52 protein-coding genes and 3 tRNA genes are annotated in these 56,555 nt (G+C 72.5%); 31 read left to right on the top strand and 24 right to left on the bottom strand.

Annotated features, from left to right (window positions below):
- The first annotated feature begins 279 nt into the window (after positions 1-279).
- The 12 genes from NH339_RS01980 to NH339_RS01925 all read left to right on the top strand — a co-directional run bounded on the left by NH339_RS01980 (position 280) and on the right by NH339_RS01925 (position 12,711).
- Positions 280-690, top strand: coding sequence for a MarR family transcriptional regulator (locus NH339_RS01980; protein WP_253021958.1), 411 nt, complete (start codon positions 280-282; stop codon positions 688-690).
- The gene (locus tag NH339_RS01975) at positions 687-2,069 is read left to right on the top strand and encodes an MFS transporter (RefSeq protein WP_253021956.1); all 1,383 of its coding nucleotides are present in this window, start codon (positions 687-689) and stop codon (positions 2,067-2,069) included. Before NH339_RS01980 ends, NH339_RS01975 begins: the two co-directional genes overlap by 4 nt.
- Complete coding sequence (locus NH339_RS01970) at positions 1,969-2,373, top strand: SRPBCC family protein (protein WP_253022003.1); 405 nt, start codon at positions 1,969-1,971, stop codon at positions 2,371-2,373. Before NH339_RS01975 ends, NH339_RS01970 begins: the two co-directional genes overlap by 101 nt.
- Positions 2,374-2,474: 101 nt before the next feature.
- Entirely contained in the window at positions 2,475-3,638 is a 1,164-nt protein-coding gene (locus NH339_RS01965) for an amidohydrolase (protein ID WP_253021954.1), read from the top strand.
- Positions 3,639-3,773: 135 nt separating this feature from the next.
- Positions 3,774-4,826 carry a BMP family protein gene (locus NH339_RS01960; RefSeq protein WP_253021952.1) on the top strand — a complete coding sequence of 351 codons (1,053 nt, stop codon included), beginning with the start codon at positions 3,774-3,776 and terminating at the stop codon, positions 4,824-4,826.
- 145 nt (positions 4,827-4,971) lie between these two features.
- Positions 4,972-6,558, top strand: coding sequence for an ABC transporter ATP-binding protein (locus NH339_RS01955; RefSeq protein WP_253021950.1), 1,587 nt, complete (start codon positions 4,972-4,974; stop codon positions 6,556-6,558).
- On the top strand, positions 6,555-7,673 hold the full coding sequence (locus tag NH339_RS01950; protein ID WP_253021948.1) for an ABC transporter permease: 1,119 nt from the start codon (positions 6,555-6,557) through the stop codon (positions 7,671-7,673). Before NH339_RS01955 ends, NH339_RS01950 begins: the two co-directional genes overlap by 4 nt.
- Positions 7,674-7,989: 316 nt before the next feature.
- Complete coding sequence (locus tag NH339_RS01945) at positions 7,990-9,252, top strand: ABC transporter permease (protein ID WP_253021945.1); 1,263 nt, start codon at positions 7,990-7,992, stop codon at positions 9,250-9,252.
- The gene (locus NH339_RS01940; protein ID WP_308207017.1) at positions 9,252-9,728 is read left to right on the top strand and encodes a cytidine deaminase; all 477 of its coding nucleotides are present in this window, start codon (positions 9,252-9,254) and stop codon (positions 9,726-9,728) included. The genes NH339_RS01945 and NH339_RS01940 overlap by 1 nt, the downstream gene beginning before the upstream one ends.
- Complete coding sequence (locus NH339_RS01935; protein ID WP_253021943.1) at positions 9,725-10,942, top strand: cytochrome P450; 1,218 nt, start codon at positions 9,725-9,727, stop codon at positions 10,940-10,942. Before NH339_RS01940 ends, NH339_RS01935 begins: the two co-directional genes overlap by 4 nt.
- Positions 10,939-12,228 carry a thymidine phosphorylase gene (locus tag NH339_RS01930; protein WP_253021940.1) on the top strand — a complete coding sequence of 430 codons (1,290 nt, stop codon included), beginning with the start codon at positions 10,939-10,941 and terminating at the stop codon, positions 12,226-12,228. Before NH339_RS01935 ends, NH339_RS01930 begins: the two co-directional genes overlap by 4 nt.
- Before the next feature lie 21 nt (positions 12,229-12,249).
- Positions 12,250-12,711 (top strand): MaoC family dehydratase, encoded by a 462-nt coding sequence (locus tag NH339_RS01925; RefSeq protein ID WP_253021938.1) that lies wholly within the window; start codon positions 12,250-12,252, stop codon positions 12,709-12,711.
- A gap of 271 nt (positions 12,712-12,982) precedes the next feature.
- Here the strand turns inward: NH339_RS01925 and NH339_RS01920 are convergent, their stop codons facing one another.
- The 9 genes from NH339_RS01920 to NH339_RS01880 form a co-directional block, all read right to left on the bottom strand.
- Complete coding sequence (locus NH339_RS01920; protein ID WP_253021936.1) at positions 12,983-13,870, bottom strand: aldehyde dehydrogenase family protein; 888 nt, start codon at positions 13,868-13,870, stop codon at positions 12,983-12,985.
- Positions 13,870-15,318 (bottom strand): aldehyde dehydrogenase family protein, encoded by a 1,449-nt coding sequence (locus NH339_RS01915; protein ID WP_253021934.1) that lies wholly within the window; start codon positions 15,316-15,318, stop codon positions 13,870-13,872. The genes NH339_RS01920 and NH339_RS01915 overlap by 1 nt, the downstream gene beginning before the upstream one ends.
- Before the next feature lie 33 nt (positions 15,319-15,351).
- On the bottom strand, positions 15,352-16,350 hold the full coding sequence (gene deoC, locus NH339_RS01910) for a deoxyribose-phosphate aldolase (RefSeq protein WP_253021932.1): 999 nt from the start codon (positions 16,348-16,350) through the stop codon (positions 15,352-15,354).
- Positions 16,351-16,464: 114 nt separating this feature from the next.
- Entirely contained in the window at positions 16,465-17,451 is a 987-nt protein-coding gene (locus NH339_RS01905; RefSeq protein ID WP_253021930.1) for a substrate-binding domain-containing protein, read from the bottom strand.
- A complete protein-coding gene (locus NH339_RS01900; protein ID WP_253021928.1) occupies positions 17,448-18,479 on the bottom strand; it encodes an ABC transporter permease in 1,032 nt (343 codons plus the stop codon). Before NH339_RS01900 ends, NH339_RS01905 begins: the two co-directional genes overlap by 4 nt.
- Positions 18,476-19,966 (bottom strand): sugar ABC transporter ATP-binding protein, encoded by a 1,491-nt coding sequence (locus NH339_RS01895; protein ID WP_253021926.1) that lies wholly within the window; start codon positions 19,964-19,966, stop codon positions 18,476-18,478. The genes NH339_RS01900 and NH339_RS01895 overlap by 4 nt, the downstream gene beginning before the upstream one ends.
- Positions 19,967-19,973: 7 nt before the next feature.
- On the bottom strand, positions 19,974-20,378 hold the full coding sequence (gene rbsD / locus NH339_RS01890; protein ID WP_253021923.1) for a D-ribose pyranase: 405 nt from the start codon (positions 20,376-20,378) through the stop codon (positions 19,974-19,976).
- Between the two features lie 7 nt (positions 20,379-20,385).
- Positions 20,386-21,351, bottom strand: coding sequence for a ribokinase (locus NH339_RS01885; protein WP_253021921.1), 966 nt, complete (start codon positions 21,349-21,351; stop codon positions 20,386-20,388).
- Positions 21,348-22,358, bottom strand: coding sequence for a LacI family DNA-binding transcriptional regulator (locus NH339_RS01880; RefSeq protein ID WP_253021919.1), 1,011 nt, complete (start codon positions 22,356-22,358; stop codon positions 21,348-21,350). The genes NH339_RS01885 and NH339_RS01880 overlap by 4 nt, the downstream gene beginning before the upstream one ends.
- A gap of 175 nt (positions 22,359-22,533) precedes the next feature.
- On the opposite strand from NH339_RS01880, the gene NH339_RS01875 reads away from it, so the two are divergent.
- A complete protein-coding gene (locus tag NH339_RS01875) occupies positions 22,534-23,613 on the top strand; it encodes an adenosine deaminase (RefSeq protein ID WP_253021917.1) in 1,080 nt (359 codons plus the stop codon).
- Here the strand turns inward: NH339_RS01875 and NH339_RS01870 are convergent.
- The gene (locus NH339_RS01870; RefSeq protein ID WP_253021915.1) at positions 23,610-24,251 is read right to left on the bottom strand and encodes an ATP-binding protein; all 642 of its coding nucleotides are present in this window, start codon (positions 24,249-24,251) and stop codon (positions 23,610-23,612) included. The genes NH339_RS01875 and NH339_RS01870 overlap by 4 nt on opposite strands.
- A gap of 177 nt (positions 24,252-24,428) precedes the next feature.
- Between NH339_RS01870 and NH339_RS01865 the strand changes: the two genes are divergently transcribed.
- Both NH339_RS01865 and NH339_RS01860 read left to right on the top strand, forming a co-directional pair.
- Positions 24,429-26,681 carry a 5'-nucleotidase C-terminal domain-containing protein gene (locus NH339_RS01865; RefSeq protein ID WP_253021913.1) on the top strand — a complete coding sequence of 751 codons (2,253 nt, stop codon included), beginning with the start codon at positions 24,429-24,431 and terminating at the stop codon, positions 26,679-26,681.
- Positions 26,681-29,443 (top strand): ExeM/NucH family extracellular endonuclease, encoded by a 2,763-nt coding sequence (locus tag NH339_RS01860; protein ID WP_253021911.1) that lies wholly within the window; start codon positions 26,681-26,683, stop codon positions 29,441-29,443. The genes NH339_RS01865 and NH339_RS01860 overlap by 1 nt, the downstream gene beginning before the upstream one ends.
- Before the next feature lie 58 nt (positions 29,444-29,501).
- On the opposite strand, the gene NH339_RS01855 is transcribed toward NH339_RS01860, so the two are convergent.
- Positions 29,502-30,407: an alpha/beta fold hydrolase gene (locus NH339_RS01855; RefSeq protein ID WP_253021909.1), complete on the bottom strand. Its 906-nt coding sequence runs from the start codon at positions 30,405-30,407 to the stop codon at positions 29,502-29,504.
- Positions 30,408-30,512: 105 nt separating this feature from the next.
- Between NH339_RS01855 and NH339_RS01850 the strand changes: the two genes are divergently transcribed.
- Positions 30,513-30,890, top strand: a complete 378-nt coding sequence (locus tag NH339_RS01850) for a helix-turn-helix domain-containing protein (RefSeq protein ID WP_253021907.1) — start codon at positions 30,513-30,515, stop codon at positions 30,888-30,890.
- Here NH339_RS01850 and NH339_RS18735 read toward each other — a convergent pair.
- Positions 30,856-31,794, bottom strand: coding sequence for a GNAT family N-acetyltransferase (locus tag NH339_RS18735; RefSeq protein ID WP_253021905.1), 939 nt, complete (start codon positions 31,792-31,794; stop codon positions 30,856-30,858). The genes NH339_RS01850 and NH339_RS18735 overlap by 35 nt on opposite strands.
- Positions 31,795-31,908: 114 nt before the next feature.
- Between NH339_RS18735 and fdxA the strand changes: the two genes are divergently transcribed.
- From fdxA to NH339_RS01800, 9 genes are all read left to right on the top strand, one after another.
- Entirely contained in the window at positions 31,909-32,232 is a 324-nt protein-coding gene (gene fdxA, locus NH339_RS01840; protein WP_067855044.1) for a ferredoxin, read from the top strand.
- A gap of 82 nt (positions 32,233-32,314) precedes the next feature.
- Complete coding sequence (dapC, locus tag NH339_RS01835; RefSeq protein ID WP_253021902.1) at positions 32,315-33,421, top strand: succinyldiaminopimelate transaminase; 1,107 nt, start codon at positions 32,315-32,317, stop codon at positions 33,419-33,421.
- Between the two features lie 183 nt (positions 33,422-33,604).
- Positions 33,605-33,694, top strand: a complete 90-nt coding sequence (locus tag NH339_RS01830) for a potassium-transporting ATPase subunit F (RefSeq protein ID WP_083516245.1) — start codon at positions 33,605-33,607, stop codon at positions 33,692-33,694.
- A gap of 7 nt (positions 33,695-33,701) precedes the next feature.
- A complete protein-coding gene (kdpA, locus tag NH339_RS01825) occupies positions 33,702-35,372 on the top strand; it encodes a potassium-transporting ATPase subunit KdpA (protein ID WP_253021900.1) in 1,671 nt (556 codons plus the stop codon).
- Positions 35,369-37,399 (top strand): potassium-transporting ATPase subunit KdpB, encoded by a 2,031-nt coding sequence (gene kdpB / locus NH339_RS01820; RefSeq protein ID WP_253021898.1) that lies wholly within the window; start codon positions 35,369-35,371, stop codon positions 37,397-37,399. The genes kdpA and kdpB overlap by 4 nt, the downstream gene beginning before the upstream one ends.
- Positions 37,396-37,977, top strand: coding sequence for a potassium-transporting ATPase subunit KdpC (kdpC, locus tag NH339_RS01815; RefSeq protein WP_374208159.1), 582 nt, complete (start codon positions 37,396-37,398; stop codon positions 37,975-37,977). Before kdpB ends, kdpC begins: the two co-directional genes overlap by 4 nt.
- A 4-nt stretch (positions 37,978-37,981) precedes the next feature.
- Entirely contained in the window at positions 37,982-40,522 is a 2,541-nt protein-coding gene (locus tag NH339_RS01810) for an ATP-binding protein (protein WP_253021896.1), read from the top strand.
- A complete protein-coding gene (locus NH339_RS01805; RefSeq protein WP_253021894.1) occupies positions 40,519-41,199 on the top strand; it encodes a response regulator in 681 nt (226 codons plus the stop codon). The genes NH339_RS01810 and NH339_RS01805 overlap by 4 nt, the downstream gene beginning before the upstream one ends.
- 59 nt (positions 41,200-41,258) lie before the next feature.
- Positions 41,259-41,429 carry a hypothetical protein gene (locus tag NH339_RS01800; protein ID WP_253021892.1) on the top strand — a complete coding sequence of 57 codons (171 nt, stop codon included), beginning with the start codon at positions 41,259-41,261 and terminating at the stop codon, positions 41,427-41,429.
- A gap of 4 nt (positions 41,430-41,433) precedes the next feature.
- Here the strand turns inward: NH339_RS01800 and NH339_RS01795 are convergent, their stop codons facing one another.
- From NH339_RS01795 to NH339_RS01770, 6 genes are all read right to left on the bottom strand, one after another.
- Positions 41,434-41,733 carry a DUF503 domain-containing protein gene (locus NH339_RS01795; protein ID WP_253021997.1) on the bottom strand — a complete coding sequence of 100 codons (300 nt, stop codon included), beginning with the start codon at positions 41,731-41,733 and terminating at the stop codon, positions 41,434-41,436.
- A gap of 14 nt (positions 41,734-41,747) precedes the next feature.
- On the bottom strand, positions 41,748-42,599 hold the full coding sequence (locus NH339_RS01790; RefSeq protein WP_253021890.1) for an NAD-dependent epimerase/dehydratase family protein: 852 nt from the start codon (positions 42,597-42,599) through the stop codon (positions 41,748-41,750).
- Between the two features lie 57 nt (positions 42,600-42,656).
- Entirely contained in the window at positions 42,657-42,938 is a 282-nt protein-coding gene (locus tag NH339_RS01785) for a zf-TFIIB domain-containing protein (RefSeq protein ID WP_253021888.1), read from the bottom strand.
- 378 nt (positions 42,939-43,316) lie between these two features.
- Positions 43,317-43,392, bottom strand: a tRNA-Lys gene (locus NH339_RS01780).
- Positions 43,393-43,441: 49 nt separating this feature from the next.
- Complete coding sequence (locus NH339_RS01775) at positions 43,442-45,103, bottom strand: NAD(P)/FAD-dependent oxidoreductase (RefSeq protein WP_253021886.1); 1,662 nt, start codon at positions 45,101-45,103, stop codon at positions 43,442-43,444.
- Between the two features lie 46 nt (positions 45,104-45,149).
- Positions 45,150-45,695, bottom strand: coding sequence for a hypothetical protein (locus tag NH339_RS01770; RefSeq protein ID WP_253021884.1), 546 nt, complete (start codon positions 45,693-45,695; stop codon positions 45,150-45,152).
- A 125-nt stretch (positions 45,696-45,820) separates the two neighbouring features.
- On the opposite strand from NH339_RS01770, the gene NH339_RS01765 reads away from it, so the two are divergent.
- On the top strand, positions 45,821-47,557 hold the full coding sequence (locus tag NH339_RS01765) for a glycerol-3-phosphate dehydrogenase/oxidase (RefSeq protein WP_253021882.1): 1,737 nt from the start codon (positions 45,821-45,823) through the stop codon (positions 47,555-47,557).
- Positions 47,557-48,336, top strand: coding sequence for a DUF4097 family beta strand repeat-containing protein (locus NH339_RS01760; RefSeq protein ID WP_253021880.1), 780 nt, complete (start codon positions 47,557-47,559; stop codon positions 48,334-48,336). The genes NH339_RS01765 and NH339_RS01760 overlap by 1 nt, the downstream gene beginning before the upstream one ends.
- A gap of 676 nt (positions 48,337-49,012) precedes the next feature.
- Here the strand turns inward: NH339_RS01760 and NH339_RS01755 are convergent.
- The 3 genes from NH339_RS01755 to orn form a co-directional block, all read right to left on the bottom strand.
- Positions 49,013-49,216, bottom strand: coding sequence for a cold-shock protein (locus NH339_RS01755; RefSeq protein WP_253021878.1), 204 nt, complete (start codon positions 49,214-49,216; stop codon positions 49,013-49,015).
- Positions 49,217-49,526: 310 nt separating this feature from the next.
- Positions 49,527-49,602 (bottom strand) — tRNA-His (locus tag NH339_RS01750).
- Positions 49,603-49,674: 72 nt separating this feature from the next.
- The gene (gene orn, locus NH339_RS01745) at positions 49,675-50,307 is read right to left on the bottom strand and encodes an oligoribonuclease (protein ID WP_253021876.1); all 633 of its coding nucleotides are present in this window, start codon (positions 50,305-50,307) and stop codon (positions 49,675-49,677) included.
- A gap of 150 nt (positions 50,308-50,457) precedes the next feature.
- Between orn and NH339_RS01740 the strand changes: the two genes are divergently transcribed.
- Positions 50,458-51,255 (top strand): thioredoxin domain-containing protein, encoded by a 798-nt coding sequence (locus NH339_RS01740; protein WP_253021874.1) that lies wholly within the window; start codon positions 50,458-50,460, stop codon positions 51,253-51,255.
- 51 nt (positions 51,256-51,306) lie between these two features.
- On the opposite strand, the gene NH339_RS01735 is transcribed toward NH339_RS01740, so the two are convergent.
- A complete protein-coding gene (locus NH339_RS01735; protein WP_253021872.1) occupies positions 51,307-51,666 on the bottom strand; it encodes a CrcB family protein in 360 nt (119 codons plus the stop codon).
- Positions 51,663-52,055 carry a CrcB family protein gene (locus NH339_RS01730; protein WP_253021870.1) on the bottom strand — a complete coding sequence of 131 codons (393 nt, stop codon included), beginning with the start codon at positions 52,053-52,055 and terminating at the stop codon, positions 51,663-51,665. Before NH339_RS01730 ends, NH339_RS01735 begins: the two co-directional genes overlap by 4 nt.
- Positions 52,056-52,090: 35 nt before the next feature.
- Here NH339_RS01730 and NH339_RS01725 point away from each other — a divergent pair, with 35 nt between their 5' ends.
- Positions 52,091-53,041, top strand: a complete 951-nt coding sequence (locus tag NH339_RS01725; RefSeq protein WP_253021868.1) for an aldo/keto reductase — start codon at positions 52,091-52,093, stop codon at positions 53,039-53,041.
- Positions 53,042-53,222: 181 nt separating this feature from the next.
- On the opposite strand, the gene NH339_RS01720 is transcribed toward NH339_RS01725, so the two are convergent.
- Positions 53,223-53,296 (bottom strand) — tRNA-Arg (locus NH339_RS01720).
- Positions 53,297-53,446: 150 nt separating this feature from the next.
- Here NH339_RS01720 and NH339_RS01715 point away from each other — a divergent pair.
- Together NH339_RS01715 and NH339_RS01710 are read left to right on the top strand one after the other, a co-directional pair.
- Positions 53,447-54,655, top strand: a complete 1,209-nt coding sequence (locus tag NH339_RS01715) for a PrsW family intramembrane metalloprotease (protein ID WP_253021866.1) — start codon at positions 53,447-53,449, stop codon at positions 54,653-54,655.
- A 97-nt stretch (positions 54,656-54,752) separates the two neighbouring features.
- Entirely contained in the window at positions 54,753-56,486 is a 1,734-nt protein-coding gene (locus NH339_RS01710; RefSeq protein ID WP_253021864.1) for a dynamin family protein, read from the top strand.
- The last annotated feature ends 69 nt before the right edge of the window (positions 56,487-56,555 follow it).

Below are 56,555 nucleotides of genomic sequence, written 5' to 3'. Positions count from 1 at the left end.
CTCAACCGCAGACCGCCTCCTGAGGTTGCTGACCCACCGATAAGGCGCCCCGGCGCGCTCGGCCCCCAGGCCCGCTGCCCCGTCGAGGCCGCCCGAGACGCACGCCCACGACTCGCCGCGCCGACGCAGCCCCGGACCCCTCCATCGGTGGGTCCTCGACCGCAGACCGCCTCCTCAGGTTGCTGACCCACCGACGAGGGGACCGGCGTGCGGCAGCCCGCGCCTGTCGCGGATGGTTGCAGATTTGAATTAGCATGGTTAATGACCTACGCTAAGGACATGCCCACCGACTCCCAGAACCTCGCGCTGGCGGTGGCCCGACTCAACCGCAGGCTCCGGCAGGAGCGGCACTCCGACCTGACCCCGTCGCAGCTGTCCGTGCTGGGCACGCTGCGCCAGCTGGGCCCGACGTCGCCGTCGTCGATCGCCGCCCGTGAGCGCGTGAGCGCCCCCAGCGTGACCCGCACCCTGAACTGCCTCGCCGAGGACGGCCTCGTCGAGCGGTCCCCGCACCCCCAGGACGGCCGCCAGGTCGTCGTCAGCCTCTCCGACCTCGGCGAGAAGACGCTCGCCGAGGAGCGCCGGCGTCGCGACGCCTGGCTGCACCAGCGACTCGCCGAGCTCGACGCCCGCGAGCGGGCCCTGCTGCGGGAGGCGTCGGCGATCCTGACCCGGATCACCGAGTCGTGAGCCCGACGTTCCGCGCGCTGCACGTCCGCAACTACCGCGTCTACGCCGCGGGGGCCCTCGTCTCGAACGTGGGCACCTGGATGCAGCGCGTCGCCCAGGACTGGCTCGTCCTCCAGCTGACCTCGAGCGGCACCGCCCTCGGCATCACGACCGGCCTGCAGTTCCTGCCCGCACTGCTGCTGTCGCCGGTCGCCGGCGTGGTCGCCGACCGCTACCCCAAGCGGACCGTGCTGCGCTGCACCCAGGTCGCCATGGCCGTGCCGGCCGCGATCCTCGGTGTCCTCGCCGTCACAGGAGCCGCCCAGGCGTGGCACGTCTACGTGCTGGCGTTCGTGTTCGGCGTCGGCACGGCCTTCGACGCGCCCGCCCGCCAGTCGTTCGTCGTCGAGATGGTCGGACCCGACGACCTCTCCAACGCCGTGGGCCTCAACTCGGCGTCCTTCAACTCCGCCCGCATGATCGGTCCCGCGCTCGCGGGCCTGCTCATCGCCGCCGGCGGGTCGGGCGTCGAGGCGACGGGCTGGGTCATCCTGGCCAACGCCGTCAGCTACCTGGCCGTCATCGCCTCGCTCCAGCGGCTCGACCCCGCCCGACTCTCGCCGGCGCCCGTCATGGGCAGCAGGAAGGGAGCGGTGCGCGAGGGCGTCCGGTACGTCCGTGCCCGGCCCGACCTCGTGCTGGTGCTGTCCATCGTGTTCGCGGTCGGCACCTTCGGCCTGAACTTCCAGATGACCAGCGCCCTCATGGCGACCGACGTCTTCGACAAGGGCGCGGGGGAGTACGGCATCCTCGGCTCGGTCATGGCGATCGGCTCGCTGGCCGGCGCGCTCCTGGCCGCCCGGCGCGAGCGTCCGCGACTGCGCTTCGTCGTGGGTGCGGCCATCGCGTTCGGCGTCGTCGAGATCGTCGCGGGCCTCATGCCCGACTACCTCACCTACGCGCTCGTGCTCCCGCTGCTGGGCCTCTGCGCACTCACCATGATCACGGCGGCGAACGCCACGATCCAGCTCACGACCGAGCCGGTCATGCGCGGACGCGTCGCGGCGCTGTACCTCATGATCTTCATGGGCGGCACGCCGCTCGGCTCGCCGTTCATCGGGTGGGTGGGGGAGACGTTCGGTGCCCGCTGGACGCTGATCGGCGGCGGGTCGCTGTCGCTGCTCGGGGTGGCCGTCGCCCTGGCGCTCTACGCGCGGGGACGTGAGATCAAGCGCCGCGACGTCGCCGAGATCGTGGCTCGCCTACGCTCGCAGCATGGACGTCGAGCGCACCTTCACCCTGCCCCGGCCGGTCGAGGAGGTCTTCGCCTTCCTCAGCGACTTCGAGAACACCGAGCACTGGGACCCCGGCACGATCGAGACGACGCGCCTGTCGGGTGACGGCGGCATGGGCACCCGCTACGCCAACCGCTCGCGGTTCATGGGGCGCACCGTCACGCTCGAGTACGAGACGGTCGGCTTCGACCCGCCGGCCTTCTTCGCCTGCAAGGGCGTGAACGGCCGCACGACCGCCACCGACGTCATGTCGTTCACGCCCGTCGACGACACCGCCACGCAGGTCCACTACCGGGCGCAGTTCGACTTCCCGTTCCCGCTGCACCAGCTCGCGCCGCTCGTGCTGCGTCGCCGGCTCGACGGGCTCGCCGACGAGACGGTCGAGTCGATCCGCCGCGCCCTGGCCTGACCGAGGCCGGCCCCGGCTCCCGCTGCGCGCCTGCCCGCACGAGGACGCCCCCTCGGCGGACACCTCCCGCGGGACGTGCCGGGCGGGACTATCCTGGCCGAATGTCCGTCGAAGCCATCGCCCGCTCGATCGAGGTCGTCACACCCGACCTGATCGAGCTGCGCCGCGACCTGCACGCCAGCCCCGAGCTGTCGTGGCACGAGGAGCGGACCACCGACGTGGTGGCCGGCTGGATGGACAAGCTGGGTCTCGTCCACGAGCGGTTCGAGGGCACCGGGCTGGTCGCCGAGGTCGGGCCCGAGGAGGGTCCCATCGTGGCGCTGCGCGCCGACCTCGACGCGCTGCCCATCGACGACACGACGTCCGACCCCTGGCGTTCCACCGTGCCGGGCGTCGCCCACGCCTGCGGCCACGACGTCCACGTCTCGGCCCTGGTGGGTGCCGCGGTCGCGCTGCAGGAGCTGCACCAGGCCGGTGGTCTGCCCCGCCGCGTGCGGCTGATCTTCCAGCCGGCGGAGGAGGTCATGCCCGGCGGCGCCCTGCGGCTCCTGTCCGCAGGGGTGCTGCGCGGTGTCTCCCGCATCGTCGCGCTGCACTGCGACCCCTCGCTCGACGTCGGCCAGGTCGGCCTGCGGGAGGGTCCGATCACCGGCGCGTCCGACCGGATCCAGGTGACCCTCTCCGGTCGCGGCGGGCACACGTCGCGACCCCACCTCACCGAGGACCTCACCTACGCGCTCGCGAGCCTGGTCACCCAGCTGCCGGCCGTGCTCTCGCGCCGCTTCGACCCGCGGTCCGGCGCGAGCCTCGTGTGGGGATCCGTACGCGCCGGCAACGCGCCCAACGTCATCCCCTCCACGGGTGAGCTGAGCGGAACGCTGCGCATGCTCGACTCCGCCGCCTGGCACCAGGCGGAGCACCTCGTCCGCGGCCTCATCGCCGACATCATCGAGCCGTTCGGCGTCAGCGCCGACGTCACGTACGTGCGCGGCGTCCCGCCGGTGGTCAACGACTTCGGGGTCACCGAGGTCCTGCGCCGCGCCGTCTCCGACGCCATCGGACCCGCCGCCGTCGCCACGACGAGCCAGAGCCTCGGTGGCGAGGACTTCGCCTGGTACGTCGAGGCGGTGCCGGGAGCCATGGGACGGCTCGGCACCCGCACGCCGGACGGCCCGACGTACGACCTCCACCAGGGCAACCTGCGCATCGACGAGCGCGCGATCGCCGTCGGCGCGAAGGTCCTGGCCTGCTCGACGCTGCACTAGCGCGCCACCGCCGACCCGGCAAGGTGACGATCCGGTTACGGCCCGGAGCAATCGACCCGAGGCCCTCCCGCGGGACCCTGCGCGCGGTTAGGGTGCAGGCGTGCCGGGCTCGCCGGCGAAGTCTGAGGAGGAACATTGCGTCGTCTCACGAAGGTCACCGCCGTCGCCGGTGTGACCGCGCTCGTGCTCGCTGGTGCGGGCTGTGCCAAGAAGAGCACCGACAGCGAGGACAGCAGCGCCAGCGGCAAGGACTGCGTCGCCAAGGTCGACACCAAGGTCGGCATGGCCTTCGACGTGGGCGGTCGCGGTGACCAGTCGTTCAACGACTCCGCCGCCAAGGGCCTCGACAAGGCCGAGTGCGAGCTGGGCTTCGAGGTGCAGACCGCCGAGGCGCAGGACGGCGAGGCCGAGTCGGCACGCGAGGGCCGCCTGCAGCAGCTGGTCGACGCCGGCTACAACCCCGTCATCGCCGTGGGCTTCGCCTACTCCTCCGCGGTCGGCAAGATCGCCAAGGAGAACCCCGAGGTCAACTTCGCGATCGTCGACGACGCGGTCGAGGGCGACAACATCGCGAACCTGCTGTTCGCCGAGGAGCAGGGCTCCTTCCTCGTCGGTGCCGCCGCGGCGCTGAAGACCGAGTCCGACAACATCGGCTTCGTCGGTGGCGTCGAGACGCCGCTCATCAAGAAGTTCGAGGTCGGCTACGAGGCGGGCGCCAAGGCCGTCAACCCCGACATCGAGATCCAGAGCCGCTACCTGACCCAGCCGCCGGACTTCAGCGGCTTCGGCGACCCGGCGAAGGGCAAGACCGCCGCCGAGGGCATGTTCGACAAGGGCGCCGACATCGTCTACCACGCGGCCGGCGGTTCGGGCGCGGGCGTGTTCGAGGCCGCCAAGGACGCCGACGCCAAGGCGATCGGTGTCGACTCCGACCAGGCCCTCACGGCCGACCCGTCGGTGCGCGACGTCATCCTGACCTCGATGCTCAAGAACATCGACGTCGCCGTGTTCTCCTACCTGCAGGGTGTCGCCGACGGCGAGGCGCCGACCGGCCCGACCGTCTACGACCTCAAGGTCGACGGCGTCGGCTACTCCAAGACCGGTGGCCAGGTCGACGACATCGCCAGCAAGCTGGACGAGTACAAGAAGCAGATCGTGGACGGCTCCATCACCGTCCCCAGCGAGTGACGAGGATCCCTGCGATCCTGACGGCTTGACGCGGTCCGGCCCTGCGCGCGAGCGTGGGGCCGGACCGTGACCCGTTCGTCCGACCTGCTCGACCCCGCTGACACCCGCCCGGCCGACGGTCGGGCCCTCCGCAGAGGAGTGCTGCGTGACCACGTCCGTCCCCGACGGCACCACGAACCCCGAGACCGGCGACGTCGTCGTCCGGCTGCGGGGCATCGGCAAGACGTTCCCGGGCGTCATCGCCAACCACGACATCGACATCGACGTCCGCCGCGGCACCGTGCACGCCATCGTCGGCGAGAACGGTGCGGGCAAGTCGACGCTCATGAAGATCCTCTACGGCGTCCAGAAGCCGGACTCCGGGACGATCGAGATCCAGGGCCGCCCCGTCGACCTCGGCTCCCCGTCCGACGCGATCGGCGCCGGCGTCGGCATGGTCTTCCAGCACTTCATGCTGGCCGACAACTTCACGGTCCTCGAGAACGTCGTGCTGGGTGCCGAGAAGCTGCACGGCATCGGCGACGCGGCCCGTGCGGAGATCCGGCGCCTGTCGGAGGCGTACGGCCTCGACATCGACCCCGACGTCCTCGTCGAGGACCTCGGCGTCGGTGCCCGCCAGCGCATCGAGATCCTCAAGGTGCTCTACCGCGGGGCGTCGGTGATCATCCTCGACGAGCCGACGGCCGTGCTCGTCCCCCAGGAGGTCGACGAGCTCTTCGACAACCTGCGCGAGCTGAAGGCCGAGGGCCTCGCGGTCATCTTCATCTCCCACAAGCTCGACGAGGTCCTGTCGGTCGCCGACACCGTCACGGTGGTGCGGCGCGGCACGACCGTCGACACCCGTCCCGCTGCCGGCGTCACCTCGCGCCAGCTGGCCGAGCTCATGGTCGGTTCGGAGCTGCCGAGCCCCAGCACGGAGACGTCCACGGTGACGGACCAGCCGGTGCTCGAGGTCCGCGACCTGACGCTGCCGGCCCCCACGGCGGGGCTCGCCGGCACCGGCGGCCGTCCGCTGCTGTCCGACGTCGACCTGACGATCCACCGCGGCGAGATCCTCGGCGTGGCCGGGGTCGAGGGCAACGGCCAGGCCGAGCTCGTCGAGGCGATCATGGGCATGCGCCCTGGGGCCACCGGCTCCGTGCGCCTGTCCGGTACCGACCTCGCCGGGCTGTCGACGCGGCGGCGCCGCGAGGCCGGCATCGGGTACATCCCCGAGGACCGGCACCGTCACGCGCTGCTGCTCGACGCACCGCTGTGGGAGAACCGCGTGCTGGGCCACCAGACCCGCGAGCCCAACGTCTCGGGCCCCTTCATCGACCGCAGGGGCGCCCGCGCCGACACCCAGCGCATCGTCGAGGAGTACGACGTCCGCACCCCCGGCATCGACGTGCTGGCCCGGGCGCTGTCGGGCGGGAACCAGCAGAAGCTCATCATCGGCCGTGAGATGACCGGGGAGCCGAGCCTGCTCGTCGCCGCCCACCCGACGCGCGGCGTCGACGTCGGAGCCCAGGCCGCCATCTGGGACCACATCAAGCGGGCCCGCCGCGACGGCCTGGCGGTGCTGCTCATCTCTGCCGACCTCGACGAGCTCATCGGCCTGTCCGACACGATCCGCGTCATCCTGCGCGGCCGTCTCGTCCCCGACGTGTTCGACCCGGCGACCGTCACCCCCCAGCAGCTCGGCTCGGCCATGACCGGCGCCGGCGACGACGCAGCAGGAGACGTCGCATGACCGACCAGCGACTCAAGCGCATCGGCCTCGCGGTCGCGGCGCCCGCGCTCGCCCTCGTGGCGGCCTTCCTCATCACGAGCCTCGTGCTCGTGGTGGCGGGCGACTCCGTGGGCGGGGTGTGGGGGCAGATCCTCAGCATCCCGGAGGCGCGCGGCCTGACGAACATCGTCAACAGCGCCACCGTCTACTACCTCTCCGGCGTCGCCGTGGCCATCGGCTTCCGGATGAACCTCTTCAACATCGGCGTCGACGGCCAGTACCGCGTCGCGTCGTTCGCCGCCGCGGTCGTGGCCGGCGAGGCATGGCTGCCCGGCTGGCTCAACACCGCCGCCGCCATCCTGGCCGCGATGCTCGTGGGTGCCGCCTGGGCCGGCATCGCAGGCCTGCTGCGGGTGACGCGAGGCGTCTCGGAGGTGATCTCGACGATCATGCTCAACGCCATCGCGACGGCGCTCGTGGCCTTCCTGCTGCGCAAGGCGGCCGTGAACGACCCCGGCTCGAACATCACCGCGACGAAGGAGATCCCCGAGGGCAGCCGCATCCCCGGGTTCACGCTCTTCCCCGGGTCGCCGAACGAGGTGTACGGCTTCGTCCTCATCGCGATCGTCGTCGGCGTCGTGTACTGGCTCGTGATCAACAAGACCCGCTTCGGCTTCGACCTGCGGGCGACGGGACTCTCGGAGACCGCGGCCGTCGCGTCCGGCATCGACGTGAAGAAGATGATCCTCGTCTCGATGCTGCTCTCCGGTGCCGCCGCCGGCCTGGTGGGCCTGCCCATCCTGTTCGGCGAGGCGTTCGCGTACGGCTCGACCTTCCAGTCCGGGCTGGGCTTCGCGGGCATCGCGATCGCGCTGCTCGGTCGCAACCACCCCGTCGGCATCGCCCTCGGCGCGCTGCTCTTCGCCTTCCTCGACGAGCAGTCGAACCCGCTGCAGATCCTGCAGGACGTCTCGCCCGACATCGTCAAGATCACGCAGGGCGTCATCGTCCTGACCGTCGTCATCGCCTACGAGGTGGTGCGCCGCTACGGCGTGCGCCTCGAGCAGCGCCAGGTCGCCGCCGCGCTCGACGCGGAACGACGCACCGGCGCCACCCCGGAGGGAGCAGACCGATGAACGAGCGCCAGCGAGGGAACCACGAACACCTCATCGCGGCACCTCCGTACCGTGCTCTCCTCACGGAGGTGCGGCGATGAGCGAGCGCCAGCGAGTGATCCACGAACACCTCAGCGCGGCACCTCCGTACCGTGCTCTCCTCACGGAGGTGCGGCGATGAGCGAGCGCCAGCGAGTGATCCACGAACACCTCAGCGCGGCACCTCCGTACCGTGCTCTTCCCACGGAGGTGCGGCGATGAGCGAGCGCCAGCGAGTGATCCACGAACACCTCATCGCGGCACCTCCGTACCGTGCTCTTCCCACGGAGGTGCGGCGATGAGCGTGGCCACCCCTCCCGTCGGCGGCACGCCGACCGCCCCCGCGGGCCGCTCCCGCGTCTCGTTCGCCAAGGTGCTGCTCGGCCTGGCCGGGCTGCTCGTCCTCCTGGCGGTCCTGCGCGTCGTCACCGGCGCCGACGACCTCGCGTCGTCGGGCACCCTGCGCGCGACGCTGGTCGCCGCCGTGCCCATCGGCCTGGCCGGTCTGGGCGGCCTCTGGGCCGAGCGCGCGGGCGTCGTCAACATCGGCCTCGAGGGCATGATGATCCTCGGCACGTTCGGTGCCGGCTACTTCGGCTACTTCTACGGACCGTGGCAGGGCGTGCTCGGCGCGATCCTGTTGGGTGCCGCGGGCGGCCTGCTGCACGCGATCGCGACCGTCCTCTTCGGCGTCGACCACATCGTCTCCGGCGTCGCGATCAACATCATCTCCCTCGGCGCCGTCCAGTACCTGGCCGTGCTGGCGTTCACGGGCGTCCCCGGAGGTGGGCAGACGCAGTCGCCGCGGGTCGACGACCTGCCGGCGATCACGATCAGCGCGCTCGCCGACCCGCTCGGCGACCTGGAGGCGAGGAACTGGTTCCTCGTCTCCGACGCGGCCGCGCTCCTGCGTGCGCTCGTCTCGAACCTCAGCGTCCTGACGCTGATCTCGCTGGCCCTGTTCGCGCTCACCTGGTACGTCCTGTGGCGCACCCGGTTCGGCCTGCGCCTGCGGTCGGTCGGTGAGAGCCCGGCGGCCGCCGAGTCGCTCGGCATCGACGTGATCCGCTACAAGTTCGTCGCCGTCGTCACGTCCGGCGCCTTCGCCGGCCTCGCCGGCGGGTTCCTGGCGCTGGTCGCGGCCAACGGGTTCCGCGACGGGCAGACCGGCGGGCGAGGCTACATCGGCCTGGCCGCCATGATCTTCGGCAACTGGCGTCCGGGCGGGCTGCTGGCCGGTGCCGGCCTGTTCGGCTACACCGACACGCTGCGCCTGCGTGGCGGTGGCGACACGATCCACGGCCTGCTGCTGCTCGTGGCCGTCGGGCTCGTCGCCCTCGCGATCTGGCAGTGGCGTCAGCACGGCCGCCGCTCGGCGCTCGTCGCCGCGCTGCTGGGCGTCGTCGTCGCGCTCTGGTACTTCCTCACCAGCTCGGTGCCGGAGGACCTCACCGGCATGACGCCCTACCTGACCACGCTGCTGGTGCTCGCGCTGTTCTCGCAGCGCCTGCGGATGCCGGCCGCGGACGGCAAGCCGTACCGGAAGGGGAGTGCGGGCTAGTGGCCGGCTCGTTCGGACTCGGCATCAGCACCGCCGACGACCCCGTCGACTGGGACGCGCTCACCCGGTACGCCACCGAGGTGATGCAGCGCGCCTACGCGCCGTACTCGCAGTACAAGGTCGGCGTGGCGGGGCTGGTCGACGACGGTCGCGTCGTGCTCGGCTGCAACGTCGAGAACGCGGCGTACGGCGTCGCGCTCTGCGCTGAGTGCGGCATGGTCTCGGCCCTGCACGCCACCGGCGGCGGACGTCTGCGTGCCGTCGCGTGCGTCGACGGCGAGGGCCGTCCGCTCATGCCGTGCGGCCGGTGCCGGCAGCTCCTCTGGGAGAACGGCGGGCCGACCATGGAGCTGCTCACCGCCCGTGGCGTCGTCACGATGGACCAGGTGCTGCCGGACGCCTTCGACAGCAGCGACCTCGACGCCGCCGCCGACACCACTGGTCCCGCCGCACCCGACCAGGAGAACCCCGCGTGAGCGCAGCGCTCGACCTGCCCGCACCCGACCTGACCGACCCGGCGCTCCTCGACGATCCGTACCCGCTGCTGGCGCAGTGGCGGGCCGCCGGGCCGATGCTGCGCAGCGGCGAGGGACGCTGGGTGGCCACCACCCACGCCGCCGTCAGCGCCGTGCTGCGCAACCGCGCCCTCGGTCGGCTGTGGACCGACTGGGAGCCGGCGGAGCAGATGGAGCCGTTCAACACGTTGCACCGCAACCAGCTCATGGAGAACGAGCCGCCGGAGCACACGCGCATGCGACGGCTGCTGGCCGGTGCCTTCGCGCGCGGCCACGTCGAGCGGATGGCGCCGCGCATCGAGACCCTCGCCGACGCCATGCTCGACGACCTCGAGCCCGACCTGCGGGCGGGTCGTCCCGTCGACCTGCTCGCCCGCTACGCCGAGCCGATGCCGGTGTTCGTCATCGCCGACCTGCTCGGCGTGCCGCGCGAGGACCACGTCCGTCTGCGCGACTGGTCGCAGGCCATCGTGCACATGTACGAGCAGGGCGTCGGCGACGACGTCCGAGCGGCAGCGGTGCAGGCGAGCGACGAGTTCGCGGCGTACGTGCGCGACGTGGTCGCGCTGCGGCGGACGGAGCCGGGGGAGGACCTCGTCAGCGACCTGATCGCCGAGCGCGAGGAGGGCTCCGGCGCCGCGGCCCGGGGCTTCAGCGACGACGAGCTCGTGGCCACCGTCGTGCTGCTGCTCAACGCAGGCCACGAGGCGTCGGTGAACGTCTTCGGCAACGGCATGCACGCCCTCCTCACGCACCCGGACCAGCAGGCCCGGGTGACGAGCGGCGAGGTCAGCGCGGCCACCGCGCTCGAGGAGCTCATCCGCTTCGACGCGCCGCTGCAGATGTTCGAGCGCACGGCGACGAAGGACGTCGACGTCGCCGGCGTCACCGTGCGCGCGGGCGAGACCGTCGCCTGCCTGATGGGCTCGGCCAACCGCGACCCCGCAGCGTTCGATGCGGCCGACACCTTCGACGTCGGCCGCGACCCGAACCCGCACGTCGGCTTCGGCATGGGCCTGCACTTCTGCCTGGGCGCACCGCTCGCCCGCGTGGAGCTCGAGATCACCGTGCGCCGGCTGCTCGACCGCTTCCCGACCATCGCGCTGCACGGCGCCGCCCCGCGCCGCCCCACCTGGGTGCTGCGCGGCTACGAGTCCCTCGAGGTGACCCTGTGACCACGCACGAACCCTTCGACGCGCCCGCGGTGATCGCCGCCAAGCGCGACCGCCACCGGCTCACCGACGCCCAGATCGACTGGGTCGTCGACGCCTACACGCGCGGCGTCGTCGCGCCGGAGCAGATGTCGGCGCTCGCCATGGCGATCCTGCTCAACGGGATGGACCGCGACGAGATCTCCCGCTGGACCGGCGCGATGATCGCGAGCGGCGAGCGGATGGACTTCTCCTCCCTCAGCCGCCCCACGGCCGACAAGCACTCGACGGGCGGCGTCGGCGACAAGATCACGCTGCCCCTCGCACCCCTGGTCGCGGCCTGCGGCGTCGCCGTCCCGCAGCTGTCGGGCCGCGGGCTCGGGCACACGGGCGGGACGCTCGACAAGCTCGAGTCGATCCCCGGCTGGCGTGCGGCGCTCAGCAACGAGGAGATGCTGGCCCAGCTCGACGACGTCGGTGCCGTCATCTGCGCGGCCGGCTCGGGTCTCGCGCCGGCCGACAAGAAGCTCTACGCCCTGCGCGACGTCACCGGCACCGTGGAGGCGATCCCGCTCATCGCCAGCTCGATCATGAGCAAGAAGATCGCCGAGGGCACGGGTGCGCTCGTGCTCGACGTCAAGGTCGGGTCGGGTGCGTTCATGAAGGACGAGCCGCGCGCCCGCGAGCTGGCCGAGACCATGGTCGCGCTGGGTACCGACGCGGGCGTCACGACCGTCGCGCTGCTGACCGACATGTCGACCCCCCTCGGCCTGACCGCCGGCAACGCCCTGGAGGTGCGCGAGTCGGTCGAGGTGCTCGCCGGCGGGGGACCGTCGGACGTCGTCGACCTGACGCTGGCGCTCGCCCGCGAGATGCTCGCCGCAGCCGGTCGGGGCGACGTCGACCCCGCCGACGCGCTGGCCGACGGTCGCGCGATGGACGCCTGGCGGCGGATGATCACCGCGCAGGACGGCGACCCGGACGCACCGCTGCCGACCGCCCGCGAGACGCACGTCGTGACGGCACAGGCCGACGGCGTGCTCACGTCGCTGGACGCCTTCGCCGTCGGCATCGCCGCCTGGCGCCTCGGCGCCGGCCGGTCGCGCCCCGGTGAGGACGTGCAGGCGGGCGCAGGCGTCGAGCTGCACGCGAAGCCGGGCGACGAGGTGCGCGCCGGCGCACCGCTGATGACGCTGCACACCGACACGCCGGAGCGCTTCGAGCGCGCGCTGGAGGCCCTCGACGGTGCCGCCGGGATCGGCTCGGGTCCGTTCGTCCCGCGCGACGTCGTGCTGGGTCGTGTCGAGTGACGATGGCCTAGGGTCGAGGGCATGCGTGTGCTGAACGACCGGCAGGAGGTCGCCGAGTCGGTGGGGACCGAGCTCGGGGTGAGCGAGTGGGTGCAGGTGTCCCAGGAGCGGATCGACCTCTTCGCCGACGCGACCGGTGACCGCCAGTGGATCCACGTCGACCCCGAGCGCGCGGCGGAGGGACCCTTCGGCGCGACCATCGCCCACGGCTACCTCACCCTGTCGATGCTCCCGTTCCTCGGCGCCCAGGTGTACGCCTTCGCGGGCGACGTGGCACGGGTCAACTACGGGCTCAACAAGGTGCGGTTCATGACCCCGGTGACCGTCGGCTCGAAGATCCGCAACCGCGTGAGCGTCGTCGACGTGCACGACACCGACCGCGGCCAGCAGGTCACCCTCCGCCACCAGATCGAGATCAAGGGTCAGGACAAGCCCGCCTGCGTCGCCGAGACCGTCACCGTCCTCATCGCCGCCGGCGCCTGACGATCTGCGGTTTACCACGGGACCGTGGTGAACGTCGTCCTCCCGAGGAAAACTTTCCCCGGGAGGACGACGTTCTCCTTGGGAAGTGTGGGTCGTGGTTCAGGCGGCACTGCGACTGCCGCCCGGCCGGGGGTCTGAGCTCCTCGGTCGCGTCGAGGCTGCAGTGCGTCGCGGACGGCAGGAACTTCCCGGTGCAGACATCGTCCTCCCCAGGCAACCTTGCCTCGGGAGGACGACGTTTACCACGGGACCGTGGTAAACCGCTGGACGGTCAGTAGGCGGAGCCGCTGGCGAGGGAGATTCCGCCGACGGGGTGCCAGACGGTCTTGGTCTCGAGGAAGGCGCGGAGGCGGGCGGTGCCGGGGGCGGCGGTGAAGTCGGGCTCGCGGCGGGGGGAGTGGACACGCTTCACCGTGTCGGCGGCCGCGCGCTCCAGGGCGACGCGCTGGTCGGCGGGGACGCCGGTGAGGTCGAGGCCGTTGACGTCGCCGTGGCTGGCGAGCCACGGCATGATCTCGGCCTGGTCGCCGGTGAGCAGGTTGACGACGCCCGCGGGCACGTCGCTCGTCGCCAGCACCTCCGCGAACGTCACCGCGACCGTCGGGTCGGCCTGCGACGCGACGACGACCGCCGTGTTGCCACCGGCCAGCACCGGCAGCACGGCGCTCACCAGGGGCAGCAGGGGCGACGCCGACGACGCGGCCACCGCGACGACGCCCGTCGGCTCCGGGGCGGAGTAGCTGAAGTAGGGGCCCGACACCGCGTTCGCGCCGCCGAAGACGGCCGAGAGCTTGTCGGTCCAGCCCGCGTAGTGCACGACCCGATCGACCGCGGCATCGACCTCGGCGCGCGCCTCGGCGACCTTCACGCCACGGCTCTGCACGACGAGCTCGACGACGTCGGCCCGCCGGGCCTCGAGCATCTCGGCCACGCGGTACAGCACCTGCCCACGGTTGTAGGGGGTCGCCCCGGCCCACGTCGCCAGACCCGACCGGGCGGCGACGACGGCGTTGCGGGCGTCCTTGCGGGAGGCGAGCGCGGCGTTGGCCATGAGCGAACCCTTCGTGTCGTGCACCTGGTAGGTACGACCGGACTCCGAGCGCGGGAAGGCGCCGCCGAGGTAGAGCTTGTAGGTCTTCGCGACCGTCAGACGTGCCATCAGAGTGCTCCCTCGTCGTCGGTGTCGAGGTAGGCGGCCATGCCGGCCGTCCCGCCCTCGCGGCCGAAGCCGGACTCGCCGTAGCCGCCGAAGGAGGCGGTCGGGTCGAACTTGTTGAACGTGTTGTCCCAGACGACGCCGGCCTTCAGGCCTGCGGCCATGCCCATGGCGCGCGAGCCCTTCTCGGTCCAGACGCCCGCCGACAGGCCGTAGGGCGTGTTGTTGGCCTTCGCGAGCGCCTCTTCGGGCGTCCGGAAGGTCAGGGTGGTGAGCACCGGGCCGAAGATCTCCTCGCGGGCCACCCGCATCGAGGCGGTGGCGTCGGTGAAGAGCGTGGGGGCGACGAACCAGCCGCGGTCCGGCAGGGTGCAGCTGCTCGTCCAGACGCCGGCTCCCTCCTCGGCCCCGACCTCGACGAGCCCCGTGATCTTGTCGTACTGCATCTGGGAGTTCACGGCGCCGACGTCGGTGTTCTTGTCGAGCGGCTCGCCGACGCGCAGCGTCTCTACGCGCCGCTTCAGCCTCTCGAGGAACTCCTCGGCGATCGACTCCTGCACGAGCAGGCGGGAGCCGGCGCAGCACACCTGGCCCTGGTTGAAGAAGATGCCCGACACGATGCCCTCGACGGCCTGGTCGATCGCCGCATCGGCGAACACGATGTTCGCGCCCTTGCCGCCGAGCTCGAGGGTCAGCTTCTTGCCGGTGCCGGCGAGCTCGGACTGGATCCGCTTGCCCACGGGCGTGGAGCCGGTGAACGCGACCTTGTCGACGCCCGCGTGGTTGACGATCGCGGAGCCGACGTCGCCGGCCCCGGGGAGGATGTTGACGACGCCGGGCGGCAGGTCGGCGTCGGCGAGGATCTCGGCGAGGATCAACGCCGTGACCGGCGTGGTCTCCGCGGGCTTGAGCACGACGGTGTTGCCGGCGGCCAGCGCGGGGGCGATCTTCCAGGCGGCCATGAGCAGCGGGAAGTTCCACGGGATGACCTGTCCGGCCACGCCGAGCGGGCGCGGTGCGGGACCCAGGCCGAGGTGGCCGAGCTTGTCGGCCCAGCCGGCGTGGTGGAAGAAGTGCTGCGCCGCGGTGGGCACGTCGAAGTCGCGGGTCTCGCGGATCGGCTTGCCGTTGTCGAGGGTCTCGGCGACGGCCAGCTCGCGGGAGCGCTCCGCGACCGCGCGGGCGATGCGGAACAGGTACTTGCCGCGCTCCGCGCCGCCCAGGCGCGACCACGGGCCGTCGTAGGCGCGGCGGGCTGCGGCGACCGCACGGTCGACGTCGGCCGCGGACGCGGTGCTGACGGTCGTGAGCGTCTCGCCGGTCGCGGGGTTGACGGAGGTCAGGTCGTCCCCGCCGCCGTCGACGAACGCGCCGTCGAGGAACAGCTGGTAGCGGGGCTTGATCGCGGCGATCGCCGCCGACTCCAGGGCCGGTGCGTAGGTGAGGTCCATGGGTGGGTCCTTCGGTGGTGTCGGTCGACGGGGTCAGTCGACGCTGACGTAGCGGGGGCCGCTGTAGTGGCCCTGGGTCTGGGTGCGGCGCTGCAGCAGCAGGTCGTTGACGACGCCCGAGGCGCCGAAGCGGAACCAGTGCGGGTCGAGCCACTGCGGCCCGGCGACCTCGTGCACGGCGACGAGGTAGGCGATGGCGTCCTTCGTGGTGCGGATGCCGCCGGCGGGCTTCACCGCACGCTGCACGCCGGTGAGGTCGAAGAGGTCGCGCACGGCCTGCAGCATCACGTGGGTGACGGGCAGCGTGGCGGCCGGCGCGATCTTGCCGGTGGAGGTCTTGATGAAGTCGCCGCCGGCCAGCAGCGCGAGCCACGACGCGCGGCGCACGTGGTCGTAGGTGGCGAGCTCGCCGGTCTCGAGGATCACCTTGAGCCGGGCGTCCCCGCAGGCCGCCTTCACGGCCTCGACCTGTCCGAACACGGTGGCGTAGTCGCCGGCGAGGAACGCGCCGCGGTCGATCACCATGTCGACCTCGTCGGCCCCGGCCTCGACGGCGAGGCGCGTGTCGGCGAGCTTGACCTCGAGCGAGGAGCGACCCGCGGGGAACGCGGTGGCCACCGACGCGACCTTGACGCCCGTGCCGGCCACGGCCTCGGCAGCGACGGCCACCATGTCGGGGTAGACGCAGACGGCTGCGGTCGAGGGCGTCCCCGGTACCTCACGGTCGGGCTGCACGGCCTTGCGGCAGAGGTTGCGCACCTTGCCGGGGGTGTCGGCGCCCTCGAGCGTCGTCAGGTCGACCATCGAGATGGCGAGGTCGATGAGGGCACGCTTGGTGTCCTTCTTGATCGAGCGGGTCGCGAGCTGGGCCGCGCGGGCCTCGACGCCGACGGGGTCGACGGCGGGCAGCCCCTCGAGGAAGACGCGGAGCGAGGCGTTGTCGGTGCCGCCGAGGCCCACGGCGGCAGGCAGCTCGGCAGCGTCGGCTGCGGCGTCGGCAACAGGGGCGGCGACGGGGGACGACGGAGTCATGGATGTCCTTCGGACGGTGGAGCGGGTGGAACGGTGGGTCGTGGTGCTGCCGGAGCAGCAGGGCGGCGAGGCCGCGTCGGTGCCGACGCGGACCCGCCGCCCCGGGTCAGCCGGTCAGCTGATGCCCTTGCAGGTGTCGGTGTCGCCCTCGTCGGTGAGGAACTCACAGAAGTCTGCCACCTGGTCCTTGGTGACGAGTCGGCCCTGCAGGACGGTGTTCTTCTCGACCTTCTCGCCGTCGGCGACCTTCAAGCTGATGCCGAGCACCTCCTTGCCGAGCACGAACGGCGACTCGGCGTGCGTGGAGTACATCGTGCCCGCCTCGATCGCCTTCAGGGCGTCGCCGATGCCGTCGTTGCCGACGACCTTGACCTGGCCCGCGAGGTTGCGGGCCTTGAGCGCCGCGACGACGCCGAGCGCCATCTCGTCGTTCGCGGCGTAGACGCCGTCGATGTCGCTGTTGCCCTGCAGGACGTTGGTCATGACGTCGAGCGCCTTGCCGCGGTCGAAGTCGGCGGCCTGCTGGGCGACGACCTCGATGTCCGGGTAGGCCTTGATGCCCTCGTTGAAGCCCTTGCTGCGGTCCTGGGCGACGTTCGTGCCGAGGATGCCCTGGATCTCGACGACCTTGCCCTTCTCGCCGATCGACTCGGCGAGCGACTTCGCGGCCTCCTTGCCGGCCTGGACGGCGTCGTAGCCGATGAAGCTGGCCAGCTCGCCGCTGTCGGGCGCGCGGTCGAAGGCGACGACGGGGACGTCGGCCTTGTTCGCGGCCTCGGTCATCGTGCCACCGGACTCACTGCCGACGGGGTCGATGATGAGGACCGAGGGCTTCTTGGTCAGGGCGGTCGTCGTCGCGTTCAGAGCCGTCTGGTCGCTGTTGTTCGCGTTCTGCACGTCGAGGTCGACGCCGGAGTCCTGCGCGGCCTCCTTGGCGCCGTCGACGACGGAGACGAAGAACGGGTTGTTGAGGGTGCTGATGACGAGGGTGGCCTTGACGTCCTTCTCGCCGCCGGCGTCGCCGCCGCGTCCGCAGGCGCCGAGCGTCGTGGTCATCGCCAGGGCCGCGGTGAGGGCGGCCGTCTTCTTCCAGGTGTTCACGGGGTTCCTCCAGTGGTGGTGGGTGAGGCGGTGTCCGCGTCGGCGCCCGAGCCAGGCCGTCGAGGACGGACCAGGCGCGTCAGCGCCCGGACACGATCGGAGTTGCGATCCAGGAAGATCGCCACGAGGATCACGAGACCCTTGACGACGCCCTGCAGGAACGGGGAGACGTCGAGCAGGTTGAGGCCGTTGTCGATCACGCCGAGCAGCAGCGCGCCGATGAGGGTGCCGGCGAGGGCGCCGCGACCGCCCGCGAGGCTGGTGCCACCGATGATGACCGCGGCGATGGCGGCGAGCTCCAGCCCGGTGCCGGCTGTGGGCTGGGCGGTGCCGAGACGCGCGGCCAGGATGAACCCGGCGGTCGAGGCGAGCAGTCCGCTGATGACGAACGCGAGGATCTTCACGCGGTGGACCTCGATGCCGGCGAGGCGGGCGGCGTCCTCGTTGTCGCCGACGGCGTACACGTGGCGGCCGTAGCGCGACCGGGCCAGGACGAGCCCGAAGACGATGAACGCCGCGAGCATGATCCACACCGGGTTCGGCACGCCCAGCGGGCTCGCCTGACCGATCGCCAGGAACGTGTCGTCCTCGATCGAGACCGGGTTGCCCTGGCTCAGCTGCAGCGTCAGGCCGGAGAGCACCGACATCATCGCCAGGGTCGCGATGAACGACGGCATGCGCAGCTTCGTCACCAGCAGGCCGTTGACGAGTCCGGCGAGCGCGCCGACGCCCCACCCCGCCAGCAGGCCGACCACGAGCGGCTGGTCCTGCAGGGTGAAGGCGGTGACGATGCCCGAGATGCCCAGGATCGCGCCGACCGACAGGTCGATCTCGGCGAGGATGATGACGTAGGTCTGCCCGGCCGCCAGGAGCGCCGTGACCGACGCGGCCAGCAGGACGTTCAGCAGGTTGTCCCCGGTGAGGAACAGCGGCGTCGCGATGAACAGCACGAGGCCGACGAAGAGCAGCATCCACACCGCTCGAAGCTCACGGTTCAGGGACGTCAGGCCGGTGATGATCGGCTTCATGCGGCACTCTCCAATGCGTGCTCGAGCAGCTTCTGCTCGGTGAGGTCGTCGTCGGTGAGCTCGGCCACGACGTGGCCCTGGCGCATCACCAGGAGCCGGTCGGACATGGCGACCAGCTCGGGGAGGTCGGAGGAGACGATCACGACGGCGACGCCCGCGGCGGCCTGCTCGTTGATGATCCGGTAGATCTCGGCCTTGGCGCCGACGTCGACGCCGCGGGTCGGCTCCTCCATCATCAGCACCTTGGGGCGGGTCAGGACCCAGCCGCCGAAGAGCGCCTTCTGCTGGTTGCCGCCGGACAGGCTGCCGACGGGTGCGGACGGCGACGCCGTGCGGATCGCGAGCTGGTCGATGATCCGTGACGTCTCGGCCCGCTCCCGCCCACGGTGCACGTACGGTCCCGAGCTGTAGCGCGAGAGGCTGGCCATCGAGATGTTGTCCGAGACCGACTGCTGCAGGCAGAGCCCTTCGGCCTGCCGGTCCGGCGGCACGTAGCCGATCCCGGCGTCGATGGCCGCCTGCGGTACCGAGGGGCGGTACGTCGTGCCGTCGACGGCCACCGAGGCCGCCGTGGTCGGCACCAGCCCGAACAGGGCGCGCAGGACGCTGCCCTTGCCGCAGCCGAACACGCCGCCGATGCCGACCACCTCGCCGGCGCGGACGTCGAACGAGACGTCGGCGAAGTCCGGTCCGGCCAGACCGCGCACCGAGAGGACGACGTCATCGCGGGTGTGGGTCTCCTTGGGGTAGAAGTCCTCGATGGTGCGTCCGACCATGGCCGTCACCACCTCGCGCTCGTCGAGCTCGGCGGTGGGGCGCTCGAGCGCGACCGAGCCGTTGCGCAGCACGACCACGCGCTGGGAGAGCCGGAAGACCTCCTCCAGCCGGTGGCTGATGTAGACGATCGCGACGCCGGAGGCCCGCAGCCGCTCGATCTGCTCGAACAGCCGCTCGGACTCCTGCTCGTCGAGCGCCGCGGTGGGCTCGTCGAGGATGAGCAGCCGCGCGTCGTGCCCGGCGGTCTTGGCCATCTCGAGCATCTGCATCTGCGCGACCGAGAGCCGGTGGACAGGGGTGGCGGGATCGACGTCGAGCCCGATCAGGTCGAGCAGCTCACGGGCCTTGGCGCGCATGCGGCGCTTGCTGACGAGGACGCGGCCGAACTCGGCCTGCTCGTCGAGCGTGAAGAGGTTCTCGGCGACGGTCAGGTTCGGGAAGATGTTCTGCCTGAACTCCTGGTAGATCACCTGGATGCCGTGGCTCATCGCGTCCTGCGGGCCGGTGAAGGCGACGTCCTGGCCGTCGACCACGATGCTGCCGGCGTCGGGGCGGTACGCGCCGGAGACGATGCGGGTCAGCGTCGACTTGCCCGCGCCGTTCTCGCCGACGAGCGCGAGGACCTCGCCGCCCTCGACCGTCAGGTCGATGCCGCGCAGCACCTCGGTCTCGCCGAAGCTCTTGTGGATGTCGTGCAGCTCGATGCGCATGGCGGCCTCAGTACGCCACGCCGGCGTGCAGCACGACGTTCGCGTACGGGGTGAACTCACCGGAGCGCACGGCCGCCCGCGCGCCGTGGCTGAGCGCCTTCAGCTCCACGTGCGGGACGAGCGTGATCGGCACGTCGAGCGCGGCGAAGCGCCCCTCCAGGGCGGCGAGCATGTCGGGGGAGTGCGTCCGGATCTCCTCGGAGATGGTGGCGCCCTCGACGACCAGCTCGTCGAGCACGGTGTCGAGCACGTCGAGGAACGACGGCAGGCCCGGGCGGACCGCGAGGTCGACGCGCTCGACGCCGAGCGGGATCGGCAGGCCGGCGTCGGTGACGACGACGAGGTCGGTGTGCCCGGTCTCGGAGACGACCCGCGACAGCTGGCCGTTCAGGGTGGCGGTGTTCTTGCGCATGGGTGGTTCAGCTCCCGGTGGTGGCGGTGGGGGTGGAGGTTCCGGCAGCCCGGACGGCGAGGAAGGCGTCGACGTCGGCGCCCGCGGGCAGGCTCGGCGACGCGCCCCGTCGGGTGACGGCCAGCGCGCCGGCGGCCATGGCCCGGGGGAGGGCGGCGTCGAGGGTGAGTCCCGACGCGAGGCCCGCGCCGAGGTAGCCGGCGAACGCGTCGCCCGCCGCGGTCGTGTCGACGGCCTCGACGGCGGAGGCTGCGAAGTGCCGGGCGCCGTCGGCGTCGACGACCACGACACCCTTGGCGGCCAGGGTGACGACCGCGTGGGCGACACCGCGCTCGACGAACCAGCGCCCGGCCTGCTCGGCGGAGGCGACGTCGACCACCGGGATGCCGGTGAGGGTCGTGGCCTCGGTCTCGTTGGGGGTGACGACGTCGAGCTCGGCCCAGACGGCGTCGTCGAGGGGTGCCGCGGGTGCTGGGTCGAGGATCGCGACCATGCCGGCGGCACGCGCTGCGCGGGTCGCCCGGACCATGACGTCCACGGGGGTCTCGAGCTGCGTGAGCAGCACGGACGCGCGGCCCGCTGCGCCGGCCACGCCGGCGTCGACGTCGGCGTGCCCGAGGTGGTCGTTGGCGAGCGGGACCATGACGATGTCGTTCTCGCCCGAGGCGTCCACGCGGATGTGGGCCACGCCGGTGGGGCCGTCGACCGTCCGCACGGAGGTCACGTCGACGCCGTACGAGGCCAGCCCGCCGCGGGTGAGCTCGGCGAAGGCGTCGGTGCCGACGCAGCCGACCATCTGGGTGTCAGCACCCGCGAGCGCGGCCGCGACCGCTTGATTCGCGCCCTTGCCGCCGAGGACGAGGGTGAGGTCGTCGCCCAGGATCGTCTCGCCCGGGCGGGGCAGACGTCGGGAGAAGGTCGTGACGTCGGCCGTGATGCTGCCGATCACCAGGACGCCGGAGGGGGTGGTCATGCGGGACTGCCTTTCGGGACGGGGCCCGTCGACCCGCGGACGAGCAGCTCGACCGGGAGGGTGACGTGGGCGGTAGGGACGTGCTCGTCGGCGTGCAGGCGCTCGACGAGCAGACGGGCCGCAGCAGCGCCCTCCTCGACGTCGGGACGTGACACGACCGTCAGCGGCGGGTCGAGCAGGGTGGCGAGCGGCAGGTCGTCGAAGCCGACGACGGACAGCTCGTCCGGCACCCGCACACCGAGGGCGCCGAGCGCCACGAGCGCGCCGGCCGTCATGAGGTTGTTGGCGACGACGACGGCCGTGGGCCGCTGCGGCAGCCGCCAGAGGTCGGCCATGTGGAGCCGGCCGCTCTCCTCGCGGAAGTCGCCGCGGCGCACGAGGGTCGGGTCGACGTCGATGCCGTGGCCGGCCATGGCGGCGAGGAACGCCTCGTGGCGCATGCGGCCTGGCGTCGAGTCGACGCGACCGCTGATCGTCGCGATCCGCGTGTGGCCGAGCCCGACCAGGTGGTCGACGGCCTGCTGGATGCCGGCGGTGTTGTCGACGAGGACGCGGTCGACGTCGGGGCCCGAGGAGGTCTCGCGGTCGACGAAGACGAGCGGGTGGCCGGCCTGCGCCAGCAGGTCGGGGATCTCGTCGTTCTCCGAGAGCGGCGCCATGATGAGCCCGTCCGTGCGCTGGGCCAGCTCGCGGACGAGGGCCTCCTCCCGCTCGGCGTCCTCGTCGCTGTTGCCGAGGATCACCTGCAGGCCGTGCGGCCGGACCTCCCGCTCGATGCCCTTCACGAGGGCGGCGAAGAAGGGGTTGGAGATGTCGGGGACGATCACGCCGATCGACTGGTGGCGACCCGACTTCAGGCTGCGGGCGACCAGGCTGGGCCGGTACCCGAGCTCCTCGATGGCGCGGCGCACGGCCTCCTCGCTGCGGATGCGCTGGCCGGCGAGGTAGCGCGTCACGGACGCCGTGGACACGCCGGCCGCCTTCGCCACGTCCTGGATGTTCGCCATGCCTGCTGCCCTTCGTGCTGTTCTCGTCGGCACCGCTGACGGCGCCGTCCGTTGAAGTGTTATCGATAACACTGTTATCGATGACAGTGACCGTAGTCACAGGTCGGCCCGGTGTCAAGCGGCGTCACGTGCCCGCCGCGGCAGGGCGCTCCCGCCGGCGTGCCACGATGTGCGCGTGAGCCTGACCGCCGACCAGATCCGCCGCGCCCCGAAGGTGGCGCTCCACGAGCACCTCGACGGCGGCGTCCGCCCGTCGACCGTCGCCGAGATCGCGCAGGAGGTCGGGCACCCGCTTCCCGCCCCGCCGGACCGGCTGGGGATGTGGTTCGCCGACGCCGCCAGCTCCGGCTCGCTGCCGCGCTACCTGGAGACGTTCGAGCACACGGTCGCGGTCATGCAGCGCCCGCAGGACCTCGCCCGCGTGGCCCGTGAGTCGGTGCTCGACCTCGCCGCCGACGGGGTCGTGTACGCCGAGCTGCGCTGGGCGCCCGAGCAGCACCTGCGGGGCGGCCTGACCCTCGCCGAGACGGTCGAGGCCGTGCAGGCGGGCATCGACGAGGGGCGCGCCGAGGCAGCCGCCGAGGGCACGCCGATCGTCGTGGGCCAGCTGCTCACGGCGATGCGCCACGCGCAGCACGGCCTGGAGATCGCCGAGCTCGTCGTCGAGTACCGGGACCGAGGCGTCTGCGGCTTCGACATCGCGGGCGCCGAGGACGGCTTCCCGCCGATCCTGCACCTCGAGGCGTTCGAGTACCTGCGCCGCGAGAACGCGCACTTCACCATCCACGCAGGCGAGGCATTCGGCCTGCCGTCCATCTGGCAGGCCATCCAGCGCTGCGGCGCCGACCGGCTGGGCCACGGCGTCCGGATCATCGACGACATCGACCTCGCGGCCGAGGGCGGGCCCCGACTGGGCCTGCTCGCCGCCTACGTGCGGGACCGGCGCATCCCCCTGGAGATGTGCCCCTCCTCGAACCTCCAGACCTCGGCGGTCCCCGGCATGCGCTCCATCGCGGACCACCCGATCGGCCTGCTCAAGGAGCTCGGGTTCCGCGTGACCATCAACTGCGACAACCGGCTGATGAGCGGCACGTCGATGAGCCGGGAGATGCAGCTGCTCGTCGACGCCTTCGACTACGGCGCCGACGACCTGCGCTGGTTCACGGTCAACGCCATGAAGAGCGCCTTCCTGCCGTTCGACGAGCGCCTCGCGCTGATCGACGACGTCATCAAGCCGCGCTACGCAGCGCTCTAGTCCCCACGTTTCGGAGCGTCATCGCCCTTTCTTCGCGAGAAAAGGGGTGATGACGTTCCGAAACGTGGGGTGGACGAGCGACGCAGCACCCGCCGCGCCTGGCGCGGGGTCATCGGGGTGCAGCCGGCGGCCACCGCCGAGGCGACGACCCGGTCGTCGTCGTTCTTCAGCCGCCAGCCGCGCCGCACCAGCACCCACGGGCTCTTGCGCCCCTCCCGCAGGTCGCGCGCGAGGCGCAGCCCGAACGTGACGAGCCGGTGCCGGCGCAGGCAGATCGCCGCGTCCAGCAGTCCGGCGTCGCGGCACGCGGCCACGACGACCGGCGCGAACAGGCCCTCGGCGATGAACCGGTCGCCGACCTCCAGGTGCTGCGTGCCGGTCCGACGGCTCGCGGCGATGTCGTACACCGGCACGTCGGCCTCGCCGGCGGCGCAGAGCTCCGCGATCGACCCGACCGCGGCCACCGCGTCCCAGGAGCCGGCGTCGTCCCAGTCGGGGATGCCCAGGCTCGAACGAGGCAGGTCGGGGTCGTCGCCGTCGCGGTAGAAGTCGTCGAGGCGCAGCACCGACCACCCCAGCACCTGGGCCAGGTGGGACTTCCCGACGCCCGACGGTCCGGCCACGATGACGACTCCCACGGCGTGCCACCCTACGAGATGCACGCTCTTCCAGGTTCCCGGACTTCACCCATTCGTCACGCGCGGAGCGTTGACGACGCGCACCGGGCCGGGGTGGAATCGAGGTCGATCCAGAGCGGTCCGGGCGTCGTCGCGCCACCGGGGGGCCGACTCGACGACCCGAAGGACCGCTCCCACGTGAAGACACGTCTGCGCCGAGCCGCGCTCGCACCCTCCCTCGTCCTGGCCCTCGGGGCCGGCGTCCTCGCCGCGACCCCCGCCCAGGCCGCGGACGACGTCACCATCAGGCTGCTCGACGTCAACGACTTCCACGGCCGCATCGACGCGAACACCGTCAAGGTGGCCGGCACGATCGAGCAGCTGCGGGCCGAGGCGGGGGAGGCCAACACCCTGTTCCTCTCGGCGGGCGACAACATCGGCGCCTCGCTGTTCGCCTCCTCGGTGCAGCAGGACGAGCCGACCATCGACGTGCTGAACGCCCTGGGCCTGCGCGTCTCGACGATCGGCAACCACGAGCTCGACCGCGGCTTCGCCGACCTCGCCGGGCGCGTGAGCGACCGGGCCGACTTCACCTACCTCGGTGCCAACGTCGTGTCCAAGGCGACCGGCGAGCCGGCGCTCCCGGCGTACGAGACCTTCGAGGTCGGCGGCCTCGACGTCGCCGTCGTCGGCGCCGTCACCGAGGAGACGCCGTCGCTGGTCTCGCCCGCGGGCATCGCCGACCTGGAGTTCACGGACCCGGTCGAGGCGGTCAACCGCACGGTCGACGAGCTCGAGGCGTCGCCCACGCCGCCCGACGTCGTCGTCGCCGCCTACCACGAGGGCGCTGGTGCGGGCACGCCCGACGGCGCCACGCTCGAGCAGGAGGTGGCCGCCGGCGGCGCCTTCGCCGACATCGTCACCAAGACCGACCCGCAGGTCGACGCGATCTTCACGGGCCACACCCACAAGCAGTACGCCTGGCAGGCGCCCGTCCCCGGCGAGGCGGGCAGGACCCGACCGGTGCTGCAGACCGGCAGCTACGGCGAGGCCATCGGCAGCATCGACCTGACGGTCGACGGTGACACCGGTGCCGTCACGAGCACCGCCACCAACGTCAAGCGCACCACCACCGACGACGCGACGCTCGTGAGCCGCTTCCCGCGCGTCGCCCAGGTCAAGACCATCGTCGACGCCGCGCTGGCCAAGGCCAAGCAGGTCGGCGAGCAGCCGGTGGCGCAGGTCAGCGCCGACATCACCACCGCCTACGCGGGCGGCAACCGCGACGACCGGGCGAGCGAGTCGACGCTCGGCAACCTCGTCGCCGACGCCCAGCTGGCCGGCGTCGAGGACACGCCCGCCGGTGCCGACCTCGCGGTCGTCAACCCCGGTGGCCTGCGCAACGAGCTGCTCTTCAAAGGCACCGGCGGCACGAACGCCGACGGCGTCGTCACCTTCGCCGAGGCCAACGCCGTGCTGCCCTTCACCAACAACCTCAGCTCGGTGAGCCTCACGGGCGCCCAGCTGAAGAAGGTCTTCGAGCAGCAGTGGCAGCGCGACGCGGCCGGTGCCGTGCCGTCGCGCCCGTACCTGCAGCTCGGCACCTCGAGCAACGTCGCGTACACGTTCGACCCGACCCGCGCCGAGGGCGACCGGATCACGTCGCTGCGCGTGGACGGCAAGGCCGTCGACCCGGCCGCCACCTACAAGGTCGCCGTGCCGTCGTTCCTCGCGTCCGGCGGCGACAACTTCCGGGCCTTCGCGGAGGGCACGTCGGTCGACACCGGCCTGCTCGACTACGAGGTCTGGATCGACCACCTCAAGGCCGAGAGCCCCGTCGCGCCCGACTTCGCGCGGCACGCGGTGCAGGTCGAGGGCCTGCAGCAGGACTACACCGAGGGCGACGCGCTGGCGGTCACGCTGCCGAAGCTCGACCTGACGTCGCTCGGCAGCCCGGCCAACACCTCCGTCGCCGTGGCGCTCGTGTCCGGTGGCACGCGTCGCGACCTCGGCGAGGTGCCTGTCAGCGGTGGCGTCGCGCGTCTCACGCAGACCCTGCCGAAGGGCGTGACGGGCACGGCCCACCTCGAGGTGAAGGCCAGCCCGAGCGGCACCACGGCCGTGCTGCCCTCGTTCACGATCGCGAAGGCGCTGGTCGACGCGAGGCTCGACGTCGTCACCCTGCCGTTCGTGAAGCAGGGCTCCTTCTCCCTGCTCGTCGCCCGGGTCAGGGGCGCCGAGGGTCGACCCACCGGCACGGTCAGCGTCACGGCGGGCGAGACCCGGCTCGGCTCGGCGCGGCTGTCGCGCGGTGCTGCGGTGCTGCTGCTCGACACCCGTCGCCTCGCGGTCGGCCGCCAGGTGCTCACCACGGCCTACAGCGGCGACGCCACCTACAAGCCGGCGCAGCGCGACACCACCGTGACCGTGCTCGCGAAGCGGGGTCGCTGATGCGCGCCCGACGCAGCACGGCCGCACTCGCGGCCGGCGCCGCGCTCGTCGCGGGCCTGCTCGCCGCGGCTCCCTCGCAGGCCGCGCCCGACGGTGACGACCTCGTCATCGGCGAGGCGTACCTGAACGGCGGGAGCAGCGGCGCGACCTACCTGAACAAGTTCGTCGAGATCCAGAACCCGACGGACCGTCCGATCGACGTGTCCGGCTGGTCCGTGCAGTACCGCTCGTACTCCTCGACCGCCGCGTTCACGGGGGTCGTGCCGCTCGGCGACCACCACGTCGAGCCCGGTGGCACGCTGCTGGTCTCGGGGAACAGCAACGCGGCCAACGGCCAGGCGCTGCCGACTCCCGACGTGACGTCGTCGATCGCGTTCTCGGGCAACGCCAACGGCGGCACGCTCGCACTCGTGCGGTCCACCACCGCGCTCTCGGGCGACCGGGCGACGGTGCTCGCCTCCGACGCGCTCGTCGACCTCGTCGGCTACGGCGCCTCGGCCACCTACGAGGGCACCGGCCCGGCGGCGAGCGGCTACTCGGTGACGTCGTCGCTGCAACGCAGTGCGAGCCGGGACACCGACGACAACGCCGCCGACCTGCGCGGTGGCACGCCCACGCCGCAGGCCTGCGGCACCGCCTGCGACGGGGCGGGCACGCCCGTCGAGCCGCCCGCAGCCGCCACGATCGCCGAGATCCAGGGCACGGGCACCGCCAGCCCGCTCGTGGGACGCTCCGTCACCACGACGGGCGTCGTCACGGCCGCCTACCCGACCGGCGGCTTCGACGGCGTCTACCTGCAGACGGAGGGCACCGGCGGCGACGCCTCCGCGCGCACCGCCTCCGACGGCGTGTTCGTGCACTCCGCCGCCCTCGCGGGCGACGTGCGCGTCGGCGACCACCTGAAGGTCACGGGCACGGTCGAGGAGAGCTTCGGCCTCACCCAGCTCGACGTGGCAGCCGGCGGCTGGACCCGCCTCGACACGGCCGCGCAGGCGGTGAAGCCCACCGAGGTCACGTTCCCGATGGACGACGCCCAGCGCGAGGCGCTCGAGGGCATGCTCGTCGCACCGCAGGGCCGGTTCACCCTGACCGACAACTTCGGGACGAACACGTTCGGCGAGATCGGCCTCGCCTCCGGCGACACCGGTCTGCCGCAGCCCACCGACGTCGCGCGTCCGGGAACCGACGAGTACCGCGCGGTGGTGGCCGAGAACGCCCGTCGTCTGGTCACCGTCGACGACGGCGCGGGCGTGAACTACACGGCCGGTGCGAAGAACACGCCGGTGCCGTGGCTGCGTCCCGACAACGAGGTCCGCACCGGCGCTCCAGTCACCTTCGACGGCGACCCGCTCGTCCTCGACTACCGGTTCAGCAAGTGGCGCCTGCAGCCCACCCAGCAGCTGACGGCGGGCGGCGACGAGCCGATCACGATCGGCAGCACCCGCCAGGCGGCGCCGAAGGACGTGGGCGGCGACGTGAAGATCGCCTCGTTCAACGTGCTCAACTACTTCACGCTGACGGGCGAGGCGTACGAGCGCTCCGGCCTCGGCACGTGCACGTACTACACCGACCGCAACGGCAACCGGGTCACCGTGAACCGCTGCAGCGGCACCGGTCCCCGCGGTGCGGCCGACGACGCGAACCTGCAGCGTCAGCAGGCCAAGATCGTGAACGCGATCGACGGTCTCGGCGCCGACGTCGTGTCGCTCGAGGAGATCGAGAACTCCGCGGCGTTCGGCATGGACCGCGACACCGCGCTGCGCACACTCGTCGCCGCCCTCAACGAGAAGGCCGGCCGCGAGGAGTGGGCGGCCGTGGCCTCGCCGACGCGCGTGCCCGCGCAGGAGGACGTGATCCGCACGGCCTTCATCCACAAGGTCGGCGTGGTCGAGCCGGTCGGGGAGTCGGTCATCGACGACGACCCCGCCTTCGACAACGCGCGCGACCCGCTGGCCCAGGAGTTCCGTCCGGTGGGCGGCAAGGCGGCCGACGACTTCGTCGTGGTGGTGAACCACTTCAAGTCCAAGGGCTCGGGCGACGGCGAGGACGCCGACACCGGTGACGGTCAGGGCGCGTCGAACGCCTCGCGCGTCAAGCAGGCGCAGGCGCTGGTGACCTTCGCCGACGAGCAGAGGCAGGCCGCCGGCACCGACACCGTCTTCCTGACCGGCGACTTCAACAGCTACAGCAAGGAGGATCCGGTCACGGTCCTCGAGGACGCCGGCTACGTCAACGTGCCCGCGCGGTACACCGACAAGACGACCTACCAGTTCGGCGGTCTGCTCGGCTCGCTCGACCACGTCTTCGCCTCGCCGGCCGCGGCCGCCAAGGTCACGGGTGCCGACGTGTGGGACATCAACGCCGACGAGTCGCTGGCCCGCGAGTACAGCCGCTACGACAACAACGTCACGCGCCTGTACGACACCAGCCCGTACCGCGCCAGCGACCACGACCCCGCGGTCGTCGGCTTCACCGCCAAGGCCAAGGAGCCGCAGGTCGGGCCGACGCGCATCGCCGTCACGGGGTACACCGCCCCGCCGCGCGTCACCCTGACCGCCACGGTCACGGGTGGCGACGTGAAGGCGGACGGGGGCCTGCTGGTCGTGCTCGACGGCTGGCGACCCGTGGGTGCCGCGACGGTCCGCGACGGCCAGGCCACGGTGCGGCTCGCCGGTGTCGGCAAGGGTCGGCGCGTGCTGACCCTCGCCTACACCGGCGACCGCCGGCTCCGACCTGCGGTCACGCTCTACCGGACCCGCTGAGCCCGGGGCGAGGATGGCCCGAGCGCGTCCGGCAGCCGCCGGTGTCGTGCTCGGGCCATCACGCGTTCCGCGCGGGCGGTGGTCCTCCTCGGGAGCGGCCGACGGCTCGCCGTGCGGCGGTCGCGACGATCGTGTCGGCCAGCTGCTCGGGTGCGTCGACGGGGACGAGGTGGCCGCTGTCCGGGAGCAGGACCTCCACGAGGTCCGGCGCGACGCGTTCGAGCTGGCGTGCGGGAGCGTCCTGGACGGGCGACGCGCCGACCGCCGTGACCGGCATCGTGAGGGTGCCGCTCTCGGACCACGCCCGGTTCGCCGCGGCGTTGCTCGGCATCGCCCGGTAGTGCTCGAACGCCGCTCGCAGCCGGCCGGGCCCCGTGTACGCGGCCACGAGCGTGTCGGCGAGGTCGTCGGGGACGCCCGTGCGTGACCCGATGCCGAGGAAGAAGCGCACGTAGCGGTCCTCGGCGCCGGCGACGACGTCCTCGGCGAGGCCACCGGGCGCCTGGTGGAAGCCGAACCACCAGGGTCCGCCGCCGCCGGCGACGAACGTCTCGGCGCCGGGCAGACCGCCCACGACCGCCTCGACGACGGTGAGGCTGGAGACGCGGTCGGGACGGCTCGTCGCCAGGGCGAAGGCCACCGCGGCTCCGAGGTCGAGGCCGACCACGTGCGCGGCCGGCAGGCCCAGCGCGTCGAGCAGGGCGGCCTGGTCCGCGGCGAGGGTGGCGGCGTCGTACCCGTCGACGAGGACCTCGCTCGAGCCGAGGCCGCGCAGGTCGGGGGCGACCACCTGGTGGCCCGCTGCGACGAGGAGCGGCGTGACGGTCCTCCAGATGGCGTTCGTGTGGGGGAAGCCGTGGAGCAGCAGGATCGGTGGGCCGCTGCCCGTCGTCGTGACGGCGACCTGGAGGTCGCGCAGCTGCACGACCTCGACCTCGCTGGTCTCGTGAGTGGTGCTGCCCATCGCTCCGCCCTTCGTGGTTACCATCGGTGACCTGATGACGTTAGGAGACCGCTCGCGATGGGACAAGAAGGCACCTCGGGGGAACCTGGTCACCTCCCGGTGACCGTGGACGGCCAGGGGGACCTCTTCGACGCCGGGTGCCCGACCCGGCACCTGCTCGACCGCGTCGGGTCGAAGTGGACCGTGATGGTCGTGCTGCTCCTGGCCGAGGCGGACTCCGTCCGGTTCTCGGCGCTGCGCCGGCAGATGGCGGGGGTCTCGCAGAAGATGCTGTCGCAGACGTTGCGCCAGCTCGGGAGCGACGGCCTGGTGAGCCGACGGGTCGACGGGACCGTGAGCCCGCCGGCGGTGCACTACGCGCTGACGCCGCTGGGCTCGACGCTGGTCCCGGTGCTCGGGGCACTCAAGCAGTGGGCCGAGGACCACATGGGCGAGGTCGACGCGTCGCTCAGGGGACCAGGTAGCGGTACCGGTGGTGCGTGACGAAGCCGTACGGGGCGTAGAGCGCGAGCGCCGCGTGGTTGTCGGGCATGGTCTGCAGGTACACGCGGGTCGCGCCGCGCTCGTGCGCCCACGCGAGGCTGGTCCGCACGACGGCGTCGGCGAGACCGCGTCGGCGGTGCTCCGGGAGCGTCTCGACGGCGGCCACGCCGGCCCACTCGCCGGTCACCACGACCCGTCCGACGGCCGCCGCAGGCACGCCGTCGTCGGCGACCTCGACGAAGCCGACGGTGCGCGGTCCCTCCAGCACCCGTCGCGCGGCCTCCACGTCGTCGACCCGGCCGTAGCGCGACAGCCAGGCGTCCGACGCCCGCGCCGTCACGGTCGCCCGGTGATCGGGCTGCGGGGCGTCGTGCAGGTCGGCCACCTGCACGACGGCACCGCCCAGGTAGTCGGTGCGTGCCGTCCAGCCCGCCGCGAGGAAGCGGCGCTCCCACGCGGAGTCGACGACCACCTGCGCCTGCGGCTCCAGGCCCCGTGACGTGTAGAAGTCGAGCACCACGGCGAGCGCCTCGGCGTCGGGCCGTCCCGGGTCGCCCACGACGGCGACGGAGTTCGCGCGTCCCGTGAACGCCCCGGCGGCGCGCAGCTCCCACCCACCGAGCGACACCGACTCGGGGGCGGGCCACCCGCGCGAGGTGATCCGGACGAGCTCGTCGACGTCGACGTCGAGGGCGCGACGGGTGCGGGCGGGACGGTCCGGGACCACCTTGAGCGCGACGACGCGGTCGGCGGCCACGGACGTCTCGGACCCGTCGCGACGCTGCACGACGAGCCCGGTCGGGTCGGCCGCGACGACGCGACCGACGACGTCGGTGGCGCTCCCGTCGGCGAGCCGGTGCCGCACGGTGACCCGTCGGCCGAGGAGCTCCTGGAGGTCTGCCACGACGCCACCGTCTCATGAGGCATACCTCAGTACGGCGCCCCGTCGAGCAGGCGGGATACTGGGACGGTCCGCCACCGACCAGGGCGGACCAGCGTTGCCGTCGAAGGAGCCGTCGTGACCTACGTGATCGCCCAGCCGTGTGTGGACGTCAAGGACCGCGCGTGCGTGGACGAGTGTCCCGTCGACTGCATCTACGAGGGCAAGCGGATGCTCTACATCCACCCCGACGAGTGCGTCGACTGCGGTGCCTGCGAGCCGGTGTGCCCGGTCGAGGCCATCTTCTACGAGGACGACACCCCGTCGGAGTGGAAGGAGTACTACGACGCGAACGTGAACTTCTTCGACGACCTCGGCTCGCCGGGTGGTGCCGCGAAGATGGGCGTGATCGACAAGGACCACGCCTTCATCGCCGCGCTGCCCCCGCAGAACCAGGAGTGACGACGGGGCCCTCCAGCGGGGCCCGACCCCTGGGCCCTGCCCGCCGCGTCACCCCCGAGGCCACCTGCGAAGGAGCGTCCTGATGGACCGACCCCGTCTCTCCTCCCGCTTCCCCGACTTCCCGTGGGACACCCTGGCCGACGCCAAGCAACGCGCGCACGCGCACCCCGACGGCATCGTCGACCTCTCCATCGGGACGCCGGTCGACCCCACGCCGTCGGTCGCGCGTGAGGCGCTCGCCGCAGCCTCGGACGCGCCGGGCTACCCGACGGTCGCGGCGCTCGAGGCCGTGCGCCAGGCGGCCGTCGACTGGCTCGAGCGTCGACTCGGGGTCACCGGGCTCTCGACCGACCAGGTGCTACTGACGGTCGGCTCGAAGGAGCTCATCGCCAACCTGCCGTCGCAGCTCGCGCTCGGACCGGCCGACACCGTCGTGCTGCCGTCGCTCGCGTACCCCACCTACGAGGTCGGTGCCCGCTTCGCCGGTGCCCGCGTCGTGCTCGGCGACCCGGTCGCGGACGGCCTCACCGACGTGCCGGCGCTCGTGTACGTGAACTCCCCGGCGAACCCGCACGGCGAGGTGCTGTCGGCCGAGCACCTGCGCGCGGTCGTCCGCTGGTGCCGCGAGCGGGGCGCACTGCTGGTCTCCGACGAGTGCTACGCCGACTTCGGCTGGGAGCGCGAGCCGGTCTCCGTGCTGCACCCCGACGTCTGCGAGGGCAGCCACGACGGCCTGCTCGCCGTGCACTCGACGTCGAAGCGCTCGAACCTCGCGGGCTACCGCGCCGGCTTCGTCGCCGGTGACGCGGCGGTCGTCGCCGAGCTGCTGGCCGTCCGCAAGCACCTCGGCTTCATGCTGCCGACCCCGGTGCAGCAGGCCTTCGCCGCCGCGATCGCCGACGACGAGCACGTCGTCCTGCAGCGTCGTCGCTACGCCGAGCGTCGCGACGCGCTCCGCAGGGCGCTGGAGTCGGCCGGCTTCACCATCACCCACTCCGAGGGCTCCCTGTACCTGTGGGCCACGCGGGGGGAGGGCTGCCGCGACACCGTCGCCTGGCTCGCGGAGCGCGGCATCCTCGTCGCCCCCGGCGACTTCTACGGCGAGCGCGGCGCCCAGCACGTGCGCGTGGCCTTCACCGCCACCGACGAGCGCGTCGCCGCCGCCGTCGCCCGCCTCACCGAGTCCTGACGGTTTACCACGGTCCCGTGGTAAACGTCGTCCTCCCTCGGGAAGCTTGCCGCGGGAGGAGGAGGTCTACCACGGGACCGTGGTAAACCGCTGAGAACGGCTGGGCGTCAAGATCGCGTCAAGACGCGTCAGGGGGTCGTCAGGAGCAGCTTCGCGGGGTGGGGACGGGTGTGGGGTGGGGGCATGTCCCTCGTCACCGCACTCCAGCTGCTCGGCGTCGCTGCCCTGCTGGTCTACCTCGTCGTGGCCCTCGTGCGGCCCGACCGGTTCTGAGCCGCCCATGTCCGACACCGTCTCCGGCCTGCTGACCATCGCGGCGCTGCTGACCCTGCTCGCCGTGGTCTACGTCCCGCTCGGCGACTACATGGCGCGCGTGTTCACCTCGACCCGGCACCTGCGCGTCGAGCGTGCGCTCTACCGGGTCGGCGGCATCGACCCCGACGCCGAGCAGAGCGCCCGCGGGTACGTGCTGAGCCTGGTCGCGTTCTCCGTCGTCGGCATCGTCCTGCTCCTGGCGATCCTCCTCGGGCAGGCCGCGCTCCCGTGGGACCGCGGCCTGCCCGGGATGCCCTGGGACATGGCCCTCAACACCGCGGTCTCCTTCGTCACCAACACCAACTGGCAGTCCTACGCCGGCGAGTCGACCCTCGGCTTCGCGGCCCAGGCGCTCGGTCTGACGGTGCAGAACGTCGTCTCGGCCGCCGTCGGCCTCGCCGTCGCGGTCGCGTTGGTCCGCGGCTTCACGCGGGCGGAGTCGAGCACCCTCGGCAGCTTCTGGGTCGACCTCGTCCGGGGCACCGTCCGCGTCCTGCTCCCGCTGGCGCTGGTCGCGGCGGTGCTGCTCCTGCTCGCCGGCGTCGTGCAGAACCTCTCCGACGTCACGGTGCGCGCCCTCGGCGGCGGCACGCAGGTCGTGCCCGGCGGGCTCGTCGCCAGCCAGGAGGCGGTCAAGCAGCTCGGCACGAACGGCGGCGGCTTCTTCAACGCGAACTCCGCGCACCCGTTCGAGAACCCGACGGCGCTGACCAACCTGCTGCAGGTCTTCCTCCTGCTGGTGGTGCCCGTGTGCCTGACCCGCACCTTCGGGACGCTGGTCGGCTCGCGGCGCCAGGGCCTGGTGCTGCTCGGCGCGATGGGCGTGCTGTGGGCCGGCGCCCTCGCCGTGACGACGTGGGCCGAGGTCAGCGGCCAGGGCCAGGCCGCTCAGGCTGCCGGCGCCGCGATGGAGGGCAAGGAGACCCGCTTCGGGGAGTGGGCGTCGGCGCTGTTCGCCGTGTCGACGACCGGCACGTCGACGGGGGCCGTCAACGCGTCCCACGACTCGATGTCGCCGCTCGGCGGCGGCACCGTGATGGCGCACATGATGCTCGGCGAGGTCTCGCCCGGCGGCGTCGGCTCCGGTCTCTACGGCATCCTCGTCGCAGCGATCCTCGCCGTCTTCGTGGCCGGCCTGATGGTCGGGCGGACCCCCGAGCTGCTCGGCAAGAAGATCGGCTCGCGGGAGATGACGTACGTCGCGCTCTACACGCTCGTCGTCCCCGCCCTCGTGCTCGTCGGGATCGGCACCGCCATCGCGCTGCCGTCGACGGTCGACGCCATGGGCAACCCGGGAGGCCACGGCTTCTCCGAGGTCGTCTACGCGTTCACGTCGGCCGCGAACAACAACGGCAGCGCGTTCGGCGGCATCACGGTCACGTCGACGTTCTTCCAGCTGACTCTCGCCGCGGCGATGCTGCTCGGCCGGTTCGTGCCGATCGTGCTCGTCGTGCTGCTCGCCGGCTCGCTGGCCCGCCAGCGTCGGGTGCCGACCACGGCAGGGACCCTGCCCACCGCGACCCTCCTCTTCGGCGGTCTGGTGGTTGGTGTCGTGCTGCTCGTCTCCGCCCTCACCTTCTTCCCGACCCTCGCCCTCGGCCCCGTGGCCGAGGCCCTGACAGGAGCCTCGCGATGACCCGCACCTCCGCTGCCACGCCGCTGTCGCGGCAGCTCGTCCAGCAGCTCCCCGCGGCGCTGCGCAAGCTCGATCCCCGCCATCTGTGGCGCAGCCCGGTCATGTTCGTCGTGTGGATCGGCTCCCTCGTCACGACGGTGTCGGCGGTCGTCGACCCGAGCGTCTTCGCGGTCGCCATCGCGGTCTGGCTCTGGCTCACGGTCGTGTTCGGCAACCTCGCCGAGGCCGTCGCCGAGGGCCGCGGCAAGGCGCAGGCCGACTCGCTGCGCGCGGCACGCACCGACGTCACCGCCCGCCGGGTGGCTGCCGACGGCAGCGAGTCGGTCGTGGCGGGCACGGAGCTGACGGTGGGCGACCTCGTGCGGGTCAGCGCCGGCGAGGTGATCCCCGGCGACGGCGACGTCGTGGAGGGCGTCGCGACCGTGGACGAGTCGGCCATCACCGGGGAGTCCGCGCCGGTCGTCCGCGAGGCCGGCGGGGACCGCTCGGCCGTCACGGGTGGCACGCGGGTCCTGTCCGACGAGATCGTCGTGCGGATCACCGCCGCGCCCGGCGAGACCTTCCTCGACCGGATGATCTCCCTGGTCGAGGGGGCCGAGCGTCGCAAGACGCCCAACGAGATCGCGTTGTCGATCCTGCTCGTGAGCCTCACGATCATCTTCCTGCTCGCCGTCGTCACCATCTCCCCGATGGCCGACTACGCGGGCGCGCCCCAGCCCACGGTGGTGCTGGTCGCGCTGCTCGTGTGCCTGATCCCCACCACGATCGGGGCGCTGCTGTCGGCCATCGGCATCGCCGGCATGGACCGTCTGGTGCGGGTGAACGTGCTCGCGATGTCGGGCCGTGCGGTCGAGGCGGCCGGCGACGTCAGCACGTTGCTGCTCGACAAGACCGGCACGATCACCTACGGCAACCGCCGGGCGTCGCGCTTCGTGCCCGCCGAGGGGGTCACGCTGGCGGAGCTGACGGAGGCCGCGCGCATCGCGTCACTGGCCGACCTGACGCCGGAGGGTCGCTCCATCGTCGACCTCGCCGTCGCCGACACCGGTGCCAGAGGCACGGGCGCCCCGCTGCCTGCCGGCGCCGAGCCGGTCGAGTTCACCGCCCAGACCCGCATGTCGGGCGTCGACCTGCCCGACGGACGCGAGCTGCGCAAGGGTGCCGGGAGCGCCGTCGAGGCCTGGACCGGCGTCGGGCTCCCCGCGGAGGTCGGGGCGGCCGGGTACGAGATCTCGATGTCCGGCGGCACGCCCCTGCTCGTGGCCGAGCGTCGCGCCGGGGCCACCCGCGTGCTCGGCGTCGTCCACCTCAAGGACGTCGTCAAGGAGGGCATGGTCGAGCGGTTCACCGAGCTGCGACGCATGGGGATCCGCACGGTGATGGTCACCGGCGACAACGCCCTGACGGCGCGGGCGATCGCCGCCGAGGCCGGCGTCGACGACGTGCTCGCGGAGGCGACCCCCGAGGACAAGATGCGGCTCATCCGCGAGGAGCAGTCCGGCGGCCGCCTCGTGGCCATGACCGGCGACGGCACCAACGACGCGCCCGCGCTCGCGGCGGCCGACGTCGGCGTCGCGATGGCCTCCGGCACGTCGGCGGCGAAGGAGGCCGGCAACATGGTCGACCTCGACTCCGACCCGACGAAGCTCATCGACGTGGTGCGCATCGGCAAGCAGCTGCTCATCACGCGCGGCGCACTCACGACGTTCTCCATCGCCAACGACCTCGCCAAGTACTTCGCGATCGTGCCGGCCATGTTCGTGACGGCGTACCCGTCGCTCGATGCGCTCAACGTCATGCGGCTGGCCACGCCGGAGTCGGCGATCCTCTCGGCCGTCATCTTCAACGCGCTCGTCATCGTGGGGCTCATCCCGGTGGCCCTCAAGGGCGTGCGCAGCCGGGCCGCCGACGCCGCGAGCGTCCTGCGGCGCAACCTGCTCGTGTTCGGCGCGGGCGGCGTCGTCGTCCCGTTCGTCGGCATCAAGCTCATCGACCTGCTCGTCTCCCAGATCCCAGGAATCAGGTGACCGTCGTGATCCGCGACCTCCTGCGCCAGTCCCTCGCCGCCGTCCGCGTGCTGCTCGTGCTCACGGTGCTGCTCGGCGTCCTCTACCCGGCCGCCGTGTGGGCCGTGGGCCGGGCGGTGCCCGACCGGGCCGACGGCAGCCTGCTGCGGGTCGACGGCGTCGCCGTCGGCTCCCGGCTCCTCGGCCAGACCTTCGAGGGCGCGCAGTGGTTCCACCCGCGCCCGTCGGCCAACGACCACGACGGCCTCGCGTCGGCACCGTCGAACCTCGGGCCCTCGAACCCCGACCTTCTCGCGGCGATCCGCGAGCGACGAGCCGCCGTGGCGCGCGAGGACGGCGTGCCGCCGTCGGCCGTGCCCGCCGACGCCCTGACCGCGTCGGGGTCCGGGCTCGACCCCGACATCAGCCCCGCCTACGCGGCGCTGCAGGTGCCGCGGGTCGCCCGGGAGCGCGGACTCGACGAGGAGACCGTGCGCCGCCTCGTGGCCGAGGCCACCTCCGGACGCCAGCTCGGCTTCCTCGGCGAGCCCACGGTGAACGTCCTCGAGCTGAACGCGAGCCTGTCGGGTGCAGACTGAGGCTGTGCAGACGGTCCAGACGCGGGGCGACGCCACGCCCGAGCACGGGCGCGGGTGCCTGCGGGTCTACCTCGGCGCCGCACCCGGCGTCGGCAAGACCTACAGGATGCTCGACGAGGGGTGTCGGCGGGCGGCGCGCGGCACCGACGTCGTCGTCGGGATCGTCGAGACGCACGGCAGGGCGTTGACGCAGGAGCGGATCGGCGGGCTCGAGGTGGTGCCCCGGCGCACCGTCGTCCACGGTGCGACGACCCTGACCGAGCTCGACGTCGACGCGGTGCTGGCCCGGGCGCCTCAGGTGTGCCTCGTCGACGAGCTCGCGCACACCAACGCGCCAGGGTCGGGGCACGTGAAGCGTTGGCAGGACGTCGACCAGCTGCTCGCAGCGGGCATCGACGTCGTCACGACCGTGAACGTGCAGCACCTCGAGTCGCTCAACGACGTCACCGAGGCGATCACCGGCGTCCGCCAGCGCGAGACCGTGCCTGATGCGTTCGTGCGCTCGGCGGAGGCCATCGAGCTGGTCGACATGAGCCCGTCGGCGCTGCGCCGCCGCCTGGCCCACGGGAACGTCTACCCGGCCGAGCGCGTCGACGCCGCGCTGTCGCAGTTCTTCCGCGAGGGCAACCTCGCCGCGCTGCGCGAGCTGGCCCTGCTCTGGCTCGCCGAGCGGGTCGACGAGGGCCTCGAGCGCTACCGGGCGCGCCACGAGATCGAGGCCACGTGGGCGACGCGCGAGCGGATCGTCGTGGGCGTCACGGGTGGTCCGGAGTCGGAGCCGCTGATGCGCCGAGCGGCGCGGATCGCGTCGCGCGGGTCGGCTCCGTCGGGCGACGGCGGGGCGCCCTGGACGGCGCTCTACGTGTCCCGCGGCGACGGCCTGCGCCAGACCGGCCCGGACCGGCTCGAGGAGCTGCGCACGACGGCGCAGGAGCTGGGCGGCGGCTTCCACACGGTGGTCGGCGACGACGCCGCAGGCGCCATCCTCGACTTCGCGCGGGCCCGCAACGCGACCCAGGTGCTCATCGGGGCCAGCCGGCGCGGGCGGCTGTCGACGCTGCTGCGCCCGGGCATCGGCGAGACGATCGTGTCCGAGTCCGGCGACATCGACGTGCACATCGTCACGCACGACGAGGCCCGTCGGCGCCAGGCCCGGGTGCGCGAGGAGTCGGCGCTCGGCCGACGCCGGACGTGGGCAGGCTTCGCCGTGGCGCTGCTCGGCCCGTTCGTGCTGGCAGGCCTGCTGCTCGCCACGCGTGACCTCCACGGGCTGCCCACCGAGGCCATGCTGTTCATGGTCCTGGTCATCGGCACCGCCCTCGTGGGTGGTCTGCGGCCGGCCGTCGTGGCGGCGTTCGTCAGCGGCGGCGTGCTGAACTACTTCTTCACCCCGCCCGTGCAGACGCTGCGCATCGCCACGGGCGAGAACGCGGTGGCGGTCGTCCTCTTCGTCGTGGTCGGCATGTCGGTCGCGCTCGTCGTCGACCGGGCGGCCCGGCTCGCCGGTCTCGCCGGCAGGGCCCGGGCGGAGGCCGACAGCCTGAGCGTGCTCGCGCACCAGCTCGTGCACGCGGGGAACGACCTGCGCCGCCTCCTGCGCACCACCGTCGAGCTGTTCGGCGTCGACGGCGCCCAGCTGTGCACGACCGACGGCCGCGTGCTGGGGGAGCACGGCGTGACGTCCGGTCCGGAGCGGACGGTGCCGGTGGGCGACGAGCACGTGCTCGTGCTGTGGGGGTCGGCGGGCGACGCCGTGGAGGAGTCGTTGCTGGCCGCCGTCGTCGCCCACGCGACGGTGCTGGTGGAGCGTCGCGCGGCCGTGGCGCTCAAGGCCGAGCGACGGGTGCTGGCCGAGACCGCGCGCACGCGCACCGCCCTCCTCGCCGCCGTGTCCCACGACCTGCGCACGCCGCTGGCGGCGGTCAAGGCGGCGGTGAGCAGCCTGCGCGACCCGGGCGTCGACTGGTCCGACCAGGACCGTGCCGACCTGCTCGAGACCATCGAGGACGGCGCCGACCGGCTCGACGCGCTCGTGGTCGACCTGCTCGACATGAGCCGGCTGCAGACCGGGGCCGTCGTGGCCCGCTCCGAGGCCGTCGACGTGCTGTCGGTGGCCCAGCGGGCCGCCGCAGGGACGCCCACGGTGCTCGAGGTGCCCGACGACCTCCCGGAGGCGCGCGCCGACACCGCGCTGCTCGAGCGGGTGCTCGCCAACGTCGTCGAGAACGCCCACAAGCACGCTGCGGGCTCGACGGTGCGGGTCGACGCGACCGCCACGCGCGAGCACGTCGTGGTGCGCGTGGTCGACGGAGGACCTGGCGTGCCGGAGCACCGCCGGGCGCAGATGTTTGAGCCGTTCCAGCGTCTCGGCGACGTCCCGCGCGGCGCCGGTGTCGGGCTGGGTCTCGCCGTCGCCCGCGGCCTCACGGAGGCGATGGGCGGACGTCTCACCGCCGAGGACACCCCCGGCGGCGGGCTCACGCTCGTGGTCGAGCTGCCCAGGGAGGGCTCCACGACGCTGACGACGGAAGGCGAGGACGCATGACGGTGGTGCTGGCGGTCGACGACGACGCGGCGATCCTGCGGACCTTGGGCATCGCGATGCGCGCGCGGGGCTACGAGGTCGAGACGGTGGCGGACGGCCGGTCCGCGCTGCAGTCGCTCACCGAGCGGGTGCCGGACGTCGTCCTGCTCGACCTGGGCCTGCCCGACCTCGACGGCACGCAGGTGCTGCGCAGGATCCGCGAGACCTCGCAGGTGCCCGTGGTCGTCCTGTCGGCGCGTCACGAGTCCGACGACAAGGTGGAGGCACTCGACCTCGGGGCCGACGACTACGTGACGAAGCCGTTCGGCATGGAGGAGCTCCTGGCGCGCGTCCGGGCGGCGCTGCGCCGGGCCGCGCCCTCGCGGGCTCCCGTCGTGACGGTGGGCGACCTGGTGCTCGACGTCGAGGACCGCCGGGCCACCCGGGCCGGCGAGCCGGTGCACCTCACGCCGACGGAGTGGAAGATCGTCGAGGTCCTGGCGCGGGCGGAGGGACGCCTCGTGCGCCAGACGACTCTCCTGACGGAGGTGTGGGGGCCGACCTACGAGCGGGAGACGCACTACCTGCGGGTCTACCTCGCGCAGCTGCGTCGCAAGCTCGAGGACGACCCCGCGCACCCGCGCATGCTGATCACCGACCCTGGCCTGGGCTACCGGCTGCTGTCCGACCTGTCCTGACGCGATCCTGACGCGGCGCCTCCTGGATCCTTGACGCGTCCCGGGCGCAGGCTCTGAGCATGACCACCGCACCCGACCACCGTCCCGTCCCCGCCGCACCCGCCGACGAGCCGCGACCTCCGCACACGCTGCAGGAGAGCCTGGAGCGGTTCGGCGGCGCGTGGCTGGCGGCCGGCGTGACGACCGTGGTCGGGGCGGTGGCCGTGACGGCGCGTGTCGTCGTCGGGTGACGTCTCAGTCGAGGTCGTCGCTGCGCACGAGCCGACGCCGCACCGACAGCAGGTCGACGTCGGGCCGTGAGGCGAGGAGCCGTTCGGCACGGTCGAGCAGCGCGTCGGCGTGGGCGTGGTCGCCCGACGTCAGGGCCACGCCCACGACCGTGCGTCGGTAGAGGTCGGTGTGCCCGACCTCGGCCACGGACACGTCGAGCGCCCGTTTCAGCTCGGCCACGACGGGTCGCACGACCGCGCGCTTCTGCTTCAGTGTGTGCACGTCGCCGAGGAGCAGCTCGGCCTCGAGCCACCCGACCCACATGGCTGCCACGGCGCTCAGGCGCGGGTGGCCCGCAGCTCCTCGACGAGCGTCGGCCGCGTCGGCTGCCAGCCCAGCGAGCGCGCCTTGGCGCCGCTCGCCTGCTGGTCGAGCAGCAGCGCGTCGCCGAAGGCCTCGCCGAGCCGCTCGTGCACGGTCTCGACCGAGGTGCCCGCGACGGCGTCGGCGAGCGCGAGTCCGAGGTCGCGGACGCTGGGGGAGTGACCGCTGACGCCGAGCAGGCGTCCGTGGCCGGAGCCGCTCGCGACGACCAGCGCGTACAGGTCGGCCAGGTCGTCGACGTGGATCGTGGTCCAGTGCTGCTCGCCCGAGCCGATCAGCTCGAGCGCGCCCTCACCGGTGCGGGGCGCAGCCACGAGCTGCTGGGGGATGCCCTGGCCCGGAGCGTGCACGATGCCGGGCTGCACGACGGTGGCCCGGACCGAGGAGTCGAGCAGCCGGTCCTCGCGCGCCCGGCGCCAGGCGGTGATGGCGGGCGCGTCGTAGGGCGTCTCCTCGTCGAGGTCGGCGCCGGAGCCGTAGGTCCAGACCCCTCCGGTGTGCACGAACGGCTTGTCGGTGCCGCCGAACGCCTCGACCGCGGCGTCGACGACGGCGTCGTCCATGGTCGCGGACGTCGCGTCGCCGGGGGCGGCGGTGTGCACGCCGGCGTCGTGCTCGCGCAGCTGGGCCGCCAGCCAGGCGCTGTCGAACAGGTCGCCCTGGAGCGGCGTGGCGCCCGCGGCGGCGACGGTCTCCCCGGAGCTCTCGCTCCGGACGACGGCGGTGACGGCGTGGCCGTCGTCGACGAGGCGGCGCAGCACGGCTGCACCCACGAACCCGGTTCCCCCGGTGAGCAGGATCTTCATGGGGTCGTCAACCGTGACGCTCCGCGTGGTGTTCCGGAGTGTCCGCTCCGTGGACGGTCAGCCGAGGATCTCCATGAGCCAGTGCTCCTTCTTCTTCGGCTTGCGGTAGCGGTCGTCGCGGTACCGGTCGTCGGGGCGGTACCGGTCGTCGCGGTCGCGGTCGGGGCGACGCTCGTCGCGCGGCGCGGGGGCTGCGGGGGCGTCGGCCGTGGCGCGGTCGAGGATCTTGTCGAGCTCGCCGCGGTCGAGCCAGACGCCCCGGCACTCGGGGCAGTAGTCGATCTCGACGCCGGCGCGCTCGCTCATGGTCAGGGTGGAACCGTCGGTGGGACACTTCATGGTGGGACCTCCTGCGTCGACAACGTGCCGCGCGCCGCGTCGGTTCCCCTGGCTCGCGGCCGGTCCCGCAGGACGTGGAGAAGGCCCCGACCGTGGTGGTCGAGGCCTTCTGTCTGGTACACCCCCACGGACTCGAACCGTGAACCCGCTGATGAAGAGTCAGGTGGTCTGTCGAGGGGGTCTTGGGGCTGGGGGCGTTCGGTCCTGCTGGACGTGGAGAAGGCCCCGACCGTGGTGGTCGAGGCCTTCTGTCTGGTACACCCCCACGGACTCGAACCGTGAACCCGCTGATGAGGAGTCGGCTGGTGTGTCGAGGGAGTCTTGGGGGCTGTCCGGACGTGGAGAAGGCCCCGACCGTGGTGGTCGAGGCCTTCTGTCTGGTACACCCCCACGGACTCGAACCGTGAACCCGCTGATTAAGAGTCAGCTGCTCTGCCAATTGAGCTAGGGGTGCTCGCGCTCAGAGAACATTACCAGCAGGGGTCCGGGAGCCGAAATCGGGGTCAGTGGCCGAGCAGCTCGAGGAGGGCGTGGGCGGCGTTGTGGCCGGCGATGCCGCTCACGGCGCCGCCGCGTCGGGCGCCGCTGCCGCACAGCAGGATCCGGTCGTGGGCGGTCGCGACGCCCCACCGCTGCGCGGGGGTCTCGGCGGGCTCGTCGTCCTCGAGCCAGGGCCACGCGAGGTCGCCGTGGAAGATGTGTCCGCCGGGCATGGCGAGGGCCTGCTCGACGTCGGCGGGCGTCTTGACCTCCACGCCGATCACGAGCGGCTCCAGGGGCTCGGCTAGGTGCGCGTCGATCGCGGTGAGGAACCGCCGGTACTCGCGCTCGGCGGCCCCCTCGTCGAGCAGGTTCTCGTAGGGGGTGTGCAGGCCGAACCAGGTGAGGGTCTGGGCGTCGGTCGCCGCCAGCTCGGGTCCGAGGATCGACCGGTCGGTGAGCGTGTGGCAGTACAGCTCGCCCGACGCAAACGGCTGCTCCCCACGCTCGGCCGCGGCGTGCAGGGCCTCGACCTGGCTCATGGCCTCGTCGACGTGGAACGTGCCGGCGAACGCGACCGTCGGGTCGTCGCCGGAGCGCAGCCGGGGCAGGCGCGAGACGAGCAGGTTGATCTTGAGCTGGGAGCCGGACGGCCGGGGCACGCCGGCCTGGTCGCCGGGCCACAGCAGCGCGTCGAGGGCGTGCGGCGCGATGCCGCTGAGCGCGTACGCGGCGCTGACGTGCAGGTGCCCGTCGTCGTCGACGGCGTCGACGACGACACCGGCCTCCTCGCCAGGGTCGCCGCAGTCGCACGCCTCGCGCTCCTCGAGCTGCTTGACGCGGGTCACCGTGACCCCCGTGAGGATGCGGACCCCGGCCTCCCGCGCCACGCGCTCCAGCTCGCCGGTCACCGCACCCATCCCGCCGACCGGCACCCGCCACTCGCCCGTCCCGTTGCCCACGAGGTGGTACAGGAAGCAGCGGTTCTGCACCAGGGACGGGTCGTGCAGCGACGCGAAGGTGCCGATGAGCCCGTCGGTGCCGACCACGCCGCGCACGACGTCGTCGGCGAAGCGACGCTCCAGCGTCTCGCCCAGCGGTCGCTCGACCACGTCCGTCCAGACGGGCTGGCCGGTGGCGGGCCCGAGGTCGCCGGCCAGGGGGAGCGGCCGCAGCAGCGTGGGCGCGACGGCAGCGGCCAGTCCGCCGACCTCGCCGTAGAACGCCTGCCAGGCCTCGAAGGCGTCGTCGTCGCCGGTGAGGGCGCGGAAGGACGCCCGCGTGGCGTCGCCCTCGTCGGTCTCGACGAGCAGCCCGCGTGGCTCGCCGTCACGCTCGTAGGGCGTGTAGGAGGCGGTGGCGCGCGAGCGCAGCTCCAGGTCCAGCCCGAGCTCCTTCACGAGGGCCTCGGGCATGAGGCTGACGAGGTAGGAGTAGCGCGAGAGCCGCGCGTCGTGCTCGGGGAACGTCCGGGCGCTGACGGCCGCGCCGCCGACGTGGTCGAGCCGCTCGAGCAGCACGACGTCGAGGCCCGCCCGGGCCAGGTAGGTGGCGGCGACGAGCGCGTTGTGGCCTCCGCCGAGCACCACGACGTCGGCCGTCTCCTCCCGCGACTCCCTGACCTCGCTCGAGGGCACCGCGTACCAGCCCGACCCCTCGGGCTGCGTGAACCACCTGCTCGTCATGGCGCCACTCTGGCAGAACGGGAGCCGTGCCCGCGCAGGGTCGGTGTCAACCCTGGCAGAACAGCTGCCCGTACGGCCCGGCCGACGAGCGCCGCTCCGTGACCCTGCCGTCGACCGTGATCGTGCACGTGATCGTCGCGCCGCTCGGGCCGGCCTGCATGAACATCTGCGCGTAGTCGGGCCGGCCGTACACGAGCGTGCTCATCGACCACGACGTCCCGACGCCGGTGGCCGTGCCGCTGGGTCGGTCGCGGCTGGTCGGCACGAGGTAGCCGACGACGCCGATCGGCTCGCTCGACGTCGCACTCAGGGTGATGCGCCGGGCGCGGACGCTGAAGGTGCCGCCACTGCCGGGGAGCCCGGCAGGCTCCTGCAACCCGGTCACCGAGCGGGGAGCGAGCCCCGCGGGTTCCTCCTCGGGGTCGGAGGCCGCGGCCGACATCGACGGCGACGGCGTGGCACGGCTCAGCCCAGGACGCTCGACGCCCTGGTCGTCGGCGGCTGCAGCGTCGCGACCGCTCGCGCCGGACCCGCCCATCGGCACGAGCAGGGCGGCCAGCAGCGCGAGCCCTGCCAGGATCCCCACCGCCACGAAGGGGTGCCGTCGTATCGCCTCCACGGCTGCACAACGAGGGAGGGGGCCCCGAGTTAGGCCGCGCGCACTGGCGCAGCGCCTCCCAGGGCGCAGCGTGGAGGGGTCTCTGTTTGACTGGAGGCATGCGCCCCGTCCCTCTCTCGCCCCACGCCCGCCAGGCCGCCCTCGACGCGATGGAGGCCGCCCCGCTCGACGTCCTGGTGATCGGGGGAGGTGTCGTCGGCGCCGGCGCCGCCCTGGACGCCGCCACGCGTGGTCTCTCGGTCGGTCTGGTCGAGGCCCGCGACTTCGCGTCGGGCACGTCGAGCCGGTCCAGCAAGCTGATGCACGGTGGCCTGCGCTACCTGGAGATGCTCGACTTCCGGCTCGTCGCCGAGGCGTTGAAGGAGCGGGGACTGAACCTGCAGAAGCTCGCCCCCCACCTCGTGCAGGAGGTGGCGTTCCTCTACCCGCTGCAGCACCGCGGCTGGGAGCGCTTCTACGCCGGGTCCGGCGTCGCGCTCTACGACGCGATGAGCAAGGCGTCCGGCTACGGCAAGGGCGTCCCGCTGCACCGCCACCACACCCGCCGCGGGGCCCGCAAGATCTTCCCCGGTCTGCGCAAGGACGCGCTCGTCGGCGCGCTGCGCTACTACGACGCCCAGGTCGACGACGCCCGTCACACGATGTTCCTCGCCCGCACGTCCGCCGCCTACGGCGCGCACGTCGCCAGCCGGACCCGCGTCGTGGACCTGCTCCGCGAGGGCGGCCGCGTGGTCGGTGCCCGCCTCAAGGACCTCGAGTCCGGTCGCGAGCTCGACGTCCGGGCGTCCGTGGTGCTGAACGCCACCGGCGTCTGGACCGACGAGACGCAGGGGATGGCCGCCGAGCGCGGCCAGTTCCACGTGCGCGCCTCCAAGGGCATCCACCTCGTCGTGCCGCGCGACCGCATCCGGGGCGAGGGAGGGCTCATCCTGCGCACGGAGAAGTCCGTCTTGTTCGTCATCCCGTGGGGACGGCACTGGATCATCGGCACCACCGACACCGACTGGGACCTCTCGAAGGACCACCCGGCGGCCAGCCGTGACGACATCGACTACCTGCTCGAGCACGTCAACCGGGTGCTCGTCGAGCCGCTGACCCACGCCGACGTCGAGGGCGTCTACGCCGGGCTGCGACCGCTCCTGGCGGGCGAGGACGAGGCCACCAGCAAGCTCTCGCGCGAGCACGCCGTCTCCACCAGCGTCAAGGGCCTCGTGGTCATCGCCGGCGGCAAGTACACGACCTACCGCGTGATGGCCAAGGACGCCGTCGACGCGGCCGTCCACAGCATGACCCGCCAGCTCGACCGCGTCGTCCCGGCGTCGTGCACCGAGGACGTGCCGCTGCTCGGTGCCGACGGCTTCGAGGCGCTCTGGAACCAGCGGCACCGCCTGGCCGCCGACAGCGGACTCTCCGTCGCCCGCATCGAGCACCTGCTGCGACGCTACGGGTCCCTCGTCGTCGAGGTGCTCGACCTCGTCACGACCGATCCCTCGCTCGGCGAGCCGCTCGGTGGCGCCGACGACTACCTGCGCGCCGAGGTCGTCTACGGCACGACCCACGAGGGCGCGCGTCACCTCGACGACGTCATCGCCCGCCGCACCCGGATCTCCATCGAGACCTTCGACCGCGGCACCGAGGTGGCCCGCGAGGTCGCCGACCTCATGGGCGACGCGCTGGGGTGGACGGGCGAGCAGCGCGACGTCGAGGTCGAGCACTACCTCAAGCGGGTCGCCGCCGAGCGCGAGTCGCAGACCATGCCCGACGACGAGACCGCCGACGCCGCCCGCATGGGAGCTCCCGACGTCGTGCCGGTCGCCACCGCCGACACGCCGTGATGCACGACCCGCCGCCGGGCGCCCTCGACGACCTGGATGACGACCCGGGACCCTCGCCGCTCGTGCGGACGCTGCGTCCCGTGCTCATCACGGCCGTGCTCGCCGTCCTCGTCCTCGGCGGGTTCGCCCTCGCGTCGCACCTCTTCGGCGACACCCGCACGGAGACCGGCGAGCTCGACCTGGAGGGCTCCGGGCTCCTGAGACTGCAGGCCGGGCCGAGCGACGTGCGGATCGTCCAGGGCGACGTCACGGTCCCTCGCTACGTCGCCCGCGTCAGGAGCGGGCTGTTCGACACCCACTTCGAGGTCGAGCGCGTGGGCGGTGCGACCCGGCTCGAGGCCGCGTGCCGTCCGCTCCTGAGCCCCGGCTGCGGTGTCGACGTGACCATCACCGTCCCCGAGGGTACGGCCGTCGTTCTCCTCACCGGGGCCGGCGACGTCGACCTCTCGGGCCTCCAGGGCGCGGTGGCCGTGCGGACCGGCTCGGGCGACGTGGAGGCCGAGGGCCTGCGTACGCAGGACCTCACCGTCCGCACCGGGTCGGGCGACGTCGAGGCGACGTTCGACCGCGCACCCTTCGCCGTCAAGGTCGCCACCGGCAGCGGCGACGTCGACCTGGGCCTCCCGCAGGCCCGCACGCCCTACGCCGTCGACGCGCGCAGCGAGTCCGGCGAGGTCGACGACACCATCCCCGCCACCGACGCGCAGGACGCCCGCGTCGTGCGGGTCAGGACGCAGTCCGGTGACGTCGAGGTCGAGCTCGAGCTCGACGGGTCGTAGGGGCTGCGGGCTCAGCTCCTCGTCCGACCTGCTGGTGCGCTGCCTGCGGGGGTCTCGTGGCGCTGGTGCGCTGCCTCGGCTTTCGTCGGGTGTGGTCTCCGCAAGGGCCTCGACCGGGCGGCTGGCGGCCGCGCTGGTCTGGGATCTCGGGCTGCGGCTCCTGCTGGGGGCGCAAGGATCGGCGGTCGTGCGTGAGACTCCGAGGCTTCTGCGTTTGCCACGGGATCCCGTCACCAACGCAGAAGTGTTCGACCTCAGGCGCGCGAATGAAGAATCGTGGGTGCACTTTGGGGTGGGGTGGGCAGCGCTTCTTCCTTCGCGTGGAACGGTCCACGAGAAGGAAGCATCGTTGCCACGTCTGGCCCGCTCGGCGGTGGATCTGCAACCGCACAAGCGCTCCTGCGGTTGCAGATCCACCGATGGCAGGCGCAAACGCAGATTCTTGCCTCCTATGCGAGCCACAGCCCGAGAACCCGAGCCGCCGCCGGTCCCAGCCGCCCGGTCGAGGCCGTTGCGGATCGCAGGACGAGTCGAAGCCGCGCCGACGCAGCCCCACCCGAGCGACAAGCCACACCGACGCAGCCGCAGGTCGAGCGAGAACCGCCCCCGAACGCGACGACGCCCCCACCGCATGCGGTGGGGGCGTCGTGTGACTCGTCAGGGTGACGAGCTGAGATCAGATCGGGCGGATGTTGGCCGCCTGCAGGCCCTTCTGGCCCTGCTCGACGTCGAACTCGACCTTCTGGTTCTCCTCGAGCGAGCGGTAGCCGCTCGCCTGGATGGCGCTGAAGTGGGCGAAGACGTCCTCGCCGCCCTGGTCGGGGGCGATGAAGCCGAAGCCCTTGTCAGCGTTGAACCACTTCACAGTTCCGGTAGCCATGTGTCTCTCCTTCGGTGGTGCGCATGCGCGTGTCGCATGCGACGGGTGTCGCGACGCGCATCAACCGGGAGAAGCTGGAGCGACCGGGGGGACCCGGCGCGCTCGATCTTTCTGGCACAACTAACGCCTACAACTGACACCCACCCTACACGTCCGGACGAGGAGGACGCACCCCGTGCCAGGCGGGTCGGGTCGATCGCTGAGAGGGGGTGCGGGAGGGCCGGGGAGCGGCCGTCGCGCCGCCCCTGACGCGGACGAGGCGCGACCCGCGCCGAGGTGGACACCTCGGGCGGCTCGCGCCTCGGTCACATGGGGTGGACGACGGGACTTGAACCCGCGGCCACCGGCACCACAAGCCGGTGCTCTACCAACTGAGCTACGCCCACCATGCGTGGCGGCAGGCCGTCACGACGCGGACGATCATAGCCCACGTCGCACGCAGCCCCGCCGGTGCCCCGTCACGACTCCGTGGAGACCTCCAGCCGGCCGAGCGTCGAGCTGGCCGCGACCTCGGCGGCGATCGCACGGGCCGCCTCCGTCTCAGGGCCGGGATCGCCCACGAACACGGCGCGGCGGTAGTAGCGCAGCTCGTCGATGCTCTCGGCGATGTCGGCCAGCGCGCGGTGGTGCCCGGCCTTCGCGGGAGCCGCGAAGTAGGCACGGGGGAACCACTGGCGGGCGAGCTCCTTGATCGACGACACGTCGATGACGCGGTAGTGCAGGAAGCCCTCCAGCTCCTTCATGTCGCGCGCGAGGAACGTCCGGTCGGTGCCGACCGTGTTGCCCGCGAGCGGCGCCTTGCGCGGCTCCTTCACGTGCTCGCGGACGTAGGCGAGCACCTGCTCCTCGGCCTCGCGCAGCGTCGTGCCGGCCTCGAGCTCGGTGATGAGCCCTGAGGCGGTGTGCATGCGCGTCACCACCTCGTTCATCTGCTCCAGCGCCTGCGCCGGAGGCTTGATCACGAGGTCGACGCCCTGGCCCAGCACGTTGAGCTCGTAGTCGGTGACGAGCGCCGCCACCTCCACCAACGCGTCGGTCTCGAGGGAGAGCCCGGTCATCTCGCAGTCGATCCACACCAGTCTGTCGTTCACGCGACCGACCCTAGGCCACCGTGACAGCCCCAGCCGCCCAGCCCGGGTAGCCTTCCAGGGAACCGACGGGGCGCGGTCTTCGTTGTGCCCCTCGAACGACGGGCGCACGCCTCCCGTCATGTCCCAGACGCCGCACAGGAGCCAGACCACGTGAGCAACGACCGCAAGCAGCGAGCCGAGCAGATGCGCAAGGAGCGCGAGAAGGCCGACAAGCGCCAGCGCAACGTCATCACGATCGCGATCGTCGCCGTCGTCATCGCCCTCGTCGGCGTCGGCGGCTACGCCGTGAAGTCGACGGCCGACAAGAACGCCAAGAGCACCGACCTCGTCGCGCCGAAGAACACGAAGGACTACGGCATCCTGTACGACCAGGCCGACGCCGAGGCCGCCGACGGCGGGTCCTCCGACGGTGACGCCGCGTCCGGCGACGCGAAGCCGGTCAGCGTCGAGGTGTACGAGGACTTCCAGTGCCCCGTGTGCCAGCAGTTCGAGCAGGTCGCCGGCCCCATGCTGAAGCAGCAGGTGGCGTCGGGCGAGATCGCGCTCACCTACAAGCCGTTCTCCTTCCTCGACGAGAACGGCGGCAGCACCAACGACTACTCCAAGCGCGCCACCAACGCGGCGCTCTGCGCCCTCGACGCCGGCGGCGTCGACGACTACGTCAAGGTCCACGACTTCCTGTACGCCAACCAGCCGCAGGAGGGCACGGCCGGACCCGAGAACGCGAAGCTCGTCGAGGACCTCAAGAGCCTCGGCATCACCGGCGCGGGCATCGACTCGTGCGTGAAGTCCGAGAAGTTCGTCCCGTGGGTCGTCAAGGCCAAGGAGGTCGCGCAGGACAGCGACCGCGAGATCAGCGGCACGCCGACGGTCTTCGTGGACGGCAAGAAGCTCGACGACTTCAGCCCCGCCACGATCCAGAAGGCGGTCGAGGAGGCCAAGGCCTGACCCCGGCTCCTCCCCGCACACGGCCCCCGCACCCTCGGTGCGGGGGCCGTGTCACGTCAGCAGCAGGCCCAGCCACGCCGCCGCGACGCACACGACGGCGGTGCCCACCGCGTGGGCGACGGCCCTGCCGCCCCGGCCGCGGAGCGCGAGGCGGGCGGAGTCGAGGCTCGCGGTGCTGAACGTCGTGTAGCCGCCGAGGAACCCGGTGGCCACGACCGTCCGGGCGACGCCGTCGTCGAGCAGTCCGACGGCCAGCCCGATGAGGAACGACCCGGTGACGTTCACGGCGACGATGCCCCACGGGAACCGCCCGGAGGAGCGCTGGCCCACCCAGGTGTCGACGAGCAGTCGCAGCACCGAGCCTCCCCCGCCCGCGACCGCCACCGCACCCGCCAGCAGCACACCGTTCATCGCGCACCCCGGGTCCGCAGGGCGCGGCCGACGGCGAGCCCGCCGACCGAGGCGGCGAAGCCACCCGCGACGGTCGCGAGGAGGTAGACGAGGGCGTCGGCGGGTCGTGCGTCGGCGAGCAGGCCCTGGGTGTCGAGGGCGAAGGCGCTGTAGGTCGTGAAGCCGCCCATGAGACCGGTGCCGAGCAGCAGGCGGGCACGCGACGACGCGACGGTGGCGGTCAGGACGCCGAGCAGGAACGCGCCGAGGAGGTTGACGCCGAGGATGCCGACGGGCAGCCCGTCGACCGGGTCGACGAACACTGCCACGCCGTAGCGGGCCAGCGTGCCGACCGCGCCGCCGGCGGCCACGAGCGCCACCGCGTCCGGACGCGGCCAGGTCGTCGCCATGGTCGGACTCTACGACCCGCGGATAGGTTCGTCGCATGGACGTCTCACGGCTCGTGCTCGGCACCATGTACCTCGGCACCCGGACGGACGAGGCGACGTCGCGGGCGCTGCTCGACCGGTTCCTCGCCGCCGGCGGACGGACCCTCGACACCGCCAACTGCTACGCCTTCTGGGTCGACCCGAGCGGGCACGGGGGAGCGAGCGAGCGCCTCATCGGCCGCTGGCTGGCGGCGGAGCCGTCGCGTCGCGAGCGGGTCGAGCTGGCCACGAAGGTCGGCGTCGAGCCCCTCGACGAGCCCCGCGCGGACGGCCATCCCGTCGAGGGCCTCTCGGCCGAGGTCGTGCGAGCCGGCTGCGAGGCGAGCCTGCGTCGCCTCGGCGTCGACGTGATCGACCTGTACTGGGCGCACGGGGAGGACCGGGGGACGCCGCTGGAGGAGACGGTGGAGGCGTTCGGTTCTCTCGTCGCCGACGGCGCGGTGCGACGGCTGGGCGTCTCCAACCACCCGACCTGGCGGGTCGAGCGTGGCCGGGCGCTCGCCGAGGCGCGCGGGCTCGAGGCGTGGACGGCCCTGCAGCTCACGACGTCGTACGTGCACCCGCGGCCCGGCGCGGCGGTGGAGGGCAAGGACCACCGGTTCGGCTTCGTCACCGACGAGACCGTCGACTACGTCAGCGAGCACCCCGACCTCGAGCTGTGGGCCTACTCCCCGCTCGTGCAGGGCTCCTACGACCGTCCTGACCGCCCGTTCCCGCAGGCTTACCGCCACCCGGGCACGGAGCGACGTCTGGCGGTGCTGGACGACGTCGCGCAGGCGCACGGCGTGCCGCGGTCGGTGGTCGTGCTGGCCTGGTTGATGGCGTCGCGGCCCGAGGTGCGGCCGATCCTCGGCGTCAGCTCGGTGGAGCAGCTCGAGTCGGCCCTGCGTGTCGCCGACGTGGACCTCGCCCCTGACGAGCTCGCCGCCCTCGACGCCCCGACCTGAGGAGGGGTTCTGCTCCTCGATCTGAGGGCCCCGGAAGGAATCTCGGATGTGAGTGCCCCCGGCAGGAGTCGAACCTGCGACCCGGGGATGAGAAGGGGTTCTGCTCTTCGATCTGAGTGCCCCCGGCAGGAGTCGAACCTGCGACCCGGGGATGAGAAGGGGTTCTGCTCTTCGATCTGAGTGCCCCCGGCAGGAGTCGAACCTGCGACCCGAAGATTAGAAGGCTTCTGCTCTATCCATCTGAGCTACGGGGGCCCGCCCCCACCCTAGTCGCACCCGACCGGCCCCGGATCGGAACCTCATGGCCCGTCCGCGGTGCCGAGAAGGGCGATGACGTCCCACATGTGGGGGCGGTCGTCGCGTGCCGTGGGGCGCGGGGCACCGCGTTCCCCTAGGCTCCGGGGGGTGAGCCAGCCACACGCGCAGGAGGCCGCGCCGGAGGTGGCGGGCCGCGGGACGATCCCCCGACGGATGCCCCGCTACGTCGAGCGTCCGCGGCAGCGGGGACGCACCGTGCTGATCGTGCTCACCGGGATCGGCGTGGCGCTGGGCCTGGTCGAGATCGTGGTGGTCGCTGCCGGCGCGGAGGCGCTCGAGGGCGCGCGCCTGGCGATCATCTACGCACTGGTGCCGCTGCCGGTGCTGTGGTTCGTGTACTGGTGGCTCGACCGCTACGAGCCGGAGCCACGTCGCTACAAGGTGGCCGCGTTCGTGTGGGGTGGTGTCGGCGCGGTCGGCATCGCGCTCGCCGTGCAGGTGCTGCTGGGGGAGACGACCGACCTGACGCAGAAGGAGCTGGCGACGTTCGTCGCCCCTGCGAGCGAGGAGCCTGCCAAGGGGCTGTTCCTGCTGCTGACGTTCCTGCGCTGGCGTCGCATCATCGACGGCTTCCTGGACGGCCTGATCGTGGCCGGCCTCGTGGGGCTGGGCTTCGCGTTCGTCGAGAACATCGGCTACTACGCCCTCAGCTACGCCGGCGGGCCCGACGTGCCGATCGCCGGCGCCGAGGGCGCGGCCGGGACGTTCGTCGTCCGCGGGATCGCCAGCCCGTTCGCGCACCCGCTCTTCCTGTCGGCGTTCGGCATCGCGCTGGGGCTGGCCGTCGGCATCCGCTCGAAGGTCCTGAAGGTGCTGGTGGGCACGCTCGGCCTCGCGATCAGCATGGTCCTGCACGGGCTCTGGAACGGGTCCGCGTCGTACTTCGGGGGCGTGGGCTTCGCGCTCACCTACTTCGCGCTGTTCGTCCTGTTCGTCACGCTCGCCGTCGTGGCCATCGTGGCGCGCTCGCGCCAGGTCCGGACCCTCGAGCACTCGTTGTCCTACGTCGCCGAGCGCGGCTGGATCCATCCCGCGGAGATCCCGTACCTCTCGCGCTTCGGCTACCGCAAGCAGGCCCGCCGGCACGCCCGCCGTCACCACGGCCGGGTGGCCGGACGGATCGTGCGCCGTTACCAGCGCCTCGCCACGGAGATGGCCTTCCTGCACGACGCGATCATGCGCGGCCAGACGAAGCCGTACGGCGTCGAACGCACCTACGCGCTGCTCGACGCGATGTACGAGCTGCGACCCGCGCTCCGCTTCCCGCCGCCCTTGCCCGTCGCGCACCGACGGTGACGCGACGCGGACGCACCGTGGTCACGCAGAGTCCACTACCGTGTCCCTTGACCCCGCGGAACAGCCGCAACGACACGTCGAGACGGGAGGAGCACCGGTGCCCAGCGAACACGCCTCGGCCGAGCTGCTGGGAGCGCTGAGCAAGCTCCTCACCGACGTCACGGCGGCCCCCCTCGCGCTCGAGGTCCCGGGTGTCGACGACGTGCGCTCCACCCGCGCCGAGATGGTCGACCAGCTGTCCGACTACGTCATCCCGCGGCTCGTGCAGCTCGAGGCTCCGCTGCTCACGGTCGTGGGCGGGTCCACCGGCGCGGGCAAGTCGACGCTGGTCAACTCGCTCGTGGGGGAGCAGGTCACCCAGTCCGGCGTGCTGCGCCCGACCACGCGCTCGCCGGTGCTGGTGCACCACCCCGACGACGCGGAGTGGTTCCAGCCCGACCGCATCCTGCCCGAGCTGCCCCGCACCAAGGCGGTCACGAACGACGTCTACGCCCTGCGCCTGGCGCCCTCCACGGGTGTCCCGCGCGGCCTGGCGATCCTCGACGCGCCCGACATCGACTCGATCGACGCAGCCAACCGCGAGCTGGCGACGCAGCTGCTCGCGGCCGCCGACCTCTGGCTCTTCGTCACCTCGGCCGCGCGCTACGCCGACCAGGTGCCGTGGGACTACCTCGGACGCGCCGCGGAGCGCAGCACGTCGGTGGCCGTGGTCCTCGACCGTACGCACGCCGACGCGGTCGTGGAGGTGCGAGGCCACCTCGCGCGCATGATGACGTCGCGCGGGCTGTCGGACTCCCCGCTCTTCACGGTGCCGGAGTCGCCGGTCGGCGAGGACGGTCTGCTGCCGCGCGAGGCCGTCGAGCCGATCCGCGGCTGGCTGCGCGACCTCGCGGCCGACCCCGAGGGTCGATCCGCCGTCGTCTTCGGCACGCTCGACGGCGCCGTGCGCCACAACGTGCTGCGCTCGCACGTCGTCGCCGACGGGCTCGACGAGCAGCTCGCTGCCGCACGTCAGCTGCACGACGACGCCACCCGCACCTACGCCGAGGCGGTCGACCTGCTGCGTCGGGCCACCGCCGACGGCACGGTCATGCGCGGCGAGGTGCTGACCCGCTGGCAGGAGTTCGTCGGCAACGGCGAGCTGCTGCGCTCGGTCGAGGAGCGCGTGAGCCGCATCCGCGACCGGCTCGTCGACCAGGTCACCGGCAAGCGCACCCGCTCCGCGGAGGTCAGCGAGGCGGTGGAGTCCGGGCTGCAGACCCTGCTGGTGGAGCAGCTCGAGGCTGCCGCGGAGGCGGTGTACCGCTCCTGGTCCTCGGTCGGCGCCGGCCGGGCGCTGATCGCCTCCGAGCGCGGCCTCGACCGCGCGTCGCGCGACGTCCGGGTCAAGGCCGAGCGGCTCGTCCGCGACTGGCAGGCCGAGGTGCTCGAGCTCGTCCGCGCCGAGGGCTCCGACAAGCGCCTCACGGCCAAGTTCCTCGCCTTCGGCGTCAACGGCATCGGCGTCGCGCTGATGGTGCTGGTGTTCGTCAGCGGCTCCGCGGGTCTCACCGGCGCCGAGGTCGGCGTCGCCGGCGGCACCGCCGTCGTCGCGCAGAAGCTGCTCGAGGCGATCTTCGGCGACCAGGCGGTCCGCCGGCTCGCCGAGCGCGCCCACACGTCGCTCGTCACCGCGGTCGAGGCGCTCGCGACGGCGGAGAGCCGGCGCTACCTCGACCTCGTCAGCGACCCGGCCGTGATCGAGGCCTCCCAGTCCCGGCTGCGCGACGCCGCGCGCCGGGCCGAGTACGCACGACACATCGACTTCCTGGACGGAGAGACCGCCTCATGAGCGAGCGCCCCGGACCCGTCGCGCGCGCGACCTCGGCGCTGTTCGGCGGCGAGCGCAACGACGTCGCCG

This window comes from Aeromicrobium sp. CnD17-E (genome assembly GCF_024124745.1).
Classification (GTDB): Bacteria; Actinomycetota; Actinomycetes; order Propionibacteriales; family Nocardioidaceae; genus Aeromicrobium.
This window is presented reverse-complemented; position numbering and strand designations above follow the sequence as displayed.

Excerpts from the sequence above, each read along its gene's own strand:
- kdpB (WP_253021898.1), top strand. The coding sequence starts at position 35,369 with ATGACCCGCACCTCCGCTGCCACGCCGCTGTCGCGGCAGCTCGTCCAG.
- NH339_RS01860 (WP_253021911.1), top strand. The coding sequence starts at position 26,681 with ATGCGCGCCCGACGCAGCACGGCCGCACTCGCGGCCGGCGCCGCGCTC.
- NH339_RS01765 (WP_253021882.1), top strand. The coding sequence starts at position 45,821 with ATGCGCCCCGTCCCTCTCTCGCCCCACGCCCGCCAGGCCGCCCTCGAC.
- NH339_RS01735 (WP_253021872.1), bottom strand. The coding sequence starts at position 51,666 with ATGAACGGTGTGCTGCTGGCGGGTGCGGTGGCGGTCGCGGGCGGGGGA.
- dapC (WP_253021902.1), top strand. The coding sequence starts at position 32,315 with ATGGACCGACCCCGTCTCTCCTCCCGCTTCCCCGACTTCCCGTGGGAC.
- NH339_RS01920 (WP_253021936.1), bottom strand. The coding sequence starts at position 13,870 with ATGGCACGTCTGACGGTCGCGAAGACCTACAAGCTCTACCTCGGCGGC.
- NH339_RS01950 (WP_253021948.1), top strand. The coding sequence starts at position 6,555 with ATGACCGACCAGCGACTCAAGCGCATCGGCCTCGCGGTCGCGGCGCCC.
- rbsD (WP_253021923.1), bottom strand. The coding sequence starts at position 20,378 with ATGCGCAAGAACACCGCCACCCTGAACGGCCAGCTGTCGCGGGTCGTC.
- NH339_RS01790 (WP_253021890.1), bottom strand. The coding sequence starts at position 42,599 with ATGAAGATCCTGCTCACCGGGGGAACCGGGTTCGTGGGTGCAGCCGTG.
- NH339_RS01965 (WP_253021954.1), top strand. The coding sequence starts at position 2,475 with ATGTCCGTCGAAGCCATCGCCCGCTCGATCGAGGTCGTCACACCCGAC.
- NH339_RS01795 (WP_253021997.1), bottom strand. The coding sequence starts at position 41,733 with ATGTGGGTCGGGTGGCTCGAGGCCGAGCTGCTCCTCGGCGACGTGCAC.
- NH339_RS01895 (WP_253021926.1), bottom strand. The coding sequence starts at position 19,966 with ATGCGCATCGAGCTGCACGACATCCACAAGAGCTTCGGCGAGACCGAG.
- NH339_RS01725 (WP_253021868.1), top strand. The coding sequence starts at position 52,091 with ATGGACGTCTCACGGCTCGTGCTCGGCACCATGTACCTCGGCACCCGG.
- NH339_RS01945 (WP_253021945.1), top strand. The coding sequence starts at position 7,990 with ATGAGCGTGGCCACCCCTCCCGTCGGCGGCACGCCGACCGCCCCCGCG.
- NH339_RS01775 (WP_253021886.1), bottom strand. The coding sequence starts at position 45,103 with ATGACGAGCAGGTGGTTCACGCAGCCCGAGGGGTCGGGCTGGTACGCG.
- NH339_RS01925 (WP_253021938.1), top strand. The coding sequence starts at position 12,250 with ATGCGTGTGCTGAACGACCGGCAGGAGGTCGCCGAGTCGGTGGGGACC.
- NH339_RS01855 (WP_253021909.1), bottom strand. The coding sequence starts at position 30,407 with ATGGGCAGCACCACTCACGAGACCAGCGAGGTCGAGGTCGTGCAGCTG.
- NH339_RS01755 (WP_253021878.1), bottom strand. The coding sequence starts at position 49,216 with ATGGCTACCGGAACTGTGAAGTGGTTCAACGCTGACAAGGGCTTCGGC.
- NH339_RS01885 (WP_253021921.1), bottom strand. The coding sequence starts at position 21,351 with ATGACCACCCCCTCCGGCGTCCTGGTGATCGGCAGCATCACGGCCGAC.
- deoC (WP_253021932.1), bottom strand. The coding sequence starts at position 16,350 with ATGACTCCGTCGTCCCCCGTCGCCGCCCCTGTTGCCGACGCCGCAGCC.
- NH339_RS01980 (WP_253021958.1), top strand. The coding sequence starts at position 280 with ATGCCCACCGACTCCCAGAACCTCGCGCTGGCGGTGGCCCGACTCAAC.
- NH339_RS01830 (WP_083516245.1), top strand. The coding sequence starts at position 33,605 with ATGTCCCTCGTCACCGCACTCCAGCTGCTCGGCGTCGCTGCCCTGCTG.
- kdpA (WP_253021900.1), top strand. The coding sequence starts at position 33,702 with ATGTCCGACACCGTCTCCGGCCTGCTGACCATCGCGGCGCTGCTGACC.
- NH339_RS01800 (WP_253021892.1), top strand. The coding sequence starts at position 41,259 with ATGACCACCGCACCCGACCACCGTCCCGTCCCCGCCGCACCCGCCGAC.
- NH339_RS01785 (WP_253021888.1), bottom strand. The coding sequence starts at position 42,938 with ATGAAGTGTCCCACCGACGGTTCCACCCTGACCATGAGCGAGCGCGCC.
- NH339_RS01915 (WP_253021934.1), bottom strand. The coding sequence starts at position 15,318 with ATGGACCTCACCTACGCACCGGCCCTGGAGTCGGCGGCGATCGCCGCG.
- NH339_RS01730 (WP_253021870.1), bottom strand. The coding sequence starts at position 52,055 with ATGGCGACGACCTGGCCGCGTCCGGACGCGGTGGCGCTCGTGGCCGCC.
- NH339_RS01900 (WP_253021928.1), bottom strand. The coding sequence starts at position 18,479 with ATGAAGCCGATCATCACCGGCCTGACGTCCCTGAACCGTGAGCTTCGA.
- NH339_RS01880 (WP_253021919.1), bottom strand. The coding sequence starts at position 22,358 with ATGGCGAACATCCAGGACGTGGCGAAGGCGGCCGGCGTGTCCACGGCG.
- NH339_RS01760 (WP_253021880.1), top strand. The coding sequence starts at position 47,557 with ATGCACGACCCGCCGCCGGGCGCCCTCGACGACCTGGATGACGACCCG.
- NH339_RS01805 (WP_253021894.1), top strand. The coding sequence starts at position 40,519 with ATGACGGTGGTGCTGGCGGTCGACGACGACGCGGCGATCCTGCGGACC.